Source organism: Rhodococcus sp. 05-2256-B1, assembly GCF_002258465.1.
Classification (GTDB): domain Bacteria; phylum Actinomycetota; class Actinomycetes; order Mycobacteriales; family Mycobacteriaceae; genus Rhodococcoides; species Rhodococcoides fascians.
Genome location: NZ_NOZA01000014.1, coordinates 1 through 50406 on the forward strand (window position 1 = coordinate 1; position 50406 = coordinate 50406).

Consider the following 50406-nt stretch of genomic DNA (forward strand, 5'->3'; position numbering starts at 1 on the left):
CATCGAATGCTTTCACCAAATAAAATTCGGCACTGACATTCATCGACACACTGTTGAGTTCTCAAAGAACACGCACACACTCGAACCCCACGAACACACAGTCCGTAGGCCTCAAGGGCAACTGTTCCAGCCTATCCCAGCTTGGTCTCGGACACAAGGCCCGACTCTTGGGGGATACAACCTGCCGAGCCACACGTCCAACCTCGTTCACCCAGTCCGTGAAGACCGGGTCGGTGTCCGTCGCTCTGACTCGACAAAAGTTACGCCACCAACCCCACACACGCAAATCGGCTGGTCAGGCCCCTGGAGACGCGTCGAGCCGGCCGAGACGGCACCGAACGCCTCGGAATCGGCGGTCAACTGGACAAAGCGTCGCGTGCAAATCGACGGGACCAACTCGGTGAGTCCGATACGGCTTCCCGAAAGTAGAAGCTCGGGCCATGGGCACCGATGAGGTCGAGAAAGCTCATGGTCGTCTGAGCAGCGAACTTGGCGTCGAACACACCGGAATCCTCACTGGCCCAGCCCAATTCGGAGACCGTCTCGATCAGCATCTCGTTACGGTGGGCCGCTGAGGCCGATGCGGCCAGGGAGATCAGGAACAGCGTCGCGGCATCGGTCTCGTATGTCTCCCTCCCCAGCGGAAGCCGCGAGGCCGCATGCCGCCACATGCCGATCGGGTCATCGGCCAGTGATTCGCCGAGCTTCGTGCGCAGCAGCCGCCCCTTCGCGATGCGGGTCAACCCGAGGTGTCGGACCGCCTCGCGCAAGTCGGTGACCTGATGGTGGTCGATCTCGCGGCTGCTCGACCCCACCCACCCCAGACCCCAATCGAGCTCGTCGCGGATCGCTGCCACGAAAGCGGGCTTGAGGTAGCCGGCATCGGTGAGGACAGCCCCGCCGTCGCCGACCTTTCGGAGGAACCAGGTGAGCTTGGCCATCGCGATCTCGGCAACCGGCAGGTCCACCGAACTTTCGACGGTGAGCTCGCACCGGGGCAGCAACGCCATCAGTGACGGCACGTGGGTGGGTCGTACTCGGTCGAACAGTCGCCCGATGGCCGGTGCGGCCGCGACAGCTTCGGCGAGCGTCGACCTACCGACATCTGCGGATTGCAGCACGCGGTTGACTGCATCGACCTCGAAACGGGCCGAGTCGAACGTCGGACCCCACTGGGAGAGAAGTTCGGAGTGTTCGGGGTCGGACGAGTCTGCCGCGATGTCCAGCGCCTGGGTATAGCGCGACGGACCGCCCGAGGACTCGGGAGGACACGCGCGGGCACCGTCGAGACAGATCGAACGAAGGTCGTCGATATCGGAGTCCTCGTGTTCCAGCTCGACTGTGTGGGTCCACCCGTCACCGAAATCGTATTCGTACGTCATGACGGATCCCGGGTTCGTCAACACCTCGTCGACGCGTACCCGCTCCTCACTGGAGGCGTCGTCGTCCGGTTCGTCGTCGAGGGTCTCCTGCATTTCGAACCGTCGGGTCGCCCCCGCGGTTCTGACACTGAATGCGTGCAGGTGTCGGTCTTCCCAGCCCACGGCGATCTGCAGTACCGAATGCAACTCCGACAACAACAGATCCGATCGCACGCGCACTCGTCGCCAGATCGACGGCCGCGTGTGATCGATACTCACCCTCAGCACCAGATTCGCCAGGCCACGCGCGGCACCCTCCGTTGCGCTGGGTTCGGCCGGCTCGTCGGCTTCGGGGATATCCGGCACCACCGACAGGTGCCGAACGCGGCCGGTTCTGATCGACATTCCTACGACCCTAGCCGGATCGGTGCAGCAGACCCAGGTGTCACGAAACACCGCCGCTCGATCCTGTCCGGGCGGTAGTGCAGAGCAGTATCGCCTACCCTCGTGCGGTGCCGACTCTGCGCGCCTTGGAATGCTTCGTTGCCGTCGTCGACTGCGGCTCGGTCACCGCGGCGTCGACCCGACTACACCTGTCTCAGCCGGCACTGTCACATCAGTTGGCCGCCTTGGAGAACGAGATCGGTACCCCACTACTGCAGCGACTCCCCCGTGGCGTCCGCCCCACCCCCACGGGCCTTGCCGTCCTCGATGACGCCAGGGCGGCGCTGGCGTCCGCCGAACGGGTCATCCGCACCGGCAGAGCCTGCGCGGAAGGCTCGGAAGGTCGCCTCCGGTTGGGCTGCGTCGAAACGATGACCGTTCCCGTACTGGCTCCCACACTTCGCACCTGGGCACGTAAATACCGCGACGTCGACATCGAATTGACCGAATACAGCAGCGCCGACGTGATGGCCGACGCCGTTGCGCGAGGCGATTGCGACGTGGCAGTGGGCCCCGAGTCGACGCGCTTCGTCGGGGAGGTGGTCAAGATCGGTACCGAGGACGTGGTCGCGGTGGTCCCCGAGGGCCTCGACCTAACCGACCGGCCCGACCTGTCGTGGGCCGATCTGCTCGATCGGCCCGTGGTGCACTACCACCCGACCAACGGGCTCGCCGCCTGGATCGACGCCGAGGCCGCATCGAGCGAGGTGGTTCTGACCGTTGCCACCCGCACTCGAAGTGCCAGCACAGCAGCACAACTCGCTCGGGCGGGGCTGGGCATCGCACTCGTCCCGAGTACAGCGCTGCCGCCGAGGTTCGACGGAGTCGTCAAACCGCTGCGCCCGCCACTTCGCCGGACGGTGGTGGCCATGATCGGCTCCCCTACCGACGCCCTGGTGCAACGGTTTCTCACCGACCTCGCTCGCCACGGCATGCCGAAAACACGCGGACTATGACGCCTGAGTGACGACATGGGTTCGACGAGCAACCCGGCTCCAGTGTTCGGCTCGTTCAGCTCAGACGCCCACCGCCGTCGACATGCAGTGTTGTGCCGGTGACGAAGGTGGCGGTGAGGGCGTACAGCACGGTGGCGACCACATCGGCCGGTCGACCGACGCGTCCGGCAGGATTCGCTCGCGCCGTCTCCTCGAAGAACGATTGCTTGCCGTCGCCCATGGCGTCCCATGCTCCGGAGTCCACGATTCCCGGCGACACGGCGTTCACTCGAATCGGTGCCAGTTCTACCGCCAAAGCCTCGACGAGAAACGACACGGCACCGTTCGTCGTGGACATGATCGACAGCCCTGGCGCCGGCTTCCATGCGGCAACCCCCGAAAAGAACAGCAGCGAGCCACCTTCGGAGATGTGCCCACCGAAATGCTTGGCCAACAGGATCGGCCCGATCACTTTTGCGTCGAACGCTTTTCGGATATCGGCGACGTCGAGCTCACCTATGGGTCCGTTGGCATGATCGGCGGCCAGACTCACGACGTGATCGATCGCTCCGACAGTTGCAGCAGCTGCGGCGATGGATTCCTCGTCGCTCAGATCCACAGTCAGGGCGCTGGCTCGATCACCCAGCGCAGACACAACCCGTTCCACGACATCCGGCCGACGCCCGGCGAGCACGACGCTTCCTCCGCTGTCGATGATCTCGGTAGCAACCGCCCTACCGATTCCCGACGCTCCGCCGATCACAAGTACTCGCATGGTGTTTCACCTTTCGCTCGAATGGTTCGTCACCAGTCAAACGAAAGCCTGCCGGTTCTACAATCGCGATAACGAGGCCCTGCCATAGAAAACCCGAATGAGTTATGCCGCGGGAAGCGTCAGTCCGTCGTTGATCGCAGAGACGTCGAACGCCAGCGCATCCAGCTGCGACTCGAGCGTCGTCACGGTCAGCTGGACCAGGTACCGACTGTCCTCGCCCACTACTGCGTAACGCGTCGTCACCGCAGCTTCCAGCTGTTGAGCGACGTAGGTGCCACGAATGAACCGTGACGGCCAGCCGGCCCACGGTTCCGTGCTCGTCTCTTGCTCGACCCACCCCGGCATCGCGCGCCCGTCACCGAAACCCAACGCCATCAACGCTTCCGGGTCGATGGAGCGAGAGAGCTTCCCGACCAGCAAGACAGCATTCGGCGCGAAACCGTTCTCCACCAGGTTCGGCTCGACCGTCACTTGGGTCGCACCGGGAAACTGTGCCGGATCGAGCGTCTGCCACCCCGCGGGAACCGGCACCGTGATGCCGAGATCGGCCGCCGCAGCGCCGTCCAGCGGCAACACCTGCAGTGCATGAGCGTCGAGATACTCGGCGATCGTGGTGGGTTCGGACGGTCGGGTCGTGGGAGAGTCGTTCACTGCAGGCCCTTCGTGGTGGTCGATTCGGCACGACCGAGGCTACCGGCGTCCGCCGAACCTACCTCGACGACTCCACACAGCAGGTCACTGTTGTTCGGAGACAAAGCGATCTGTTCCGAGACAACGCCATCCGTGATGTCGGACCCAGATGGGTCGAAGGCCGGTCGACCGAGAACAGTATCGCGAACGACTACCGCTGCACTCGACGCTCGGTGAGTTCTTCGAGATAGCGGGCAACCGCATCGTCGTCGTGCGAATGCAGTACACGATCGGCCACAGCGCGCACCGGCTCCGCAGCATTCGATGGACACAGCGCGGTACCGGCCCACGCCAGCATGGGAAGGTCGTTGCGCGCATCTCCCACCGCTGCCACGTCGTCCTGAGCTACGCCCCACTGTTCGCACAACTCCGCCAGAGCAGTGGCCTTGGATACCCCGGCGGCGGACATCTCGATGTACGGTGCCCCGGAGTGCGTCAGCTCCACACCGACGAGACCTGCCTCGGCCACCAACGCGTACAACTCCTCGCTCGGCGTATCACTGTGTCGTGCAACAATTTTTACTGTCGGCTCGATGTCGGCCGACAGACCGTCCTCCGACAGCTCCATCTCGTGCGGGTGGCGGTGATGGTCGGCGAAGACACACAGCTCCGCGTATCGCGACTCGGCGACGAAACGAGTGGCACCCACAGTTGCGACCGCCACGCCGGGAACCAGAGATCGAACGGCGGAGGTGACAGCCGCGACCGTCTCCGTCGGCACCGACCTGGTCGCGACGATGACCGGGCTGCCATCGGCAAGGTCCAGCACCACCGCACCGTTCGCTCCCACTGCCGTACCGGTGAACCCACACGACGCCGCAAGCTCGGCGATGGAGTGCCGCGCCCGCGCCGTCGCCCACACCACCCGGATGCCTGCGGCTTCGGCCGCGGCCATCGCATCTGCCGTCCGCGCCGACACCGTTCGATCCGAACGAAGTAGCGTGCCGTCGAGATCGGTTGCGACTACCTGGATCTCTCCCGTATGCCTCACCCGTCCGATACTGCCAGGTGCCGACGCGTCAGCCTGCCACCAACGTCAGGACCGAGATCTCACTCGGTGCGAACACCCGGAACGGCGGCCCCCAGAATCCCGACCCCCGACTGGTGTAGAGCTGCGTACGCGCTCCATGCCTGCTCAGTCCGTGCACCACCGGCTGGTCCAGTCGAACCAATGCCGCGAACGGCCAGATCTGACCGCCGTGGGTGTGGCCGGACACCTGCAGATCGACGCCCGCTCGGACGGCGTCGCCGATCTGTTTCGGCTGGTGGGCCAGCAGCAACACCGGGATCGACGGATCGGCCCCGGCCAGTGCCCCAGCCAGATCGGCACCGTGGCCGGGGGCACCCGACCCTGCTGCCGTGGCGTCGTCAACACCGGCGATGACCAAGGCATCGTCACCTCGATGCAGCACGACATGACGATTGTGCAGCGCGTTCCACCCGATGCTCTGCATGTGGTCCAGCCACTCCTGCGCCTCACCGAAATACTCGTGATTACCGGTGACGTAGACGCGGGCGGCGGACGCGCGCATCGATTCCAGCGGCGCAGCCTGTTGCCTGCGCGTGGACACGGAACCGTCGGCAATGTCGCCGACGTGCGCGAGCACGTCCGGTTCGAGCGCGTTGACGGCGTCGGTCAGTCGCCTCGACCACACGGTTCGGTTCACCGGACCGAAGTGGGTGTCGGTGACCAGGACGACTCGCAGGCCGTCGAATCGGGCACCGAGCCGGGCGATGCTGATGCTCGTGTGCCGAACGCGCGGAGTGCGCATGGCCTCGTAATGGCCCCAGAGGGCAAGGCCGACGATCACTGTCACCGTCGCCGCCGCCGTGATTCGCGACCGCAATGGATCGTCGACACCGGCCGCCCACAGCCCGAGCCTGAGCAACAGTGAGAGCGCCGACCATACGAACGCGATCCAGGCGAGACCCAGCAGGACGTCGCCGAGACGCGCCCAGGCGTCCTTCCTGTCCCCCTCGATGCCGGGCCGGTGACCGAGATACATCGCGGTGGGCAAGGCGAGCGCGGCAGCGATCACCAGTGCCGCGCCGAGAAGCCGAACCACCGGCGGCCACTGCGCCCCCGCGAACAGCACGGTCCACATGGGCAGCCCGAACAGCACCGCACACAGGGCAACGACCGTGGCCGGGACCATGATTCGCCGACGAAGTGTTCGGCCGGGCCGTTCGGGCACCGCCCTGTCGGCGTGCAGCCCCTGCGTCTGTCGATCTGCCATCGGCGGAGACCCTCTTTGCTCGAACGTGCACGAATACCGCGAACCAGACTACGACGGTAACGAGCTGCACGCTGACGGGCCGCGACTCCCGCGGATTACACCTACGGGCTGCGGCGCGTGGTGTATCCCCGCAGTCCGTTGAGAGGCAGTTGGTGCTCGGCGACCACCTCGTCGACCGAGCTCTCGGACTCCTCGACGCCACCACTCGATTCGACTCCGTCGACCGCGCCCCGCACTTCTTCGGAGCTGTCGACCGAATCGGATGCACCCGGTCCGTCCGAGTCCGCATCTGCGGCAGGCTCTTTCGGTGCTGTCGGGGGTGTGGACGCGCGCGGAGCTCCGGTCGCGTCGATCGTGCTCGAACCGTTCGCAGCACCGGTTCCGTTGGTCAACCCCGACCGTCTGGATGTGCCGGTTCCGTTCGTGGTGTCGGTGTCGGCGGTGTTGTCGGTAGGTATGTCGAGGCGAGGCATCGTCCACAGAGACAGCACCGAATCATGCCGAACGGGTGCGTTCGTTCGTGTCGCAGCCTCGAAAGCCCCGGAATCGTCGAACTGCGAGGACTCTAGCGGTACCGGTGTCCAGGTCTCCTCGGACGCCGTTCCGCCTTCCGCACCAACGGCACCGGGCTTGATTCCCAATCGCGCGAGGGTGAACCACAGACTGTCGAGAGCACCGTCACGATCGAGGTGGTACTCCGATTCCCGCACGCGCCAGAACGTCCACCCGCATCGCTTGAGTTCCTGCTCGCGTTGCAGATCCGCCGATCGTTGCGCGGGGGTGGTCGAGAACGAATCGACGTCGCATTCGACGGCGAGGCGAGAGGACTCCCCCGTGACGACGAGCGCGATACGCCGATTGTTCACTTCGACACCGGGATTGACGTGGAAGCCACGCTCGACGAGGTCGTTGAACAGCTGCTGTTCCAGCAGCGTCTCGAACGGGGCTTTCCTGATCTCGCGCGAGACGTTCTGGGGCATCGGATCGGCGGGAGCGGGTGAGACCGACGTGACGTAGGAGAGCAGAGAGTTACGCAGGTCTGCTCGTTTGAGGCGATCGACGGTGACCGAATGGAACAGCCACAACTGATCCTGCGCCCGCGACGCGGCCACGTTGAACCGACGCTTGTACTGGTTCGAGGTCAGGGTGGCGAAGTTCTGATCCGGTGCCACCACCATCGACAGGAACACGACGTTGCGCTCGTCGCCCTGGAAGTCCGGTGGCGTGCCCACTCGCAAGCGGCGTTGTTCCCACTGTTCGATGCCGATACGTTTGATCAGCTCGTTGCGAATCTCGTCGACCTGCGACTGCCCCTGCAGCACAACGACTCCGAAGGTCAGGTCGTCGTACGCGGCATCGGCGAGGCACTCGGATATCTGCTCCGCGATGGCAATGGCCTCGGTCCGGTTGACGAGCGAGGCGTTCTTTCCGGTGACCGTCGCCCCGCGAACGTACGTGTGCCGAAGCGGCGGCAGTCGATCGGAACCGAACTGCCGCACCGGCACCAGTGGCGAGTCTCCGTAGAACTGCTGACTCGACCAATTGATGATCTCCGGCATCGAACGGAAGTGCTCTCGTAGTCGCACCACCTGACCGAACCGGGTGCGCAGCATGGAGAACAGACTCGACCGCGGTGTCAGCGTCGCCCGCACGTGCTCCGGTAGATCCGGGAGATATACATCGAGGCGGTCGAACACGTCCTCGAGCGTGCCGGCCTGAGGGACATCGGCGGGCGCGCACTGCCGGTCGTCTCCCACCACGATCACCCGAGGAGCGAGGTACAGCAGGAACAGGCTCGTGATGTCGGCCTGGCTGGCCTCGTCGACGATGACGACGTCGAAGCTACCCGGCACCGGCGGAATCGACGCGAGCACCTGGGAGAGCGGCATGACCCAGGCGGGCACCGCGCTCTGTGCCTCTCGCATCGCCGATCGTGCTGCGCTGCGGTAGGTTTCGGCGTACTTGCCGGCACCCGAACCGATACTGGAAATGTGCTCGCGGTAAGTCTGCAGTGCGCGAACCTCGACGGCCGTCATCCGCTGCAGGCTGTTGAGCCAGGCACTCGCGGCAGCGAGACGCGTCGTGAGATAAGCGATGTCGACATCCGCGGCCGCCAACTCCGCTTCGAGTTGCTGCTCGAGACCCCCGTGGTGCTGCTCACCGACCCACTCGCGCGCGCGACGCCACGCCCACGCCTTGGACAGCTGCCAACTGAGCTCGTCCCATTCCGGATCTGCCGCGGTGTCCTTGACCAACTCGAACAGGGCCGGCGCGACTGCCGACAGTGTGGCCGACATCGACTCGAGCAGCAGCTGATTCTCCTGCTCCGCGCAGGCCTGAGCGTAGGCGGAGACCGCGCCCGCCAATTCTGCAGGATCGGCAGCGCCGAGGGCCGTCACCAGATTCAGACCTTCGGGCGACGGTCCCGCATCGATACGAGTGGCCACCGCGAACTGCAGAGCGTCCAGCTCGGCGCGGGCGATGTCGATGTCGACGCGCGCGGAGATGGCCGCAGCGGCTCCGGCTATCTCCTGAGCTTCGGCGAGGCTTCGAATCCACGGCGCAGCAGGCGACACCGTGTAGAGGCGGTGTACCAGTGCGTCACGAGCGGCAACCACGGCCGCTACGGAACGGAGTCGATCGGCGATCTGCGCAACGGTGTTGACGCGAATCGATCGCGGGCCGTCGAGCGGGACGACGATCGCCAGGTCGGCCAGCAACACCGCCGCCGTCTGCACGGTGTCGAGAGCCCGAATATGTTCCGCGACAAGCCGAGCGGCCATCGCACTCGTCGGCGGTTGCCCGTCGACGGTGGCGACGATGCCGAGAGCTTCGACGGTCTTCTGCTCCTCGCTACGCCGAAATCGCGGCTTCCATTCGATTCCCGATTCCAGCGCAGCTGCGAGCGCATCCATAGCCTGCAGAGTCGCAGCAGACGTGGACGAGCACTGCACGTCGTGCGCGCCGATGTACCGGTCGGACGCTGCGGCAGTGGCAACGAGGTCGTCGATTCCGCTGACCCGCGACCACAGGTGAGACGCTTCGCCGGACAGCACCGAGTCGGTCACCCGCGCATACGTGGCATCGAGCTCCGCGACCACTCGCACGCGAGCCGCCAATTCCTCGCAGAGAGAACGGATGTCGGACGAGACCGCAGGTTCGACGCCGCCCAGCAACGTGATCAGGTCGGCAGCCAGCGGCGGGACGGCGTCTATCGGCGTATGCACACGCCGGCACAGCGCTGCGAGTTCGGCCGAATTCGGCAGCATCGTTTCGGGACGCGGCAGCACCTGGCGCGATCGTTGCTCGCGGGCACCGTCGGAGGCCGCAATCAGCGCTCGGAGTTGGTCGACCTGGGCACCGTCGAACGGTGGCCGGTCGGCGAGCAACGGCCCGGGCAGCCACTCGTGGGCGCCTTCGGCTGCTTTGACCTTACGTACGATCGACGCCACCGTGCCGTCGTACCCATCCGAAACATATTCGTGCACAACGGTTTCGGATTCACGAAGGGCGCTGACACGGTTCAGCAGTTCCGTCCGACGAGCGAGCGCGGCCGCGCGGCGGGTGGTGAGCGCGTCGATCTTCTGCTGCTCACTGGCTTCGTCGAACGAGGTCTTACGCTCGGCGATCTTGGCGACGCTGCGATTCAACTCGTCCGAACCACCACGGGAGAGGTCGGTGATCGAGACGCAGAGCTCCTGCAACTCGGGCGGCAGCTTGTCGCGCAGGACTCGCAAAGCTTGTGACTTTTCACTAGTGACCAGAACCCGCTGACCTCGCGCCAGCAGCCCGGACATCAGGTTCGCGATGGTGTGGGTCTTCCCCGTCCCGGGCGGCCCTTCGACGACCACACCGCTGTCGCGTCCGAGTCGTTCGATGATCTGCGACTGCTCGGCATTGGCCGGCAGCGGAAACAGAGGATCTTCGGCCAGCGCCGCCGACGCGCCGGCTCCGGTCCGTTCGAGCCATGCCATCCGATCGGCCGGCTCGATCGCGTCGACCAGTTGCGCGAGGCCCAGCGGAACCGGTGAGTCGGCGGCGTCGAGATCGGCGATCATCTGCTCGTAGTACTCGACCAGCGCGAACGAGTCGCGGGTTCGGAGCACGAGTGCGGGCGAGACCGTCAGCGTTCGATCGTCGTCGATATACGCGAGAGCTCCCGGGGGCCCGAGGCGGTCGAGCACCTCGATCTCGTGACGGGGAACTCGCGTCGCCCATTCACGCAAGAATTCTTCGACGCCCTCACCGAGGGGCGAGTCGACCTTGCCGTGCAGCTTCTCGGCGAGAGCCACCGAGCCGGAGGTATCGAAGTCCCTCGATCCGGTGAGCAGCTGGCCGTCCTCGAGACGCGGGGTACTACCGGCGACCAGTCGAACCAACAGGTCGCCGGTCCGCACATCACGTTCGATTCCGGCCGACTGGGTGAGGAGGTGAGTACGCACGCTGCGCTGGGGGTCGGGGTTGCTCGACGTCAGCAGACCCGACGCCACCACCAGTTCGATCGACTCGGGGCGCGAGGCGAGCTCTTGCATCATCAGTTGCAATGCCTGGTACAGCGCTGCCTTGGGCCGCCGGTCTCGATCTTCGTGAGCCCACTGCTTCCAGGACTCCGAGTACTGCTCGAAAGCCTTCTTGATCTCGTAGGCCTTGCGAATATCGAAATCGGCGTCGGACTCCTGCGCCTCGCCGCGACGACGTGATGCCGCCGCCGACGCGTCGGCGAGCTCGATCTCGCGGTAGCGACTGTCTCCGACGACCTGGGGATCGAGCCAACCCGTCAGAAGCGCCGGTGGCTCGGGTGGGTCGTCGACGGCGATGCGCGGCGCCCGAAGTACGACCCCGCCCTGGCCGGCCTTCGGGTCGAGACGAACCGGAATCTCACTGGAGTACAGCCACTCGACCTGGACATGATCGTCGAACCTCAGGACCGGATTCGACCGCGCCTCGACTATCTCGCGCAGGAAGCGCAACAGGCGCGCAACCCTGCTCTTGAGCTCGTCGTCGTATTCACGACCGGTAGCCGCTGCAGCCGTCACAGTTTCCCCACAAATGCTCGAATGGCCGTCCCGCCAGGGGACAGTGCTTACGCACCCGCGTCACAGTAGCCGTTGAAAAGCAGTTGTTCACCGGGGTCCGAGCACACAGAATGCGTTCTAGTGTTCGGTCACAAAGACCGACTTGGTTGCTTGGAACAACAACAGAAAACGCGGCCCGTCCGGACACGCACCGGCCGCCGATCGCAGGAGCGTCGCATGCGCAAGCTGGTCTACTACATCGCCGTCACACTCGACGGATTCATCGCCGCGCCCGACGGCACCTACGACTGCTTCGCGACCGAGGGTGATCACCTCGAGGCCATCGTGACCGAGCTGCCCGAGACGCTGCCGGTGCACGTCCGCGCCGCACTCGGCATCGATGCCCCGCCGGCGCGGTTCGACACCGTGGTGATGGGCCGGGCGACCCTGCAACCCGCACTCGACATCGGCATCACCAGCCCGTACCCCCATCTGCGGCAGTACGTGCTCTCCCACACGCTGCCTGCCGCGACGGACCCGACCGAGCCGATCGTCGGCCGGAACCCGATCGACCTGATTCGAGAACTCAAAGCCGAGGACAGCGACGCCGACGTGTGGTTCTGCGGCGGCGGCCACCTCGCAGGGCAGCTCGTCGACGAGATGGACGAGCTGTTTCTCAAGGTCTATCCCGTCGTGCTCGGCCGAGGTATCGGGCTGTTCGCGCCCGAGACCGGACCTGAGCCGCCGATCGCACGACGGTTCGAGCATCTGCACTCACGCCAGTTCGACAGCGGCGTGCGGTTCACCCGGCTGGTTCGCCCCGACGGCGGTGAGCGATGACGTATAAAGACTGAATGCCTGCCGCACCGGTGTCCGAAGGGGAGCAGCCGACTCGCCGGCCGACGACCCAGCGCGGACTACGGACCCGATCCGCACTGGTGGCAGCCGCCCGACGCGTGTTCGAGGACAGCGGCTACCTCGATTCCCGGCTGATCGACATCACCAGAGCCGCGCACTGCTCGGCTGGGACCTTCTACACGTATTTCACCAGCAAGGAAGAGATTCTGGCCGCGGTGCTCGAACAGGCCAGGGACGACATGCTGCACCCCGGCACGGAACGGGTGGACCCGCACGACGATCCCGCTGCCGTGATCGCAGCCAGCAACCGGGCGTACTTCGAGGCATATCGGCGCAACGCCAAGCTGATGGCACTGCTCGAGCAGGTCTCCAACATCGATCCCGACTTTCGCCGCCTACGCCGCGAACGCGCCGACGCGTTCGTTCGACGCAACGCACGCAGTATCGAGAGCCTGCAGAAACGCGGCGTGGCGGATACCGACCTCGATCCCCTGCTCGCCTCCCGCGCGTTGTCGTCGATGATCAGTCGTCTCGCGTTCAACCACTTCGTCGTCGACGCCGAGGACGGCAATCCCGACGCCGACTACGAGGCGCTGCTCGCCACTGCGACGAGGCTGTGGGTCAACGCGTTGCGGATACCGGACAAGAGCGTCGGACACACCGGATGAACGCCTCTTCGGCAACCTGCTGCTCGTCCGAAACCACCTTCGTCGACCTGTACCCGTCGGTAATGTACTCGCCGGTAGCCAGAGATGGTGAGGAATCACGAATTATGCTTCCCGACAACGCTACTCGTGAGTACGAATCCGATGTGAGGCAGAGCAAAGAAAATGTCCAGTACGGAATGCGTTGTCACAGAATTGAATTGGCTCGTTCGTGATCAATCACACTCACCCCGAACGCCGTTGGCACGGCACAGGGCCCGGTTGCCGCTAGAATAAGTCGACCGGAGTGCTGCATGGGCGCAGGACCGGAGCCTGCGGAACGACCCGACAACCATCAAACGGACATGCCCAGCCGGACCCACCTCCCATCGAGTGCACCGACGCGATGTGCGCCTACACCGAGCGAAGAGAGATACGTTGTTCAAGCGGATTGCAGTAGTCAACCGAGGCGAGGCAGCAGTACGGCTGATCCGAGCCGTCCGAGAGCTCAACGCCGAACACGATTACGGCATCCGCACCGTAGCGCTGCACACCGAGGCCGAGAAGCGGGCCATGTTCGTCCGCCTGGCCGACGAAGCGGTCACGCTGCGTAAGCCGGCGAGCGGTTCGGCCTACCTCGATTACGGCGTGCTGGAAGCGGCACTGGTGGAATCCGGGGCCGACGCCGTATGGGTCGGCTGGGGCTTCGTCGCCGAGGACCCGACGTTCGCCGACCTGGTCGCCCGCTTGAACATCACCTTCATCGGCCCGTCCGCGGACGCGATGCGCCTGCTGGGCGACAAGGTCGAGGCCAAGATTCTCGCCGAGAAAGTCGGCGTTCCCGTCGCACCGTGGTCCGGCGGCCCCGTCGAGACCCGCGCCGACGCCCGTCGGCACGCCGCGGCGATCGGCTACCCGTTGATCATCAAGGCCCGCTCGGGCGGCGGTGGCCGCGGTATCCGCAAGGTCTTCCACGAGGACGAACTCGAACTGTCCCTCGAACGCACCCAGGGTGAGGCCGAGCGCTCGTTCGGCGACCCCGTCGTGTTCCTCGAGCGTCTGGTCACCGATGCCCGGCACGTCGAGGTCCAGGTCATTGCCGACAGTCACGGCAACGTGTGGGCCCCCGGTGTGCGCGACTGCTCGATTCAGCGCCGCAACCAGAAGGTCATCGAGGAGTCCAGCTCCCCGCTGCTGACCAAGGAACAGTCCGATCAGCTGCGCACCGCGTCGGCCGAGCTGGTCAAGGCAGCCGGATATCAGGGCGCGGGCACCGTGGAGTACCTCTACCAGCCCGAGCAGAAGATCTTCACGTTCCTCGAGGTCAACACCCGCCTGCAGGTCGAGCACCCGATCACCGAATACACCACCGGCATCGACCTGGTGAAGCTGCAGATCCTCGTCGCCGACGGCCAGGCACTGCCCGGCGACTGCCCGCCCGAGTTCGGTCACGCCGTCGAGGCCCGCCTCAACGCCGAGGACGCCGACAACGGCTTCGCACCGGCCCCCGGCACCGTCGAGCTGCTCAAGTTCCCCCTCGGCACCGGCATCCGCGTCGACACCGGCATCGCCCAGGGCGATGTCATCCCACCCGACTACGACTCCATGGTTGCCAAGGTCATCGCCTGGGGCCGAGACCGCAGCGAAGCGCTGGCGAGACTGCGCAATGCGCTGCGCGAGACCACGGTCGTCATCGACGGCGGCACCACCACCAAGTCGTTCCTGCTCAGCCTGCTCGACCGCGAGGAAGTCATCTCCGCCTCCGCCGACACCGGCTGGCTCGACCGCACCGAAGCCGGTTCCCAGGTGGGGCCGACCGCCGTCGCCGACATCGCCATCATCGCCGCAGCGATCGACGCCTACGACGCCGAAGAAGGCCGCGAACGCACCTCGTTCCTCAACTCCGCTCGCGGCGGCCGCCCACGCGCGACACACGCCATCGGCCGCACCGTCGAGCTGAACTACCAGGGCCAGGCCTACAAGCTCGAGGTCGGCCAGACCGGTACTCACCGCTACAGCATCGAGAGCGACGGCATCGGCGAACTGCAGGTCGACGTCGAGCGCCTCGGCACCTACGAGAGCCGCCTCGTCATCGGTGACCGCCGCTACCAGGTGGTCACCGTCGCCGGAGCCGCCCACTTCCTCGTCGAGGTCGACGGCATCAGCCATCAGATCTCCCAGGACGAGGCCGGGCTGGTCCGCGCGCCTGCACCCGCTGTCGTCGTCGCCGTCCCGGTCGCCGTCGGCGACGAGGTCGAAGCAGGACAGACCCTCGTCGTCCTCGAATCGATGAAGATGGAAACTGCCGTCCGGTCCCCGTACGCGGGCACCGTGCGTGAGGTCCTGGCCTCGGTCAACGGACAGGTCGACGCGGGTGCTGCACTGCTGCGCGTCGATCAGGCCGGAGAACAGAAGGTCTCCGAGCAGGCACCTCGGGTGCAGTTCCGTGGCGTCGACGACGCCGCGCAGCGCTCGCCGCAGCGTCGCGCACTGGATCGGCTCGACGAACTTGCAGCCCTCATCACCGGCTTCGACGTCAGCGGTGCCCGGGCTCGAAACCTGTTGTCCACCTATGAGACTCTGCGTGCCGAGGTGCCACGCGACGATTCGGAGCTGGTCACCGCCGAACTGGCGTTGCTGAACACCTTCGCCGACATCTGCGAGCTCTCCCGCAACCGTCCGACGATGGACGAGGAGAACAACGACGAGCGAGTCCACTCCCCCCGCGAGCACTTCCACTCGTTCCTGCACTCGCTCGACGCGGACGTCCAGGGTCTGCCGGAGTCGTTCCGCGCCAAGCTCACTCGCGCGCTCGCGCACTACGACGCCGCTATCGACGAGGGCCGAACCCCGGCTCTCGAAGAGGCCGTCTACCGTGTCTTCCTCGCCCTGCAGCGCATGGAGAACCAGGTTCCGGTGATCGCGGCCCTCCTCGGCCACTGGCTCAGCGACTCCTCCGCCCAGCCCGAGGCCACCCCGGCCATGGCCGAGGTACTCGAGCGCCTCATCGGTGCCACCCAGGCCCGCTACCCCGTCATCGGCGACGTCGCCCGCAACCTGCGCTTCCGGTTGTTCGACGAGCCGCAGATCCGGATCGCCCGCGAAAAGGTCTACGACGGCGTCCGTGGCAGTCTGCAGTACCTGGCCGAGAACCCCGACGCAGCCGACTACTCGGCTCGTGTAGCCGCTCTCGTGGCGACACCGGAACCACTGATCGAGCTTCTGGCACAACGGATCACTGATCCCGGTGCTCTGCTCGAGGTGATCACCCGTCAGTACTACGAAATTCGCACCCTCGAGGATGTCAAGGCCTTCGACCGCGACGGTAAGCACTTCGTCACCGGCAACTTCGAGCTCTCGGGCGAACGACTGCATCTGATCTCGACCGCGACGGACTTCGACTCCCTCGCAACGACTCTCGACGCCGTCGAGGACATCGCCGGCCCGTCGCCGGAAAACCTTGCCGTCGATCTGTACCTGTCGTGGCCGGACGCCCCCGCCGACGGCGACGTGCTCTCGGCCCGACTGCAGGAAGTTCTGGCCGCCCACTCCGGCTCCGGCCGCTGGCGCCGGGTCACGGTCACCGTGTTCGGCGCGGTCACGCGAAAGATGACGTACCGCCGCACCACGGTCGAGGGATCCGAGCCCCTCGCCGAGGACACCATCATCCGGGACATGCACCCGCTCACCGGTCAGCGACTCGACCTGTGGCGACTGAAGAACTTCGACGGAGTCCGCCTGCCCGCCAGCGCCGGGACCTACCTGTTCCACCTGACGTCCAAGGCCAACCCGTCCGACGAGCGACTCGTCGCCCTCGCCGAGATCCGGGGCATCACAACACAGTTGGACGACGCCGGAAACATCGTCGCGGTACCCGAGATCGAACGAACCGTCGCAGCCTGCCTCGACGGCATCCGCCGCGCACAGGCCGGACGCGGCAAGAAGCGTCTCGACGCCAACCGCGTCGTGCTCTACGTCTGGCCGGTACTGAACGTGCCCGCGGACCGCATCGCCACCATCGCCCGGCACATCGCGCCGCTGACCATCGGAGCCGGACTCGAAGAGATCACGCTGATCGCACGCCTGGCCGAAACACCGGGCGCGACGCCGCGCGAGGTGGCTCTGCGCCTGTCGTACCGGTCCGGTGCCGGCATCGTCGCCAAGGTGACCCCGCCGCCGACCGAGCCGATGCGCCCGCTCGACGAGTACACCCAGAAGGTGCAGCGATCCCAGGCCCGCGGCACCGTGTACCCGTACGAGCTGATTCCGTTGCTCAGCAGCAACGGTGGCACGTTCACCGAGTACGACTTCGACTCCGACGGCGTGCTCGCCCCGGTCGATCGTCCCTACGGCCGCAACTCCGCGGGCGTCATCGTCGGTGTGGCCACCACCCCGACCGCCAAGTACCCCGAGGGCATCACTCGCGTCGCACTCTTCGGTGACCCCACCAAGGCGCTCGGCACCGTCGCCGAGGCGGAATGCTCGCGGATCGTTGCGGCCATCGACCTCGCCGAACAACTCGGTGCCCCCGTCGAATGGTTCGCATTGTCCTCCGGCGCAACGATTTCCATGGAATCGGGCACCGAGAACATGGACTGGGTCTCGCGCGGCCTGCGCCGCATCATCACCTTCACCCAGGCCGGCGGCGAGATCAACATCGTCGTCGCGGGCATCAACGTCGGCGCGCAGCCGTACTGGAACGCCGAAGCCACCATGCTCACCCACACCAAGGGCATCCTGGTGATGACCCCCGACAGTGCGATGGTGCTCACCGGAAAGCAGTCCCTGGACTACTCCGGCGGCGTCTCGGCCGAGGACAACTTCGGTATCGGTGGCTACGACCGCGTCATGGGCCCCAACGGCCAGGCACAGTACTGGGCACCGAACCTGCGAGCCGCATGCGACGTCCTGTTCGCTCACTACGATCACGCGTATGCCGCACCGGGAGAACGCTTCCCACGCCGTGCAGCCACCGCCGATCCCACCGAGCGTGACGTACGCACCTACCCGCACGTGCACCCGTCCAGCGACTTCACCACCGTCGGCGACATCTTCTCCTCGGTCACCAACCCGGACCGCAAGAAGCCGTTCGACATTCGCACCGTGATGCGCGCCGTGGTCGACCAGGACCACTCGGTGCTCGAGCGGTGGGCCGACATGGCCGACGCCGACACTTCGGTGGTGTTCGACGCCCACCTCGCCGGAATCCCGGTGTCCGTGATCGGCATCGAGTCGCGGGCCATCCCCCGCAAGGGCTGGTTCCCGTCCGACGGCCCGGATCAGTGGACCTCGGGAACCTTGTTCCCGAACTCGTCGAAGAAGACGGCCCGCGCCATCAACGCTGCCAGCGGAAGCCGGCCGATCGTGGTGCTGGCCAACCTCTCCGGCTTCGACGGATCACCGGAATCGCTGCGCAACATCCAGCTCGAATACGGTGCCGAAATCGGCCGCGCCATCGTCAACTTCGACGGACCGGTCGTGTTCTGTGTCGTCTCGCGCTACCACGGCGGCGCGTTCGTGGTGTTCTCCGGAGCACTCAACGACAATATGGAGGTCCTCGCGGTCGAGGGCTCCTTCGCCTCCGTACTCGGCGGTGCCCCGGCAGCCGCAGTGGTGTTCACCCGCGACGTCAACGCCCGCACCGCAGCGGACGCCGACGTCAAGGAGCTCGAAGCACGACTGAACGCCGCCGAGGACGACGCCACCCGCTCGGCTCTGCGCGTCGAGCTGGCCACCGTGCGAGCGAACGCCCGCAACGCCAAATTGGGTGAGGTGGCAGCCGAATTCGAGGCCATCCACAACATCCAGCGCGCACAGAGCGTCGGATCGGTGCACCACATCGTCCCCGCTGCCGAACTACGCCCGCAGCTGGTTGCGGCCGTCGAACGCGGAATGGCGCGGTCGCTGGCCAAGTAGGGCTCAGGCTCCAGGCACACGCGCGCGCGTTTGCTGGATGCGAGCGGAATGGTTACCTGTTCCGCGAGCGTCCGGCGAACGCGCGCGCGTTTGTCGGTTGGGGGTTCAGTGCAGGGCGTGCGCTACCAGTAGGTCACGTCCGTTGCGACGATTCCGGTGCACTGTCCGGTGAAGATGGTCACCGAGCAGGCCTCCCACAACCGGGACAGATCCGAGAACAAGCTCGACGCTCCGTTCGCGCTACCGGTGCTCGCGCTTCCGGTATCGGCCACGGCAACCGCTGGCGACGCTATGGCGATGACGGCAGCTCCCCACACAACAGCAATACGACGCTTCACGCAGTTCTCCTCTGTGCTCCATCGGACATGTTTCGATCGTTACGCTAACCTCGCGTCCGAATTGTCACCATCGTCCGAACGAACGATTCCTGGGCGTCAGAGCTGGAGTTCTCGGGCGCTGGCGAATCGCCGCTGTTCGCCGGTGAGCGGGTCGGTGAAGTCCAGTGCCCGGGCCAGGAGTTGCAACGGCCGAGTGAAGTCGTCGGCCGGAGTCGATGTGTACGCCGGATAGTACGGATCGTTGACGATGGGAATCCCCAACGACGACAGATGGATTCGCAGTTGATGGGTCTTACCCGTCTTGGGAAAGAGTCGATAGCGGGCGAGGTCGCCGAGAGTGTCGATGAGCTCGATGCGGGTCTCACTGTTCGGCTCCCCCGGTGCCTCGTACGCCGTCATGACCCCGTGTTCCTTGAGGATCCTGCTCTGCACGACGCGCGGAAACTGCAGTGCTGCATCGAAACCCGCGACGGTCTCGTATTCCTTGGTGACGTTGCGCGTCGAGAAGAGTTCCTGAAACGGCCGTCGGGCATGCTTGGTCTTGGTGAAGAGCAGCACTCCAGCGGTGGCGCGATCGAGTCGATGCGCGGGCGTGAGGTCGGGGCAGTCGAACTGCTTGCGCAGCCGCACTGTCGCGGTTTCGGTGACGTGCCGACCACGCGGGATGGTGGCGAGGAAATGTGGCTTGTCGACCACCAGCAGATTTTCGTCCTCGTGCAGGATGCCGATCTCGAACGGAACCGGAACCTCGTGCGCCGGAACACGATAGAAGTACACCAGACTGCCGGCGCGGTAGCGAGTGTCCAAAGTTATGGGCCGACTCTTCTCGTCCACCAGTTCGGCGTCGCCGATTGCCCGACGCCAATCGTCGTCGGGCATCTCACGTTCGAGATATTCGACGATGGTGGCGGACGGATCACCATGCGGTAGAAGCAGTCTCAGAGGCGCGAGACCGTCTCGAAAAGGCAGCATCACTCAAGCGCAGTCGAGACAGATCAACCGCAAACCACGGCCGGCATCACCGTCGAAGTCCTGGTAACGCGACGTCGGGTTGCCGCAGGCACTGCAGCGACCGATGATGGCGGTGTGGTCGGAGAAGTTCTGTGCCATCCGCTTGTCGAAGACGAAGAGCGAGCCCTCCCAGAGCGCATCGTCGCCGAAAGTCTCTGCGTACCGAACGATTCCGCCGTCGAGCTGGTAGACCTCCTCGAATCCTCGGGCCACCATCAATGAGGACAAGACCTCGCACCGCACTCCCCCGGTGCAGTACGTGACCACCGGGGACTTCTTGAGATGGTCGTAGGCACCGGAATCGAGCTGCGAGACGAAGTCCTTCGTCGTCTCGACGTCGGGCACCACCGCGTTCTTGAACTTGCCGATCTGCGCCTCGAACGCGTTGCGGCCGTCGAAGAAGACCACGTCGTCGCCGCGGGAATCGACGAGCTCGTGCACCTGCTGCGGGCTCAGATGAGTGCCACCGCCGACCACGCCGTCGGTGTCGACCTTCAGTTCCCCGGGGGCTCCGAACGTGACGATCTCGTCGCGCACTCGCACGCTCAATCGCGGAAAGTCGTTGCCGAGGCCGTCGGACCACTTGATGTCGGCCGACTTGAAGGCCGGATAGCTGCGGGTGCCGCGGACGTACCTCTTGACGTCGTCGACGTCGCCGCCCACCGTCGCGTTGATGCCGTGTTCGGAGATGAGGATGCGTCCGGTCAGGTTGTTGGACGCGGCCAGCGTCTGCTGCCACAGCCGGATCGCCTCGGGATCTGGCAATGGAGTGAACACGTAGAACAGGACGATTTTCGGTACAGCCACGCCGTCCAGTATGGCGGGTCAGCCCAGTGGCGGTGCCGCCGCCCGAAGCCGCTGGGTGCCGGAGTCGACGGTGAAGCCCGCTCCCCAGTACACGCCGGTCCGCGGATCCTCCTTGGCGGTGAGGAACCAGTGGTCCATCCGAGCCGCCGTCTTGGTGACCTCGAAGACGCCGAAACCGTGACTGTCGAGATCGACGAACTTCACGTGCTGGTTGAGCGCCTTGAACGCTTCCTCGGCGACCCGGCCCAGCGTGTGCGGCGGAGTGTGCGTCAGATCGTCGATGTTGGCCGAGCTCACCGAGGTGACGACGAGCTCGGTGGCAGCCGGTTCCGTCGTTGCGTAGTGCGCTGCGTCGAGGGGTACCTCGCAGGCCCAAGCGGAGTGGATGTCGCCGGTGACGAAGACGGTGTTGTCGACGCCTGCGTCCACGATGGCACCGAGCAGCTTGCGGCGGTCGGCCGTGTATCCGTCCCAGGGATCTGCGTTGTAGGGCAAGCCGCCCTCCGGGATTCCGAGGAGCGAGGTGACGGCCCTGGCTGCGTCTCGATCGAGCGGTGGGATCAGAGTGGGCGTGATCATCACCGGGTTGCCGACGATCTTCCACTGCGTCGGCGACGACACGATGCCGTCGGTGAGCCACTGCATCTGCTCGGCACCGGTGATGGTGCGGTTCGGTGAATCGACCTCGGGGCCGTTGAACGGCAACACCTGCTGCGAGCGGTAGGTGCGCAGATCCAGCATCGAGAGTTCGAGCAAGTTGCCGAACCGCAGCCTGCGGTACAGGTGACGGTTGGTGGCAGTGCCTGCTGCCCGGACCGGCATCCACTCGTAGTAGGCCTTCTCCGAATTGGCCTTGCGCGTGTACCAATCGCCCTCGGTGGCCGGCGTGTGGTTCTCGGCGCCGCCGTCGTACGCGTCGTTGGCCGACTCGTGGTCGTCCCACGTGCAGATCCACGGAACGTCGACGTGCGCTGCTTGCAGATCCGGGTCGGACTTGTACTGACCGTGCCGCTGGCGGTAGTCGGCAAGGGTGACGATCTCGTGGGTGGGCGAATGCTGCCGGACGACGCCGTCGCGCCCCGGAAAGCCGCCCGTCTCGTACTCGTAGATGTAGTCGCCGAGATGGACGATGGCGTCGAGGTCTCCCCTGGCTGCCAGGTGGCGATAGGCACCGAAGTACCCCGATTCCCAGTTGGAGCACGAGACGACGCCGAAACGCACCGCATCGATGTCGGCATCGTTGGCCGGGGCGGTGTGCGTGGTGCCGACGGCCGATGCCGCGTCGCTCGTCCGGAAGTCGTAGAAGTACGTGGTGTCTGCGCTGAGGCCGTCGACGTCGACTTTCACGGTGTGATCGGTATCGGGGCCGGTGGAAACGGTTCCGGAGGCGACGACGCCACTCATGTCTACGTTCCGGGCGACGCGCCAGGTCAACGATACCTGCGGGCCGACGCCGGAGCCTGGGGTGGCGTCGGGCGTGGGGGTGATGCGGGTCCACAGAATGATCGCGTCGGGCAACGGATCTCCCGATGCCACCCCGTGCAGAAAGCCTCGGTCGCTGCCCTGGGCGTGGGCGACCGCGGGCAGTGTCGTGACGACTCCGGCCACGGCAACGGCCACCGACGACGAGCGAAGAAACGTTCTTCTGGACAGCGCAGAATCAGCGGGCATCGGGTCAGTCCATGCGATGGATCGTCGGTGGTCAAGTAAGGCGCGCCTGGGTCGGCCACAGTGTTCACCAGCCGGCCATGCTGCGGACGCTGGTTTGCCGTCGTCGCTGCGGGAGAACACTCCGAGAATGGACGCTCTGTGGTTGTTCGGTGATCAGCTCGGCCCGCACTTCCACTCCGTGGACGAGCATGCCGAGCGGGACGTGCTGATGATCGAGTCCCGGCGCGTGTTTCGACGCCGGCGATACCACCGACAGAAGCTCCATTTGGTGTTGTCCGGGATGCGTCATCTGGCCGACGAGCTGGGTGATCGCGTCACCTACCTGCAGACCGAGACGTATCGCGAAGCCCTGGCCGAGTACGGCAAGCCCGTGGTGGTGTTCGAGCCCACCTCGCATGCGGCGGAGAAGTTCGTCGCTGCCTTGCACGAGGAGGGTCTGGTCTCGGAAATTCTGCCGACGCCGATGTTCGCGCTCCCCCGGGCCGAGTTCGCCGACTGGGCGGCCGAGCGCGGAACCTTTCGCATGGAGACGTTCTACCGCGAGCAGCGCAAGAGATTCGATGTGCTGATGGACGGTGCCGACCCGGTCTCTGGCAAATGGAACCTCGACGCCGAGAATCAGTCGCCACCCCCGAAGGGTCGGCTGACCCTCGGCGTGGAAGAACCGTGGTGGCCGACCGAGGATGCCATCGACGACGAGGTGCGTGCCGATCTCGATTCGTGGGAGCTGGACACAGTCGGAGTCGACGGGCCACGAGTGTTCGCGGTAACTGCCTCCGAGGCCTCGGAAGCGTTGGCGCACTTCGTTAACTATCGCTTGGACGACTTCGGCAAATACGAGGACGCGGTGATGGCCGACGACTGGACGATGTCGCACTCGCTGTTGTCGGTCCCGCTCAACCTCGGTCTGCTGCAACCGTTGGACGTGGCGCACGCCGCCGAGGACGCCCATCTCGACGGCACCCCGCTCGCGAGCGTGGAGGGTTTCATCAGGCAGATCCTCGGCTGGCGCGAATACGTGTGGCACCTCTACTGGCATATGGGGCCGGAGTACCTCGAACGGAACAAACTCGAAGCCCATGAGCCACTACCGGATTGGCTTCTCGAGTTGGACGGCGACGCCGTGGTCGCGAAGTGCCTGTCCAGTACCGTCGACGGCGTACGCGACCGCGGCTGGGTGCACCACATTCCGCGGCTGATGATCCTGGGAAACTTTGCGCTGCAACATGCCTGGGACCCACGAGCGTTGACCGAGTGGTTCGCCACGGCTTTCGTCGACGGATTCGCCTGGGTGATGCCGGTGAACGTCATCGGCATGAGCCAGCACGCGGACGGTGGACTGATCGCCACCAAGCCCTACGCTTCGGGTGGGGCGTACCTGAACCGCATGACCGACTACTGCGGCACATGCGAATTCAATCCGAAGAAGAGGCTGGGTGACGACGCCTGCCCCTTCACCGCCGGCTACTGGGCCTTCGTCCACCGACACCGCGAGATGCTGGCACTGAACCACCGCACCGCGCGACAGGTGTCGTCGATGAACCGATTGAACGACCTCGAGCAGGTGCTGGAACAGGAACGTCAACGCGAGGTGTACTGACGCGCCCCGGCAAGTTGTGCACGGCCGGACCCTGTCGACTGGTCTCTGTTGGTATCGACTGCGCAACGCGCACCACTATTAGTGAGGCGCTGCCACGGGAGCCGGCCGTGTTCCACAGCTCCTGTCGCGGCAGAATGGCGGTCTGGCGCGATCGTCGGAGAGATCGAGCCTTTACCATGCGCCACCGACAGGTTCGGATTATCGAATCCTTATGCACAGCAATAGTTTTCGATTGCACCATCATTGCGCATCGAACACCCGTTCGATACACTTCTTCCTATGACCACGGAGATCTGGCAACTGAGCGAAGCAGAACTGCTCGCCGACGCTGCCGCGGTCTCCCACGACATCCAATTGCTGGAAGCACGGCGCATCGCTCTCGTCGCCGACATCGACACCCGCGTCAGCCGGGAGAAACTCGGCTTCCCCGGACCCGCCGGGTGGCTGACCTCCACCACCCTCCTCACCCCGAGCAAAGCGAACAAGATCGTGGCCCTCGCTCGCGGGTTGAAGAACTTCCCCGACATCGCCGACGCCGTGAACACCGGCGTCATGTCCGTCGACCACGCCGCCCTGATTCTCACCTTCGCCGAAACACCCCCGAAGAACCTCCCGCAAGAGGGTCGCGATATCGCCCGCACCGCGATGATCACCGCCGCCACCGGGCCCGGGGCACGCACCGACAAGATCCGTGAAGCGATCACCAAACTCGAAGACACCTACGGCAGCGACAAGCCGCCCCCTGAGGACACCGACCGCAACGAACTGTTCGCATCGAAGATGCTCAACCAACGCCTGTGCCTCAAGGCCGACTTCGATGCCGTCACCGCAGAAAAGCTCTTCACCGCACTCTCACCGCTGACCGAACCCCGGCCCGCAGCCGACGGCACCCCCGACGAACGCAGTCCTGCGAGGCGACGCGCCGACGCATTCGGGCAGATCCTCGACCACTACCTCGCCTCGAAGGATCGCCCACCGAAGGCGGCGAGAGACCCCACATCAACCTGCACATCCGGTTGCAGGACCTCCACAGCCTGAGCGGTCAGAACACCGACGACATCACCGACGACGAAACCACCCGCACAGCAGCAGAATCCGACAACGCCGATCCAGCCGACCCGGTGGACATCGACGCCGGCAACCCGATCCACTCCGACCCAATACGATCCGACCCGACCGAGTCGGACGCGGCGAATGAACTCGAGACCGACAGCGCTGTCGGACCGAGCCAGGATCGCGGTGCGTATCGGGACCTGTTCGGTGACGGCACGTCGGTCGGCTGGCTGCCGTGGATGGGACCACTCTCCCGCGAAACCTCTCGCCAACTCGCCTGCGACTGTGTTCTCACCGCCATCGTCATGGACGAGAACGGCAACCCGTTGAACCTCGCCCGCACCGCCCGTACCGTCACCGCGAAACAGAAACGCGCCTTGACGGCCCGCGATCACGGTTGCGCGTTCCCCGGCTGCGGAAAACCCGCCGCCTGGACCGAAGGCCATCACATCTGGCACTGGGCCGACGGTGGCCCCACCGACATGAACAACCTGGTCCTGCTCTGCGGGTTCCACCACCGCCTGATCCACCACAGTGACTGGGAAGTGTTCATCGGCACCGACAACCACCCGTGGTTCGTCCCACCCGCCACCGTCGACCCCTACCGACAACCGAGACAATCCCACGCCCGAGCCGGCCCCCACATCGCATAAGCCCCTCGAACGCACACCAGCCCCGCACCGAGAACACGGTGCGGGGCTGGAAGAGATTGTCGAGCTCGGCGTTTCGATCAGACACTGCGTGCTTCCTGCGCATGTAACACGACCTGCGTGAAGCCGATCCTGTTCGTCTCCGCTCCGATCGAGCGACCGGTGACCTACTTCGCGTCGAGCTTCGCGACAGCCTCGTCGATCATCGGCACGTATCGCTCGAGTGCCCACGGAACTGTCAGCGGGTTGATGATCGACGACCCAGTGACGAAGGACTGATCCGTCGGCGCAACGACCGACCCACGGGACACGGCCGGAATCTGCTTGTACGCAGGCTGATTCTCGGTGTCGGTGCGGTTCTGCGGATCGGAGTAGAAGGTGAAAATCAGGTCGGAATCGTTCAACAGATTCGCGTTCTCCAAGCCGATCACCGACGAGTCGGTGCCCTCGGTCTCGTCGAGCGTGTTCACCACCGGATCGACCTGCAGCCCGAGTCCGCGCACCATCGCGACGCGCTGCTCGTCGGCGAGGAACACTCCGAGCGTTCCGGGGCCGGTGTTGTAGATGTACGAAAAACTCACGTCCGCGTACTCGGGGTGCTGGGCGGCGGCGTCGGCGAAGCGGTTCTCGATCTTGTCGATCTCCTCGGCCGCCTTCTGCTCCTCGCCCATGGCCTTGCCGATGACGGTGATCTGGTCCTGCCACGTCGTGGTCCACGGCTTCTCCTCGTAGGCGACGACCGGGGCGAAGGCACTGAGCTTGTCGAACTGATCCTGCGTGACGCCGGACCACGGTGCCAGAATCAGATCCGGTTCGAGCGCCGCGACGGCCTCGATGTTCAATTCGGTTCCGCCCGTGAACTGCTGGGGAAGCTCGGCACCCAATTCGGTGACCGCGTCGTGCACCCACGGCAGATAGCCGGTGTCGTCGGCACCCCAGGAATACTCCTCGACGCCCACCGGGACTGTACCCAGCGCGATCGCCGTCTCTGCCGAACCCTGCCCGAGCGTCACGATGCGCTCCGGCTTCTCGGTGATGACGGCCTGACCCAGCGCCGAATCGATGGTGACGGCCGCGAAGTCGCTGCCCGCCTGTGGTTCCTCAGCGGTATCGGTACTCGAACACGCACCGACCACAAGGGCCGACACCGTGAGCGCGGACAGCAGGGTTGCGCGGCGAGCAGTCCGTCGACCGGTCGGTGAAACAGAGAACATGGTTACCTTTCGACAAGCAAAGGGACTTTAAAGTAACCCTAGGCTAACCTCTCATCCGGATTCAAATGCGCTGCACAGCGGGCGTTCGCTACGGTGGGGGTATGAGCCTTCCTCGCCCCGCACCCGACCGGACTGCCGTCGTGACCGGAGCGTCTTCCGGAATCGGTGCCGCCATCGCTCGCGAACTCGCCTCCCGAGGTCACGGGGTCACCCTCGTCGCCCGCCGCGCCGACAAGCTCGACGAGCTTGCGGACGAGCTCCGCTCGCGGGGAGTTCGCGCCGAGGTGCTCGCAGCAGACCTGTCCGATCGCACCGCCCGCGCCGAATTGCTCGGGCGCATCACCGAACTCGGCCTGATACCGGACATCCTGGTGAACAACGCCGGGCTGTCGACACTCGGCCCGGTCGTCGAATCCGATCCCGAAGCAGAGATGAACATGATCGAGGTCGACGTGGTTGCCGTCGCCGATCTGTGCACTCGCTTCCTCCCCGGCATGACCGGGCGACGACGCGGAGCTCTGCTGAACGTGGCCTCCACCGCCGCGTTCCAGCCGCTTCCCGGCCAAGCGGGCTATGGCGCATGCAAGGCGTTCGTTCTCTCCTACACCCAGTCTCTGACCGGAGAACTGCGCGGAACCGGCGTGACCGCCACCGCGCTGTGCCCCGGACCGGTGCAAACCGGTTTCGGCGAGGCCGCGGGCTTCGCGAAAGACGACGCCGAGAAGGCACTGCCATCGATCATGTGGGTGTCGGCAGAAACGGTGGCCAAGACTGCCGTCGACGACATGACCAAGGGACGGATGGTGTCGATCCCCGGGCCCGCCAACCGCATCGGATCGATCTTCGCCCAGATCACCCCGCGAACATTGTTGGTGCCCATGCTCACTCGTATTCATCCAGGCCTCAAGAACGGCGCATCCTCATGAGCCGCGAGTTCACGGTGTCCGACAGCGTCGTTGTCAACGCCGATGCCGACACCCTCTACTCTGCGATCAGCGACCCCACCAAGATGGGCCAGTGGAGTCCCGAAAATACCGGTGCCACTGTGCACGATCCTCGCGAGAGCGCCTACGTGGGAATGGTATTCGACGGAACCAACAAGCGCGGCAGGGCGAAGTGGATCACTCGCTGCACCGTGACCGCAGCCGACCCAGGCAAGACCTTCGAGTTCCGCGTCCACGCCATCGGCAAGAGCGCTCCGAAGATCAAGGGCGCGAACGCAACCTGGCGATACGACTTCGAGCCGGTCGCAGGCGGCACAAAGGTCACCGAAACCTGGACCGACGACAGAACGAAATGGCCCGATGCCCTGGCGCTCGTGTTCGACAAGATCGTCACCAGCGGCAAGACGTTCCCGCAGTTCCAGCGTCGCAACATCCGAAAGACGCTGGAGAACCTGCAGAAACGTTACGCCTGACGGCTAGGCCTGCCGGGTGTACAGGCCGAGAACGTACGACGCCTGCCCGGCATGCTGAAGGTCGTCGGAGACCACGGACACCAGGCGCGCACCCAACGTGACCGGCGGATCCCAGTTCTCGTCGACGATCCGGTCCAGATCGTCGGTCGAGATACCGCTCAGGTACGCAACGGTTTTCGAGTGCACGGCGTCGTGGTATTCGCGCAACAACTCGGCGCTCGAGGTGACCCGAGCGACGTCGGAGGACGATTGGCCGTACCCGATGTCGGACTTGTCGAACGGCAATCCGAAACGCTCGAACCACGAGTCCGACGTCCAGACCTGTTCGCTCCCGGCCACACCCGCGATGTGGTCGTCCTGCACCCTCGTGAGGTGCCACAGCAACCACGCGATGCTGTTGGCATCGGCGTCGGGCCGATAGGTCAACGCGGCAGCGGGGATGTCGTCCAACACCGAGTGAACGAGTTCCTTGATTCGACCGAATGCGTCGGTCAGCAGGTCGTTGTGGTTCATCGAGTACGCCTCTTTCGTCGAGCACTGATAGCCAGTCATGCATACCCCGATTGCCTCGAAGGGAACATCGGGGCCCTCCAGGCGCGTTGAACCCGGTATGACTTCTCCAGCAATTGTGTACACCCGCACCGGCGATTCGTCCGTCCTCGAACCGAAAGATCGCGAGGTGACCGAGCCGGCCGCAGGCGAAGTGCGCGTGCGCGTCGTGGTCTCGGGCGTCAATCCGACGGACTGGAAGAACAGGACCGGTTCCGGACCGGGCGAGAAGCTGGCGTTCGACGAGGTGGTTCCGAACCAGGACGGTGCCGGAGTGATCGACGCCGTGGGCCCTGAAGTCGAGGGGCTGGCCGTAGGAGATCGCGTCTGGGTGTACCTGGCCCAGCATCAGCGCCCGACCGGAACGGCGCAGAAGTTCACCAACCTTCCCGCATCACGTGTGGTTGCTCTGCCCGACGGCGTCAGCTTCGACGTCGGCGCGAGCCTCGGCGTACCCGCGATGACGGCACACCGCGCATTGACGGTGTCGGAGGACGGCCCGTTTCGCTTGCATCCCGGGGCGTTGGAGGGCAAGTCGGTTCTCGTCGCCGGTGGCGCCGGTGCCGTCGGCCATGCCGCGATCCAATTGGCCCGCTGGGCAGGCGCGACCGTGGTGACGACCGTCAGCGGACCGGAGAAGGGCGCACTGGCCACCGCTGCCGGCGCGCACCACGTGGTGAACTACAAGACCGGAGACGCCGCCGCTGACATCCGCGAATTGGTGCCCGGCGGAATCGATCTGGTGGTCGAGGTCGCTCCCGCACAGAACGCCGCACTCAACGCGGCCGTGGGAGCGAACCGAGCATCCGTAGCCGTCTACGCCAACAACGGCGGCGACACCATCACCCTCGACGTCCGGCCGAACATGGTGCTCAACACTCGCTACCAGTTCGTGCTGCTCTACACCGTGGGCGACGAGGCTCTGCGCAACGCCGAGGCGGACGTCAGCGCAGCGGCGGCAGCAGGCGTGCTGGACGTGGGCGAAGCCACCGGCCTGCCACTGCACCGCTTCCCGCTGAGCGAGACCGCGGCCGCACACGACGCCGTGGAGAACGGAACCGTCGGCAAGGTGCTGATCGACGTCTCCAGCGAATAACTCAGGTGATGACCGGCAACGTGGACCACGGGAAATTGATCCACTTGTCGGTCTCTCGCCACGAGTAGTCCGGCTGCACAATGGTTCTGGGCTTGGTGTAGATCACGGCCGACCGCACGTCGGCCGTGTGCGCCTTCAGTAGATCGATCACCAGCGCCAGGGTGCGGCCGGAATCGGCGACATCGTCGACGACGAGCAGCTTCTTGCCGACGATCGCGTCGGTATCCAGAAGTGGTTCGAGCACAACAGGATCGGGCAAAGTCTCTTCGATATCGGAGTAGAACTCGACGTTGAGGGTGCCGGCAGCCTTGACGCCCATGGCGTAGGAGATGGCACCGGCAGGGATGAGTCCGCCGCGGGCGATCGCGATGACGATGTCCGGAACGAACCCGTCGCCCACGATCTTCTTCGTCAGATCGCGCGAGGCGTCTCCGAAGGTCTCCCACGTCAGTACTTCGCGTTCCGGTTCGGTCATGACGGATTACTTTACCCAAGGCCTATTTTTGCCGAATGAGCAAATTCGTTTGCGCTCGGGGACGACAGCGGGCAGTCTCGAACCATGGCCGACCACACACCTGCGCACACTCATCCAGCCGACCCGACCCACCCGGAACCGGATTTCGAGAACGGTGCCTTCGACGAATCGTTCTGGGACAACCTTTACAACCAACGCACCGCCATCTGGAGCGGAAATCCCAACGCCGTGTTGGTACAGGAAGCGTCCGAGCTGATTCCGGGCCGCGCTCTGGACATCGGCTGCGGTGAAGGTGCCGACTCACTCTGGCTGGCCGGCGAAGGATGGAACGTGACCGGCGTCGACATCTCCGATGTCGCCCTGGGCCGCGCTCGCGCCGCACAGCAGGCACACGGGTCACAGACGCTGGCGGTGGATTGGCGTCAGGAAGACGTACTGGACTGGACTCCCCCGGCCGCGGCGTTCGATCTGGTGTCGGTGCACTTCTTGCAGGTGCCGCCGGACGAATTGGAACTGACCACCCGCAGGTTCGCCGCGGCGGTCGCGCCGAGGGGCCGTCTACTGATCGTCGGGCACAGTCCCAGCGACAGCCACGCCTCGCAGCACCCGGCCAAGCACCGACTGTTCGCACCGGAGCCGGTCGTCGCTGCGGCGGGCGACGGGTTCGAGGTGATTCACGCCGAACACCGCACCCGGACGACGCCGGACGGCGACGAGCGAATCGACACAGTGGTGGTGCTGCAGCGCCGGTAAACTCTTCGCAGTGATCTCGCAGTCGACGTACCGAATTCCCCTGGCCGTCACGTTCGTCGTCGCGCTGATCGTTCTCTTCACCCCCGCGTCCGGGGTGCCGTCCGGCTTTCAGCACAGCGACAAGATCATTCATTGCATCCTGTTCGCTGCTCTCGCCTACACCTCCCGACTCGCCGGCATCGGCTGGGTGAAGACCGCACTGTGGGTGTCGGCGTTCGCAGTGGTGTCGGAGTTCCTGCAGGCGATCCTGCCGCTCGGTCGCTCCGGATCGGCCGCCGACGCACTCGCCGACGTCGTCGGTATCGCACTGGGCCTGGTCGCAGCGAGCAGGGTTCTACCGCAGCGCGTCCGAAAGGCACCGCACCTGCACTAGACTGAGACGGCACCGGGGTTCCTCGGCCAGCGCGAACACTCCGGAAGGAACGTCATCACCTCGTCTTCTGCCCCGCACGATATCTACCTCGTTCCACCGGAGCACGAGACCAACGATGCCGTCACCCGAGAATCCGACGCTGCCGCCGCGCGCTTGAGCGAACGGTCCGACGTCGTCAGCCACGACGGCCGTTACGCACTGACCATCACCTCGACCACCCCGCACCAGGCGATGGTCGAAGATCTGCTGTTCGTGCGCGCCGTGCTCGACGCCGCGCGGATCAAGTACCTACTGGTGCGCGGCAACGACGAGCGTCCCGTCATCGCCATAGAACTGGCCGCTCGCGAGGCACTGACCACGGCCCTGGTGCATGCCTGCCGCGCCGAGCCCTTCTATTCCAAGACCGTCGACGCCCGCGGAAAAGCGGTACTGGTAGCCGATGGCACCTTGTCGCCGTCGTCGAACGCGCGCATCGTGCGGCTCTACCGCCCACGTGTCGAGCCGTTCAGCGGGCTCTACTACGGCGCATCGACCGCGGTGCAGATCGAGCTGTGGTCGTTCTCACCGTCCGAGATCGTGCTGCCGATCGAGAACTCGCTCACTCGCCGCAACATCCGGCCCGACGAGGCCGTCCGCGGCACCGTCGAGCGCTTCGGCCGAACCTGGCCGACCATCGAGAACATGTTCGCCGACCACGCGTCGGACATCAATTTCGACATCGACATCGTGTTCTCGTGGGTCGACGGTTCGTCCGCGGAATTCCAGGCTCAACGCGCCCGCCGGATGGCGAACTACGTCGTCGGCGAGGGCGACGATTCGGCCGCCCGGTACCGGCAGATCGACGAGCTGAAGTACGCACTGCGGTCGATTCACCTGTACGCGCCGTGGATCAGGCGCATCTTCGTTGCCACCGACTCACCGAGGCCGGCGTGGCTCGCCGACCATCCCAAGGTGACGTTCGTGCCGAGCGAGGCGTTCTTCGTCGATACCTCCGTACTGCCGACGCACAATTCGCAGGCTGTCGAATGCCAGCTGCACCACATCCCCGGGTTGTCCGAGCACTTCCTGTACTCGAACGACGACATGTTCTTCGGTCGCCCCGTCAGCCCGTCGATGTTCTTCTCCCCCGGCGGAATAAGCATGTTCATCGAGGCGACGACGCGAATCGGATTGGGCTACAGCGACGCCGACCGCAGCGGCTTCGAGAACGCGGCACGCGTGAACCGACGGATCCTGCAGGACCGCTTCGGGATGACGACCACCCGGCACCTCGAGCATGCGGCAACGCCGTTGCGCCGCAGCGTGATGCAGGAAATGGAGAACGAGTTCCCCGACGAGTTCGCCTCCACCGCTGCCAGTGCATTCCGCGCGAGTACGAACATCTCGGTCACGAATTCGCTGTACCACTACTACGCGCTGATGAGCGGACGCGCCGTGGTCCAGAAGGATGCGAAGGTTCGGTACATCGACACCACGTCCGTCGCGGGTCTCGAGTTGATGGAGAAGCTGCTGCCCAAAAGATCGGTCGACTTCTTCTGCCTCAACGACGGCAGCTTCCCGGAGGTCGACCTCGATCTGCGCACGCGCACCGTGACGCAGTTCCTGGACAAGTACTTCCCCATCGTCGCCCCGTGGGAACGCACCCAGAACTAGGCGTCGCTGAACAACTTTCGACGGGCGCTGTCGGCAATGGTCACTCCCGCTGCGTCGAGCCGACGCGCGGTCTCCTCTGCCGACACTGCCTCTCCCACAGTGTCGTACGAGCCCGTCGGTACCACCGAATGGACGACGGTGTCGTCGTAGAGGTGAACCAGGTTGTAGCCCTGGGCTCCGTCGCGACCGCGCAACCCGCCGGCGGGGACATTGAGATCCTGGGTGTAGCACGTGGCCGACGCGACCGAGACGGGAATGCCCGCGAACGTCGCTGTCGTCGAATAGTGCAGATGTCCAGCGAGTATCGATCGCACGTCGCTGCCGCGCAGCACGTCCGCCAGGCGCGGCTGATCGATGAGCTCGACCAGAACTGCGAGATCGAGCACGGTCGGTACCGGCGGGTGATGCATCGCCAGGATCGTGCCGAACTTGGCAGGGGTTGCGAGAGTGTTTGCGAGCCAGGCCAACTGCTCGTCGGCGAGCTCACCGTGATGCTTTCCGGGGACGGTCGTATCCAGGGTGACGATGCGAAGCCCGTCGACGTCGTGCACGCGATCGATGGACTGCCCGCTCGGTTCGGCGTCGAGCAGGGTCCGACGGAACGTCGCGCGGTCGTCGTGATTGCCCATCGCCCAGACGATCTGCGCGCCGAGCTCCTCGGCCACCGGCTCGACCAGAGCGCGGAGCTTCTCGTAGGCGCCCGCCTCGCCCTTGTCCGTCAGATCACCGGTGAACACCAACGCATCGGGCCGCACCCCCGAGTTCCGAACATCGGTCATCACCTGTTCGAGCCGCAACTCACTGTCCACGCCGCCGTACAAGCGACCGCCGCCGTCGACGAGATGCGTGTCGCTGATGTGCAACAAGCAGTGATGGGGACGTGGGTACTCGGCCATCCGAGACTTCATCGAACTCTCGCTCACGATCGGACCTACCGTTTCACGATCACCCGGTCGGGCGAACGCCACTGCCACAAGCCAAGCATACGAGCGTTCACTGAGAAAAAGCTGGTCGAATCCGGACGGTGAACACCGTGGAAACTCCTGGCGTGTGGCAGGTTGAGAACATGACGTCTTCCAAGTGGACCTCCCTGCTCGCAGCCGCGGCACTGACCGTGGGCACGATGCTCGGGATCGGCGTGGCTCCGGCCGCCGCGCAGGGCCTGCCGACCGTTGTCCTCGTGCACGGTGCCTTCGCCGACAGCACCAGCTGGGACGGTGTCGCGGCCGACCTACGCGGCCGCGGCTACCCCGTCGTCACCGCCGAGAACTCACTGCGCGGCCCGGCGATCGATGCGGCCTCGGTGACCGACGTCGTCGAGAACATCGACGGGCCCGTGGTGCTGGTCGGCCATTCCTACGGCGGCACGGTGATCAGCAACGTGCACGCGGACAACGTGGAGGCACTGGTCTACGTCGCGGCGTTCATGCCGGTCGAAGGCGAACCCGTCGCCCTCGAACTCGACCCGTTCCGATTCCCCGTGACGGCTCTGGTCCCACCCGTGATCGGGCTGTCGATCGTCGACGATTCGACCAACCTGATCGGCAAGAACGTCGACTCGTACATCACGCCCGCGCTGTTCCGTCCGTTCTTCGCCCCCGACGTCACCGAGGAGCAGGCCGCGCGCATGGCCGCTCACCAGAAGACCATCGCTGCCGGTGCCTTGCTGGAACCGAGCGGTCCGCCGTCCTGGGCGCACACCCCGTCGTGGGCGCTGATCCCCCAGCAGGATCAGATCATCCCGACCTCTGCCGAGCGGTTCATGGCGCAGCGGGCCGGGGCCCGGGTGACCGAGGTTCCGGGCTCGCACGCGATCCTGGTTTCCAACCCCGCGGCTGTGGCCGACCTTGTGGTGCAGGCGGATTCGGGTAGCTGACGCGTCCGAGAGACGAGAACGGGCCCGACCACCTGGACGAGGTGGCCGGGCCCGTATCCTTTTACCGGATCAGATTCCGATGAGGTCGTGATCGGCGACCTTGTCCGACAGGATGCGCAGGTGCTCGTCGGCCCCACCGAGAGTGTGCTCGATGGCCACGAGCCGACTGGTGTAGTGCCCGACGGGATATTCGGCCGTGACGCCGATTCCGCCGTGCAGCTGAATTGCCTCCTGGCCGATCTTGCGACCGGAACGCGAGATCTGCAGCTTGGCGCGCGAGGCGATGGTCGTGTCGACATTGCCGTCCGCCAACGACATCGTGGCGTAGAGGCTCATGCTGCGGGCCAGCTCGAGCAGCACGTACATGTCCGCCGCACGGAAGGTGAGCGCTTGGAACTTGGCCAGCGGAACCCCGAACTGCTTGCGCTGCTTGAGGTAATCGGTGGTCAGCCGCAGTGCCTCCTCCATTGCTCCCACTGCCTCGGCGCACAGCGCGGCCTGTGCGCGCACCTCGGCACCGGTGATCGCAGCGGCTGCGTTCTCGGCCGAACCCAGCGGTTCTGCAGCAACGTCGGAGAATTCGATCTGCGCGGCGCGCTGACCGTCGTGGGTGGCGTACGACTTGCGGGTCAGCCCGGTCGCGTCGCCGTCGACGACGAACAATCCGGTTCCACCGCCGGGGAGCACGGCACTGACGACGATGACATCAGCGCTGCCGCCGTGCGGGACCGGGTTCTTGACGCCGCTGATCGACCACGATCCACCGTCCTCGGTCGCCGTGGTGGCAACCTCGACGTTCGGCCAGCGGCTGCCGGATTCGTTGTGCGCGAACGCCAACATCGACGAGCCCTCTGCCACGGGTGGCAGAAGTCGCTTGCGCTGGTCGGCTGAGCCGAGCTCGGAGATGAGCCCGCCGGGCACGAGAACGGCGTCGAGAATGGGCTCCGGCGCGAGCCGACGTCCGACCTCGGTCATGACGGCCATGATCTCCACGGGACCGGCGTCCATACCGCCGTCGTCCTCGCTGAACGTCAGACCCAGCAGACCGACCTCGGCCAGCTGCTTCCAGACGTCGGTGCTCCACCCCAGCTCACCGGCCACGATCTTGTTGCGCTTCTCGGTGTCGTAGGCGCGCGAAAGAACCTCACGGGTGGTGTCGCGCAGCAGTTTCTGCTCTTCGTTGAGTTCGAAATCCATGTCTTCAGATGCTCCCTTACAGTCCGAGAATCGCCGACGCGATGATGGTGCGCTGAACCTCGTTCGAGCCGCCGTAGATCGAGACCTTGCGATAGTTGAGGTAGTTCGGTACCGACCGCTGCGCCCAACCGTCGCTCTCGATGTCCTCGCCTGCCTCGTAGGGCAGGGAGTCCGGCCCGGCGATGTCCATCAGCAATTCGGTTGTGGTCTGCTGCAATTCGGAACCCCGCAGCTTCAGAATCGACGATGCCGGGTTCGGCTTGCCGTCGTCCGAGCTCGAGACCATCCGCAACTGGGTGAGCTCGAGGGCGAGCAGTTCGTTCTCCACCTCGGCCAGCTTGGCTGCGAACAGTGGATCCTCGAGCAGCGTCCCGGTGCCGACCTTCGTCTGCGCGGCGTGCTTCTTCGCCTGTCCCAGTCGAACTTTGGTGTGTCCGGCGCGGGCGACGCCGGTGCGCTCGTTGCCGAGCAGGAACTTCGCGTAGCTCCAGCCCTGGTTCTCCTCGCCCACGAGATTCTCGGCCGGGACGCGGACGTTGTCGAAGAACACCTCGTTGACCTCGACGCTGCCGTCGACCAGCTTGATGGGACGCATCTCGATGCCGGGGGTGTTCAGATCGATGAGCAGGAACGAAATTCCGGCCTGCTTCTTCGGTGCATCGGGGTTGGTGCGTACCAACGCGAAGATCCAGTCGGCGTACTGGCCGAGAGTGGTCCACGTCTTCTGGCCATTGACGATGTAGTCGTCACCGTCCCGAATGGCGGTGGTACGCAACGAGGCGAGATCCGAACCGGCCTCGGGCTCGGAGAACCCCTGACACCACCAGATGTCGAGGTTCGCCGTCTTCGGCAGGAACTTCTCCTTGATCTCCTGCGACCCGAACGTCGCAATGACCGGGCCCACCATCGACGCGTTGAACGCCAGCGGCTCGGGTACCGAGGCCAGCTGCATTTCGTCGAGCCAGATGTGACGCTGGACCGCAGACCAGTCGCGGCCACCGAACTCCGCAGGCCAATGCGGTACTGCCAGGCCGTTCTCGTTCAGGATTCGCATGGTCGTGACCACTTCGTCCTTGCTCAACTCCTGACCCGTCGCGTTCTTCTCGCGAATCTCGGCGGGGATCTTCGTGGTGAAGAACGTCCGCATCTCGTCGCGGAACGCGGCCTCGTCTTCTGTCAGGGCAAGATTCATCGACAATCCTCCGTGCTCGTTCGCTTATCTCGGTATCGACCGTACTCCCTGGTAACTCTGGGATATTCTCCGCTCACTATGACTTTTCTGGCGCTGGTTCGGCACGGTGAAACGAACTGGAATTTGCACGGCCGCCTGCAAGGCTCTTCGGACATCCCTCTCAACGACACCGGACGAGCTCAGGCCCGCGAGGCAGGTTACGAACTGGAGTTCCGTACGTGGGATCACCTGGTCAGTTCGCCGCTGGTCAGAGCCGCAGAAACCGCCGACATCATCGGGACCCATCTCGGCCTGAACCGAACCGCCGAATTCCCGGATCTTGCCGAGCGTCACTTCGGTGACGCCGAGGGATTCACCGACTGGGACGCGTACTCGCATTGGCCGGACGGGCGATACCCGGGCCTCGAGCCACGATCGAATCTGATCGTCCGGGGCGTGCGAGCCGTCGACGAGATCGCCTCGCGCTACCCCGACTCCGCGGTGATCGCCGTGGCCCACGGCGGCGTCATTCGAGCCATCTTCGACGCCATCCGTCGACGACACTCCCCCCGAATACTGAACGCCGGTGTGTCCACACTCGAACACGATGGCACCCGATGGACGGTTCGCACCATCAACGGCGTTGCGGTCTGACAGGATTTTCGTTCATGGAGATCGAACGTCGCATCGCCGAACTCGGCTTCGAGCTGCCCGGCGAACCGAGTGCACCACCGGGATTCGAGTTCTCCTTCGACTGGGTTCGCGTGCGCGGCAACCGAGTCTTCGTATCGGGTCATTCGCCGCTCGCACCGGACGGAACCCTCGCCGGTCCGTTCGGTGCGGTGCCGTCCGAAGTCGACCTCGACGCCGCCACCGACGCCGCGCGTGACACCGCCCTCGCGGTATTGGGCAGCCTCGCCCGTGCCATCGGAGATCTCGATCGAATCAGCGCGTGGCTGACCGTCACCGGCTCGGTCAACGCCGATCACGGCTTCACTCAGACCACCACCGTCGTCAACGGGTTCTCCGATCTGGTGTTGGCGATCTTCGGACCCGAGGTCGGTGCGCATGCGCGGACTGCGCTGGGAGCGGCCGCATTGCCGATGAACAACACCGTCGTCGTGTCAGCGGAACTGGAGATCGACGGGTAGGTTTTTCTCCACTCGTCATTACAGCGAAAGCAGGCCTAGATGGTGCGCAGATCCACTCTGGTTCTGGTCGCGATTCTGATCGGCATACTCGGATTGTCCGGGTGTAGTTCGTCGTCGCAATCCCTCCTGGACCGAGTGCGCGACGACGGTGTACTCGTCGTCGGCACCGAGGGCACGTACAGCCCGTTCAGTTATCAGGGCGGGGACGGCCAACTCACCGGCTACGACATCGACGTCATCAACGCGGTCGGCGACGAACTGGGCGTCCGCGTCGACTTCGTGCAAACCCCCTTCGACTCGATCTTCGCCGGGCTGCAATCGCAACGCTTCGACCTGATCGCGAACCAGGTGTCGATCACTCCCGCCCGGCAGTCGACCTACGACCTGTCCAAGCCCTACACGGTGTCCGAAGGCCAGATTCTCACCGCCGCGAACAACACCACGATCACCTCGACGGCCGATCTGGCCGGCAAGACCACCGCCCAATCGTCGACGAGCAACTGGGCCGAGGTCGCTGCCGACGCGGGCGCGAACGTCGAGGCGGTCGAGGGATTCGTCCAAGCGGTCGCGCTCGTCAAGGACGGCCGGGTGGACGCCACCGTCAACGACTCGCTCGCCATCGCCGAATACCTGCAGCAGACCGGCGACACGGGAGTGCGGGTCTCCGGAAACACGGGCGACACGACGCTGCAGTCCTTCGTGGCCCGCAAGAACAGCGGCCTGATGGAGGAGGTCGACGCGGTCATCGACACCCTCCGTGACAACGGCACCATCGCCGAGATCTCGAAGAAGTACTTCGGCAGCGACGTCGCGGCACCGACCGCCGACACCGCGGCACCGGTGAGCGAGGACGCAGGAACCACTGCGCCGTCGAAGATGCAGTTGGTACTCGACAACCTGTGGCCGATGCTCAAGGCGACGGTCACCATGACGATCCCGCTGACCGCCGTCAGTTTCGTTGTGGGATTGGTCATCGCGCTGGCCGTGGCACTCGCCCGGATCTCGTCGATCAAGCCCCTCGCCGCATTGGCCCGGTTCTACGTCTCGATCATTCGCGGCACTCCCCTACTGCTGCAGCTGTTCATCATCTTCTACGGCCTGCCGCAGTTCGGCATCGTGATCTCGCCGTTTCCGGCGGCGGTCGTGGCGTTCTCGCTCAATGTCGGCGGCTACGCGGCCGAAGTCATTCGCGCTGCGATACTGAGCGTGCCCAAGGGCCAGTGGGAAGCCGCGCAGACGATCGGCATGGGATACCGAACCACGTTGCAGCGCATCGTGCTTCCGCAGGCACTGCGCACCGCTGTGCCGCCGCTGTCGAACACATTGATCTCGCTGGTCAAGGACACCTCGCTGGCATCGACCATCCTGGTGACCGAACTTCTGCGCGTCGCGCAGCTGGCGGCGGCTCCGACGTTCGACTTCTTCACGCTGTACTCCGTTGCCGCCCTGTACTACTGGGTGATCTGCATAATTCTCTCGTTCTTCCAAGGCAAACTCGAAGTCCGACTCGACAGGTACGTGGCGAAATGACAGACCTGCTGGAAGTATCCGCACTGAAGAAATCGTTCGCACCGATCGAGGTACTGAAGGACGTCTCGTTCACCGTGCCGTCGGGCACCGTCACCGTCATCATCGGGCCGTCCGGCTCCGGCAAGACCACAGTGCTGCGAACGCTCAATGCTCTCGACCGAGCCGATGCCGGCCTGATCCGCATTGGCGACGTGTCGGTCGACTTCGCCGAGCCCGTGGACGCCGCGCGACTGCGCCACTTCCGCGCGCAGAGCGGCATGGTGTTCCAGAGCCACAATCTGTTTCCCCACAAGACCGTGCTGCAGAACATCATCGAGGGACCGGTGATCGTCCAGAAGCGGTCCAAGGACGACGCCACTCGCGACGCACACGCGATCCTCGACCAGATCGGTCTCGACGCCAAGTCCGATCAGTACCCGTTCCAGCTTTCCGGTGGCCAACAGCAACGCGTCGGAATCGCCCGAGCCCTCGCCTTACGCCCCAAGCTGATGCTGTTCGACGAGCCGACCTCCGCGCTCGATCCCGAACTGGTCGGCGAAGTACTGGGCGTCATCAAAGGCCTTGCCGCCGAAGGCTGGACGATGGTGATCGTCACCCACGAGATCCGCTTCGCCCAGCAAGTGGCCGATCAGGTGTTGTTCCTCGAGAACGGAGTCGTCGTCGAACGCGGGACACCCGAGCAGGTTCTCGCGAACCCGACCGAGCCCCGTACTCGACAGTTCCTACAGCGAATCTTGGCGTAGAGGGGCTGCGCCCCCTGTGATTGGAGCCTGCGGAACGAATCCGTTGAGGCAGGTGAGTGGAGCCTGCGGAACGAATCCGTCGAGGCATGTGAGTGGAACTTCGTAGCAGGGGTCGTGTGCTGTCTTGATACATGTGGGACACGGGTGTCTCGATACATGTGAGACACGATTCTAGGCTGCGGGGCGGTGGAGTTGTCCTTGGTAGCGCTTGTCGGTGTTCAGGTGCAAGTGGCCGAGGACTTCTCCGCTGGCCGTGTAGGTGGTGATGTGGTTGCCGTCGCGCAGGACGGTCACGCGAGTGTGTGCGTGGGGCCGTCCGACCGAGATCGTGTGGTCGCCGACGGAGATCACGCCGGAGCCGGAGACGGAGTGGGTGCCGACTGTGGCGTCGATCTGGGCGGGTAGGTGCTGCGGGCCGCCCAGGGTTGTTGCGCGGTTCCATGCCTGCTGCGGGGGCATGTTCACGGCACTGTGGCGGCGGTCGGTGTTGTAGAACGTCTGGTAGCGGTTGCACGACGTCTGCAACTCGGCGGTGGTGGCGGGCCGGGTGGGTTGGTCGGTGAGCCACTGTTTGAAGGTGCGGTGGTGGCGTTCGACTTTGCCGTTGGTCTGCGGGTGGTACGGGCTCGAGTGAATGAGCCGGGCACCGGACCCGGTGACGAACGCGCCGAACTTCGAGCGGCCCTTCGACGCGGTCGCGCAGAATGCCATTCCGTTGTCGGACAACACGATTGCCGGTACTCCGTAGTCGGTGAACGCTCTGCCGATGGCGGTGATGGCTCCGGTGGTGGTCTCGGCGTGGCAGACGTACGTCGCGACGAGGGTGCGGGTGCAGTCGTCGAGAACCTCGAAGACGGTGGCTTTCCCGCCGTCGGCGAGTACGACTTCGGTGGCGTCGATCTGATAGCAGTCACGGGGTCGGGCGTATTGGAATCGGCGGTAGGACGATTTGGGTCGCTTCTTGGGTTCCGGGGTCACCAGGCCGTGGCGGGTGAGGATGTTGTTGATGGTCGATCGGGCCGGGACCTTCAAGCCTTTGCCGGCCCAATCATGTTCGGCGGCAATCTTGGTCAGCTCGTAGCGGATGTTGTCGGCACCGTTGTCGCGGCCCAATTCGCCGCGGAGCGCGATGATGCGGGCTTCGATGGTGTCGGGGGTGCGTGTCGGGCTCGAGCGGGGCCGGCGGGAGTCGAGTTCCCACCGGCCCCGTTCTCGGATCCGGGCGGCGTGACGGTTGGCGGTACTGCGGGAGAGCCCGTGGTCGGCGCAGAAGCCTGACAGGCCTCGTTCGTCGAAGACGTCGGCTCCCTCGATGATCCATGCGGTCAAGGTGGCGTCGAGCAGGTTCATCCGGGCATCCGATCTGGCCATGGATTACTCCATAGCCGGTCACAGCGCCCCGCAGCATCATCACAGCCCGTGTGTCACATGTCCGTGGACATCTCGTGTCTCATATGTCCCCGGACTGAACACGTAGCAGGGGTCGAGTTTCCACTCACATACGGCGACGACGCTCTAGAGGTGCGGTAGCACCTTGTCCAAAGTGATCGGCAGGTCGCGGACTCGGATGCCGGTGGCGTTGTAGACCGCATTGCCGATGGCTGCCGACGAGCCCACCGCACCGATCTCACCGATTCCCTTACCGCCCATCGGTGCGAGCTCGGTGTCGACCTCCTCGATCCACACGGCCTCGAGATCGGTGACGTCCGCACAGGCCGGGATGTGGTACTCGGCGAGGTCGTGGTTGGCGAAGCCGCCGAATTCGTGATCGACGACGCCGCTCTCCATCAACGCCATTCCGAGTCCGAACGTCATGCCGCCGATGAGCTGCGACCGGGCCAGCCGGGGATTCATCACCTTGCCGATGCCGAACACCCCCAGCATCCGGCGCACGCGCACTTCACCGGTGTCGACGTCTACCGCCACCTCGGCGAACTGGGCACCGAAAGCCATGCGCGCCAACTCTTTCTGAGCCTCGACGTCGTCGGTTGTATCGGCCTCGGCGGAGTTACCCGGCTGCAACGGTCCCTGGTCCCGCAACGCGGTGCAGACCTTGGTGACCGCCCAGCCCCAGGAGGAGGTGCCCGAGGATCCACCGGCACCGGGGGCCTTGGGCAGAGCGCTGTCGCCCAGTTCCAGTGTCACGGCATCCGCGTCGACCTCGAGCGCATCGGCGGCAATCTGTCGCAGCACGGTCCGCGCACCGGTTCCGATGTCGGATGCAGCGACGGACACCGTGATCGTGCCGTCCTGCTCGACACGCGCCGCCGCGGTACTCGGCGAGATCAGCACCGGGTAACTCGCTGTGGCGACGCCCATTCCGAGCAGAGTGTTGCCTTCTCGGCGTCGGCCCGGCGTGGAGTCTCGACGATCCCAGCCGAATTTCTCGGCACCCTCGCGCAGGCACTGCACCACACTGCGGGAGCTGAACGGATTCCCACTCGCGGGATCGACGTCGGGTTCGTTGCGGATCCGGAGCTCGATCGGATCGATCCCGGTGGCCGTTGCCAATTCGTCGATCGCCGTCTCGACGGCAAACATGCCGGGTGCCTCACCCGGGGCTCGCATCCAGCGCGGGGTGCCGACATCCAGCGCGGCGAGCCGATGCGTTGTGGCGCGGTTGGGCGAGGCATAGATGTGCCGGGTCGATTCCGACGTCTGCTCACAGAACTCGAAGATCGTGCTCGTCTGTTGGAAGGAATCGTGAGCGATGGCCTGCAGCCTGCCACTCGAATCCGCACCGAGGCGAACGTGATTGAGGGTCGGGGTGCGGTATCCGACAACATCGAACAGGGCCTGCCTCGGCAGAACCAGCTTGACGGTCTTGCCGGTTGCTCGCGCCGCCATCGCAGCGAGAACTGCGTTAGGCCGAGTACTGCCCTTCGCTCCGAAGCCTCCGCCGACGTTCTCGGCAATCACGCGAACATTCGCGGGTTCCAGTCCGAACGCCGTGGCAAGATCCCCCTGAACTCCCGACGGTGCCTGCGTCGAATCCCAGACCGTGAGTACACCATCGGACCATTGAGCCGTCGTGGCATGCGGTTCCATCGGACTGTTGTGCATCGGAGCCGTCGAGTACCAGTTGTCGACGACGTGCTCGGCCGTCGTCAATGCAGCGTCCGGATCACCGACCGTGACGTCGGTGGGGAACCCCGCGTTGACGGACTCGGGCGCATACAGCGAGCTGTGATCGGCGCTCAGGGTGTTGTCGGGTGAGCGAACGTCGGCGTATCGCACCTGAACTCGGGCAGAGGCCGCGCGGGCATCCTGGAGGGTGTCGGCCAGAACGACGGCCACGATCTGGCCGCGGTAAGCAACGGAATCCGATTGCAGCACATGCAGTTCCGCATCTTCCACCTCGCCCAGCTTCTCGGCGTTGCCGTGCCACAGGAGCGCGTGGACCGCCGGGCCCCCGTCAGCGAGTTCGACGTTCTCGACCGTCCCGACGGGAACCGTCGCGGGCACGTACCATGCGTACACCTGGCCGGCGATCGGCGGCTGCTCGGCGGCGTAGCGCGCTCGGCCGGTGACCTTGTCGACGGACTCGGTGCGCTGAATCGACTGGCCGATCGACGCAGTCATGACCGATCTCCCAACTCTTCGTGTGTGCCCAGCTCTGCCAATTCCACCAGAGTGCGCGTCACCAGATTCGTGACCAGCGGAACTTTGAAGGCGTTGTCTCGCAGGGGCTCTGCTGCCTGCAGTTCCTCGGTGATCGCAGCCCGGAACGACGCCTCGTCGGGCGCGGTTCCGAGCAGTGCATGTTCGGCGGTTCGGGCCCGCCACGGTCGATGCGCGACGCCGCCCAGCGCGATCGACACCCCACGTACGATTCCGTCCTCGACGTCGAGCACAGCACCGATGGACGCGACCGCGAACGCGTACGACTGCCTGTCCCGTACCTTGCGATACGTCGAGACAGTGCCGTCGGCAGCCTTCGGAATTTCGATGGCGGTGACGATTTTGTCTCGGGCGACAGTGTTGTCCCGCGTCGGATCATCGCCGGGCAAACGGTAGAACTCGTCCATCTCGAGTTTCCGTTCACCGTCGACTCCGCGGACGACGATGCGCGCGTCGAGAGCCGACAGCGCGACGGCCATGTCGGACGGATGCGTCGCCACGCACGACGACGAGGCTCCGAGGATGGCGAGGTTTCGATGCTCGCCGTTACGTGCCGGACAACCCGAGCCGGGTTCGCGCTTGTTGCACGGCTTGGATGCGTCCATGAAGTAGACGCATCGGGTGCGCTGGAACAGGTTTCCACCGGTGGTGGCCATGTTGCGTAGCTGGCCCGAGGCCCCGGACAGCACTGCCCGCGAGAGCACCGGATACCGCTGGCGGACAACCGGATGCACCGCGAGATCACTGTTGGACACCCCGGATCCGATCCGCAACGCTCCGTCGTCGGCGACGTCGATGTCGTGCAGCGGCAATCGCGTGACATCGATCAACGCCGATGGTGCGGCCACACCCAGCTTCATCAGATCGACCAGATTGGTGCCGCCACCGAGCAACATCGCGTTCTCGTCCCCCGCCAGGCGTTCGAGAGCGTCGTCGACCGCAGTGGCGGTTCGGTAATCGAATGTTTTCATGACGCGTCCTGCACTGCGGGAACGATGTTCGCGTACGCACCGCAGCGACAAAGGTTGCCGCTCATGCGCTCGCGCACTTCGCCGGAGTCGAGTTCGACATCGGTGGCCTCGAGGTCTTCGGTGACCGCGCTGGGCCAGCCCTGTTTTGCCTCCTCGATCACCGCCACCGCCGAGCAGATCTGCCCGGACGTGCAGTATCCGCACTGGAACGCGTCACGATCGACGAAAGCCTGCTGCACGGGATGCAGAGTGTCGCCGTCGGACAGTCCCTCGACCGTGGTGATTTCGCGCCCGACCTGCGCGACGGCGAACGTGAGGCAACTGTTGATTCGCCGGCCGTCGACCAGGACGGTGCAGGCACCACACTGACCGTGGTCGCACCCCTTCTTGGCCCCGACGAGATCCAGGTTCTCGCGAAGTGCGTCGAGCAGAGTGGATCGAGTGTCACAGTCGATCTCACGATCGGTTCCGTTGACACGCAGAGTGACGTTGGTCATGCACGTGCGGATACCCGGGGCCTGAGCCATCAAACGCTCGAGCCGGCGGGTCGTGCGCGGAACTTCGTAGCAGGCTACGAAGTTCCGCGCACGTGGTGCTAGCGCTTGCCCTTGAACTTTCCGCCGCCGCGCGGCCCGCCACTGCGTCCGGGAGGACCGGAGTCGGGCTGCAGCTGAATCAACACGCCGCTGATGCGGGTGCGGCGCAGCGCCTCGACCGTCTCGTCGGCGAGGTCGGCAGGCAACTCGACCAGCGAATGGTCGGGACGAATGCTGATGTGCCCGAAGTCGCTTCGACGCAGACCGCCTTCGTTGGCGATGGCACCGACAATGGCACCGGGAGCGACGTGATGACGCTTACCGACGCTGATGCGGTACGTCGCCATTTCCTGGCCGGTCTTGCGGTGGTGCGAGCTGGCCGCATCCTCGTCGAACGTCCGCGGTGGCCGCGGCTCCCGAGGCTCGCGGGGTGCCCGCGGCGGGGCAGGCGGCTCGGGCTTGAGCAGGAAGGCTTCGCCGTCGCGCGACTGGATGGCCAGAGCTGCTGCGATATCGACCAGCGGCACGTCGTGCTCGCGCTCGTAGTCCTCGATGAGCCGGCGGAACAGCGCCAGATTCTCGTTGCCGAGGCTCTCGGTGATGGAGTCCTTGAACTTCGTGACGCGCTGCGCATTGACGTCGTCGACGCTGGGGAGCTGCATCTCGGTGATCGGCTGCCGCGTCGCACGCTCGATGGCCTTGAGTAGGTGACGCTCGCGGGGCGCAACGAACAACAGGGCCTGACCGGCGCGACCCGCGCGGCCGGTACGGCCGATGCGGTGTACGTAGGACTCGGTGTCGTGCGGGATGTCGTAGTTGATGACGTGCGAGATGCGGTCGACGTCGAGACCACGAGCCGCAACGTCGGTGGCCACCAGAATGTCGATCTGGCCGTTCTTGAGCTGGCCGATGGTGCGCTCACGCTGTGCCTGCACGATGTCGCCGTTGATCGCGGCGGCGGAGAAGCCCCGGGCGCGCAACTTCTCGGCGAGCTCTTCGGTGGCCTGCTTGGTGCGCACGAACATGATCATGGCCTCGAACTCTTCGACCTCGAAGATTCGAGTGAGCGCTTCGAGCTTGCGCTGATGCGCCACCTGCACGTAGCGCTGCGTGATGTTCGGTGCCGTCGACGTCTTGGTCTTGACGGTGATCTCCACCGGATCGTGCAGGTACTGCTTGGAGATCTTGCGGATCGCGGCCGGCATCGTGGCCGAGAACAACGCGACCTGCTTGTACTCGGGAGTGTCGGAGAGGATGCGCTCCACGTCCTCCTGGAACCCCATCTTGAGCATCTCGTCGGCCTCGTCGAGCACGAGGTACTCGAGCCCGGACAGGTCGAGCGTGCCCTTCTCGAGGTGGTCGATGACGCGGCCCGGGGTGCCGACGATGATCTGCGCACCCTTGCGCAGGCCGGACAGCTGGATCCCGTAGGCCTGGCCGCCGTAGATGGGCAGAATGTGCAGACCCGGAATGTGGGTGGCGTACTTGCCGAACGCCTCGGCCACCTGCAGCGCGAGCTCGCGGGTCGGTGCCAGCACCAGGGCCTGCGGCGTCCGACGCGAGACGTCGAGACGGGACAGGATCGGCACTGCGAACGCAGCGGTCTTACCCGTTCCGGTCTGCGCGAGGCCGACGACGTCGTTGCCCGCCATCAACGGCGGGATGGTGGCCGCCTGGATGGGCGACGGGCTCTCGTATCCGACGTCGCGCAGGGCCTTCAGGACCCGCTCGTCTATTCCGAGATCGGCAAAAGTGATGTCGTCATCCGCTGTCGAAGAAGACTCACCTGCGTGGACGGGAGGGGACGAACTCGTCTCGTCAGACGTCACGGCGGCATCCTGATCAGATTCTGAAGTGCTCATATACACCCGAGTTTAGTACCTGCCCGGCCCCCGCGACTCCTTCTGCGCTGATCAGGTGACGAAAACAGCGGCGGTGGACGGCAGGTGCGAGCGTTCTCACGACGGCAACCCGACGGAGATGCACGACCGGACACCGTTATGTTGTACCCCGAGTCACACTCAACTCCACTCGAAACGACGGAAAATCGACAAACCGGACAACCTCGGTGGTGCGTTACGGACTCGGGTGTGATGAAATGCACAACTACCACGCTATTTATCCGTAAGGGGTCCAGCAGTGCGCGAATATTCTGTGCCGGCGTCATACACCATTCCCGACGACGCATCCATGGCCGACACCGTCTTCCGGTACCAGAAGGAAGCACCGAACTTCGTCCCGTTCCAGCGCCTGGTGAACGGCACCTGGACCGATGTCACCGCGGGTCAGTTCTCCAAAGAGGTCACCGCGGTGGCCAAGGGCCTGATCGCGTCGGGCGTCGAACTCGGCGACCGCGTCGCCATTCTCAGCGCGACCCGCTACGAGTGGGTCGTCCTGGACTACGCCATCTGGACCGCCGGCGGATGCACCGTCGCGATCTACGAGACCTCGTCTGCAGATCAGGCGCAGTGGATCCTCGAGGACTCCGCGACCAAGCTGCTGATCGTCGAGAACGCGTCGCACGTCTCGAACCTGAAGGACGTCACCGACGGGGCCGCCGACTTGCGTGAGGTACTCCAGATCGACGGCGGAGCCATCGACGAACTGACCACCCGAGGCGCGGGAATCAGCGACGAGGACGTGCACACCCGTCGACACCAGGTCACTGCCGCCTCCCCCGCGACACTGATCTACACCTCGGGCACCACCGGCCGCCCCAAGGGTGTGCAGCTGACACACGCGAACTTCTACGCCGAGGTCCAGGCCACCCAGATCGCGCTGCACGACTCCATGCGCGAGGGCAACCGCACCTTGATGTTCCTACCGATGGCGCACGTGTTCGCCCGCGCGGTGTCGTTCGGCTCGTTCGAGTCGAAGGTGACCGTGGGCCACACCTCGGACGTGTCGACACTGGTGGATCAGTTCGCCGTCTTCAAGCCGAACTTCATCCTGTCGGTGCCGCGCGTGTTCGAGAAGGTCTACAACTCGGCCAAGCAGAAGGCACACGACGGCGGCAAGGGCAGCATCTTCGACAAGGCCGCCGCGACGGCCATCGAGTGGAGTGAAGCCCAGGAGAAGGGCGGCGCAGGCCTGGTGCTCAACCTCAAGCACACGGTCTTCGACAAGCTCGTCTACTCCAAGTTGCGAGCTGCCCTCGGCGGTAACTGCGATCGTGCGGTCTCGGGCGGTGGCCCCCTCGGCGCTCGCCTGGGCCACTTCTTCCGCGGCGCGGGCGTCCCGGTCTACGAGGGCTACGGACTGACCGAGACCAGCGCGGCCGTCACCGTCAACACCACCAAGGAACAGCGCGTCGGCACCGTCGGCAAGCCCATCGACGGTCACGCGGTCAAGGTCGCCGAGGACGGCGAACTGCTGCTCAAGGGCCCGGTGGTGTTCAGCGGCTACTGGCACAACGAGAAGGCCACCGCCGAAGCGATCGTCGACGGCTGGTTCCACACCGGCGATCTGGGGTCGATCGATCAGGAAGGCTTCGTCTCGATCACCGGCCGCAAGAAGGAAATCATCGTCACCGCAGGTGGCAAGAACGTCGCCCCCGCGGTGCTCGAGGACGCGCTGCGCGCCAACGCGATCATCAGCCAGTGCCTCGTCGTCGGTGATGCAAAGCCGTTCATCGGTGCGCTCATCACCCTCGACCCCGAAGCGATGCCGGGCTGGCTCGAACGCCACAACCTCGCTGCCGACATCCCGTTCTCGGAGCTGTCGAAGAACGCCGACCTCGTCGCCGAGATCGACAAGGCCGTGGCCGAGGCCAACAAGAAGGTCTCCAACCCCGAGCAGATCAAGAAGTACACGATCCTCGAGAACGACTTCACCGTCGAGACCGGTGAGCTGACCCCGACGATGAAGCTCAAGCGCAACATCATCCACACCGAACGTGGCAGCGACATCGAGGCCATCTACTCGTAGATCGCCCAGCACGAGTGCCGAAGGGCCCGACGCGAGCAAGGCGGGTTCTAACGATCCCCGCAACACCCTCGATTTGAGGGAGTTGCGGGGATCGTGGCATGTGCTGGGTTGAAGGTGCGGTTTTTCGAGGCGTTGGACCGTGAGGACG

38 protein-coding genes and 1 pseudogene are annotated in these 50406 nt (G+C 65.1%); 18 read left to right on the forward strand and 21 right to left on the reverse strand.

Annotated elements, in window-relative coordinates; all coding sequences use genetic code 11:
* Positions 1-356: 356 nt before the first annotated feature.
* Positions 357-1766: a plasmid pRiA4b ORF-3 family protein gene (locus tag CH285_RS05865; protein WP_094643130.1), complete on the reverse strand. Its 1410-nt coding sequence runs from the start codon at positions 1764-1766 to the stop codon at positions 357-359.
* 107 nt (positions 1767-1873) lie between these two features.
* Here CH285_RS05865 and CH285_RS05870 point away from each other — a divergent pair, with 107 nt between their 5' ends.
* Positions 1874-2761 (forward strand): LysR family transcriptional regulator, encoded by an 888-nt coding sequence (locus CH285_RS05870; protein ID WP_032364898.1) that lies wholly within the window; start codon positions 1874-1876, stop codon positions 2759-2761.
* A gap of 55 nt (positions 2762-2816) precedes the next feature.
* Here the strand turns inward: CH285_RS05870 and CH285_RS05875 are convergent, their stop codons facing one another.
* The 5 genes from CH285_RS05875 to CH285_RS05895 form a co-directional block, all read right to left on the reverse strand.
* Positions 2817-3515: an SDR family oxidoreductase gene (locus CH285_RS05875; RefSeq protein ID WP_032364877.1), complete on the reverse strand. Its 699-nt coding sequence runs from the start codon at positions 3513-3515 to the stop codon at positions 2817-2819.
* A gap of 102 nt (positions 3516-3617) precedes the next feature.
* A complete protein-coding gene (locus tag CH285_RS05880; RefSeq protein WP_052055089.1) occupies positions 3618-4166 on the reverse strand; it encodes an LpqN/LpqT family lipoprotein in 549 nt (182 codons plus the stop codon).
* Positions 4167-4356: 190 nt separating this feature from the next.
* Entirely contained in the window at positions 4357-5196 is an 840-nt protein-coding gene (locus CH285_RS05885; protein WP_094643131.1) for an HAD family hydrolase, read from the reverse strand.
* A gap of 28 nt (positions 5197-5224) precedes the next feature.
* Positions 5225-6442: a metallophosphoesterase gene (locus tag CH285_RS05890; RefSeq protein ID WP_094643132.1), complete on the reverse strand. Its 1218-nt coding sequence runs from the start codon at positions 6440-6442 to the stop codon at positions 5225-5227.
* 101 nt (positions 6443-6543) lie between these two features.
* Positions 6544-11478 carry an AAA domain-containing protein gene (locus CH285_RS05895; protein ID WP_094643133.1) on the reverse strand — a complete coding sequence of 1645 codons (4935 nt, stop codon included), beginning with the start codon at positions 11476-11478 and terminating at the stop codon, positions 6544-6546.
* A 216-nt stretch (positions 11479-11694) separates the two neighbouring features.
* Here CH285_RS05895 and CH285_RS05900 point away from each other — a divergent pair, with 216 nt between their 5' ends.
* The 3 genes from CH285_RS05900 to CH285_RS05910 all read left to right on the forward strand — a co-directional run bounded on the left by CH285_RS05900 (position 11695) and on the right by CH285_RS05910 (position 18875).
* A complete protein-coding gene (locus CH285_RS05900; protein WP_094643134.1) occupies positions 11695-12297 on the forward strand; it encodes a dihydrofolate reductase family protein in 603 nt (200 codons plus the stop codon).
* A 14-nt stretch (positions 12298-12311) separates the two neighbouring features.
* The gene (locus CH285_RS05905; protein WP_032371643.1) at positions 12312-12983 is read left to right on the forward strand and encodes a TetR/AcrR family transcriptional regulator; all 672 of its coding nucleotides are present in this window, start codon (positions 12312-12314) and stop codon (positions 12981-12983) included.
* A gap of 414 nt (positions 12984-13397) precedes the next feature.
* Positions 13398-18875, forward strand: a complete 5478-nt coding sequence (locus tag CH285_RS05910; protein WP_094643147.1) for an ATP-binding protein — start codon at positions 13398-13400, stop codon at positions 18873-18875.
* A 122-nt stretch (positions 18876-18997) separates the two neighbouring features.
* Here the strand turns inward: CH285_RS05910 and CH285_RS05915 are convergent, their stop codons facing one another.
* From CH285_RS05915 to CH285_RS05930, 4 genes are all read right to left on the reverse strand, one after another.
* Positions 18998-19213, reverse strand: coding sequence for a hypothetical protein (locus CH285_RS05915; protein ID WP_032407130.1), 216 nt, complete (start codon positions 19211-19213; stop codon positions 18998-19000).
* Between the two features lie 96 nt (positions 19214-19309).
* Entirely contained in the window at positions 19310-20185 is an 876-nt protein-coding gene (locus CH285_RS05920) for a pseudouridine synthase (RefSeq protein WP_032407136.1), read from the reverse strand.
* A gap of 3 nt (positions 20186-20188) precedes the next feature.
* Positions 20189-21031: an oxygen-dependent tRNA uridine(34) hydroxylase TrhO gene (gene trhO, locus CH285_RS05925; RefSeq protein WP_094643135.1), complete on the reverse strand. Its 843-nt coding sequence runs from the start codon at positions 21029-21031 to the stop codon at positions 20189-20191.
* 18 nt (positions 21032-21049) lie between these two features.
* A complete protein-coding gene (locus CH285_RS05930) occupies positions 21050-22702 on the reverse strand; it encodes an alkaline phosphatase D family protein (RefSeq protein ID WP_094643136.1) in 1653 nt (550 codons plus the stop codon).
* A 127-nt stretch (positions 22703-22829) separates the two neighbouring features.
* On the opposite strand from CH285_RS05930, the gene CH285_RS05935 reads away from it, so the two are divergent.
* Positions 22830-24302 carry a cryptochrome/photolyase family protein gene (locus tag CH285_RS05935; protein WP_094643137.1) on the forward strand — a complete coding sequence of 491 codons (1473 nt, stop codon included), beginning with the start codon at positions 22830-22832 and terminating at the stop codon, positions 24300-24302.
* A gap of 279 nt (positions 24303-24581) precedes the next feature.
* Positions 24582-26008: pseudogene (locus CH285_RS28635) on the forward strand (DUF222 domain-containing protein).
* Between the two features lie 164 nt (positions 26009-26172).
* Here the strand turns inward: CH285_RS28635 and CH285_RS05950 are convergent.
* Positions 26173-27219 carry an iron-siderophore ABC transporter substrate-binding protein gene (locus tag CH285_RS05950; protein ID WP_094643139.1) on the reverse strand — a complete coding sequence of 349 codons (1047 nt, stop codon included), beginning with the start codon at positions 27217-27219 and terminating at the stop codon, positions 26173-26175.
* 101 nt (positions 27220-27320) lie between these two features.
* Between CH285_RS05950 and CH285_RS05955 the strand changes: the two genes are divergently transcribed.
* Positions 27321-28145, forward strand: coding sequence for an SDR family NAD(P)-dependent oxidoreductase (locus CH285_RS05955; protein ID WP_094643140.1), 825 nt, complete (start codon positions 27321-27323; stop codon positions 28143-28145).
* The gene (locus CH285_RS05960; RefSeq protein ID WP_094643141.1) at positions 28142-28636 is read left to right on the forward strand and encodes an SRPBCC family protein; all 495 of its coding nucleotides are present in this window, start codon (positions 28142-28144) and stop codon (positions 28634-28636) included. Before CH285_RS05955 ends, CH285_RS05960 begins: the two co-directional genes overlap by 4 nt.
* A 3-nt stretch (positions 28637-28639) precedes the next feature.
* Here CH285_RS05960 and CH285_RS05965 read toward each other — a convergent pair whose 3' ends face one another.
* Positions 28640-29149, reverse strand: a complete 510-nt coding sequence (locus CH285_RS05965; RefSeq protein WP_032364903.1) for a mycothiol transferase — start codon at positions 29147-29149, stop codon at positions 28640-28642.
* Between the two features lie 97 nt (positions 29150-29246).
* On the opposite strand from CH285_RS05965, the gene CH285_RS05970 reads away from it, so the two are divergent.
* Positions 29247-30281: an NADPH:quinone reductase gene (locus CH285_RS05970; RefSeq protein WP_094643142.1), complete on the forward strand. Its 1035-nt coding sequence runs from the start codon at positions 29247-29249 to the stop codon at positions 30279-30281.
* A gap of 1 nt (position 30282) precedes the next feature.
* On the opposite strand, the gene CH285_RS05975 is transcribed toward CH285_RS05970, so the two are convergent.
* Positions 30283-30756, reverse strand: coding sequence for a phosphoribosyltransferase (locus tag CH285_RS05975; RefSeq protein WP_027497985.1), 474 nt, complete (start codon positions 30754-30756; stop codon positions 30283-30285).
* Between the two features lie 84 nt (positions 30757-30840).
* Between CH285_RS05975 and CH285_RS05980 the strand changes: the two genes are divergently transcribed.
* From CH285_RS05980 to CH285_RS05990, 3 genes are all read left to right on the forward strand, one after another.
* The gene (locus CH285_RS05980) at positions 30841-31509 is read left to right on the forward strand and encodes a class I SAM-dependent methyltransferase (RefSeq protein WP_094643143.1); all 669 of its coding nucleotides are present in this window, start codon (positions 30841-30843) and stop codon (positions 31507-31509) included.
* Positions 31510-31519: 10 nt separating this feature from the next.
* Positions 31520-31882, forward strand: a complete 363-nt coding sequence (locus CH285_RS05985) for a VanZ family protein (protein WP_094643144.1) — start codon at positions 31520-31522, stop codon at positions 31880-31882.
* Between the two features lie 153 nt (positions 31883-32035).
* On the forward strand, positions 32036-33535 hold the full coding sequence (locus CH285_RS05990; RefSeq protein ID WP_027497987.1) for a stealth family protein: 1500 nt from the start codon (positions 32036-32038) through the stop codon (positions 33533-33535).
* Here the strand turns inward: CH285_RS05990 and CH285_RS05995 are convergent.
* Positions 33532-34443: a phosphodiesterase gene (locus CH285_RS05995; RefSeq protein ID WP_094643149.1), complete on the reverse strand. Its 912-nt coding sequence runs from the start codon at positions 34441-34443 to the stop codon at positions 33532-33534. The two genes, CH285_RS05990 and CH285_RS05995, sit on opposite strands and share 4 nt — an antisense overlap.
* 158 nt (positions 34444-34601) lie before the next feature.
* Here CH285_RS05995 and CH285_RS06000 point away from each other — a divergent pair, with 158 nt between their 5' ends.
* Complete coding sequence (locus CH285_RS06000; RefSeq protein ID WP_094643150.1) at positions 34602-35411, forward strand: alpha/beta hydrolase; 810 nt, start codon at positions 34602-34604, stop codon at positions 35409-35411.
* 69 nt (positions 35412-35480) lie between these two features.
* On the opposite strand, the gene CH285_RS06005 is transcribed toward CH285_RS06000, so the two are convergent.
* Positions 35481-36608, reverse strand: a complete 1128-nt coding sequence (locus CH285_RS06005; protein WP_032364891.1) for an acyl-CoA dehydrogenase family protein — start codon at positions 36606-36608, stop codon at positions 35481-35483.
* A gap of 16 nt (positions 36609-36624) precedes the next feature.
* Entirely contained in the window at positions 36625-37800 is a 1176-nt protein-coding gene (locus CH285_RS06010) for an acyl-CoA dehydrogenase family protein (RefSeq protein WP_032371652.1), read from the reverse strand.
* Positions 37801-37878: 78 nt separating this feature from the next.
* Here CH285_RS06010 and CH285_RS06015 point away from each other — a divergent pair, with 78 nt between their 5' ends.
* Genes CH285_RS06015 through CH285_RS06030 form a run of 4 tightly spaced genes read left to right on the forward strand, consistent with a single transcriptional unit; the run spans position 37879 to position 41203 of the window.
* Positions 37879-38433: a histidine phosphatase family protein gene (locus tag CH285_RS06015; RefSeq protein ID WP_027497992.1), complete on the forward strand. Its 555-nt coding sequence runs from the start codon at positions 37879-37881 to the stop codon at positions 38431-38433.
* A gap of 14 nt (positions 38434-38447) precedes the next feature.
* A complete protein-coding gene (locus CH285_RS06020; RefSeq protein ID WP_032371653.1) occupies positions 38448-38930 on the forward strand; it encodes a RidA family protein in 483 nt (160 codons plus the stop codon).
* 39 nt (positions 38931-38969) lie between these two features.
* Positions 38970-40460 (forward strand): ABC transporter substrate-binding protein/permease, encoded by a 1491-nt coding sequence (locus CH285_RS06025; RefSeq protein WP_094643145.1) that lies wholly within the window; start codon positions 38970-38972, stop codon positions 40458-40460.
* The gene (locus CH285_RS06030) at positions 40457-41203 is read left to right on the forward strand and encodes an amino acid ABC transporter ATP-binding protein (protein WP_048315850.1); all 747 of its coding nucleotides are present in this window, start codon (positions 40457-40459) and stop codon (positions 41201-41203) included. Before CH285_RS06025 ends, CH285_RS06030 begins: the two co-directional genes overlap by 4 nt.
* Before the next feature lie 171 nt (positions 41204-41374).
* Here CH285_RS06030 and CH285_RS06035 read toward each other — a convergent pair whose 3' ends face one another.
* The 5 genes from CH285_RS06035 to CH285_RS06055 form a co-directional block, all read right to left on the reverse strand.
* Positions 41375-42574: a DDE-type integrase/transposase/recombinase gene (locus CH285_RS06035; RefSeq protein ID WP_255032468.1), complete on the reverse strand. Its 1200-nt coding sequence runs from the start codon at positions 42572-42574 to the stop codon at positions 41375-41377.
* A gap of 144 nt (positions 42575-42718) precedes the next feature.
* Entirely contained in the window at positions 42719-44785 is a 2067-nt protein-coding gene (locus tag CH285_RS06040; protein WP_032371655.1) for a xanthine dehydrogenase family protein molybdopterin-binding subunit, read from the reverse strand.
* Positions 44782-45795, reverse strand: a complete 1014-nt coding sequence (locus CH285_RS06045; RefSeq protein WP_032371656.1) for an FAD binding domain-containing protein — start codon at positions 45793-45795, stop codon at positions 44782-44784. Before CH285_RS06045 ends, CH285_RS06040 begins: the two co-directional genes overlap by 4 nt.
* Complete coding sequence (locus CH285_RS06050; RefSeq protein WP_027497997.1) at positions 45792-46292, reverse strand: 2Fe-2S iron-sulfur cluster-binding protein; 501 nt, start codon at positions 46290-46292, stop codon at positions 45792-45794. The genes CH285_RS06045 and CH285_RS06050 overlap by 4 nt, the downstream gene beginning before the upstream one ends.
* A 98-nt stretch (positions 46293-46390) precedes the next feature.
* On the reverse strand, positions 46391-48193 hold the full coding sequence (locus CH285_RS06055) for a DEAD/DEAH box helicase (protein WP_032364895.1): 1803 nt from the start codon (positions 48191-48193) through the stop codon (positions 46391-46393).
* Between the two features lie 277 nt (positions 48194-48470).
* Between CH285_RS06055 and CH285_RS06060 the strand changes: the two genes are divergently transcribed.
* Positions 48471-50258, forward strand: a complete 1788-nt coding sequence (locus tag CH285_RS06060; RefSeq protein WP_176458646.1) for an AMP-dependent synthetase/ligase — start codon at positions 48471-48473, stop codon at positions 50256-50258.
* Positions 50259-50406 lie beyond the last annotated feature (148 nt).

What these genes read in the sequence shown, in the direction of transcription:
- CH285_RS05965 (WP_032364903.1), bottom strand. Translation starts at nt 29,149, where the DNA reads ATGAACCACAACGACCTGCTGACCGACGCATTCGGTCGAATCAAGGAA.
- CH285_RS06040 (WP_032371655.1), bottom strand. Translation starts at nt 44,785, where the DNA reads ATGACTGCGTCGATCGGCCAGTCGATTCAGCGCACCGAGTCCGTCGAC.
- CH285_RS06030 (WP_048315850.1), top strand. Translation starts at nt 40,457, where the DNA reads ATGACAGACCTGCTGGAAGTATCCGCACTGAAGAAATCGTTCGCACCG.
- CH285_RS05920 (WP_032407136.1), bottom strand. Translation starts at nt 20,185, where the DNA reads ATGCTGCCTTTTCGAGACGGTCTCGCGCCTCTGAGACTGCTTCTACCG.
- CH285_RS06045 (WP_032371656.1), bottom strand. Translation starts at nt 45,795, where the DNA reads ATGAAAACATTCGATTACCGAACCGCCACTGCGGTCGACGACGCTCTC.
- CH285_RS05970 (WP_094643142.1), top strand. Translation starts at nt 29,247, where the DNA reads ATGACTTCTCCAGCAATTGTGTACACCCGCACCGGCGATTCGTCCGTC.
- CH285_RS05930 (WP_094643136.1), bottom strand. Translation starts at nt 22,702, where the DNA reads ATGCCCGCTGATTCTGCGCTGTCCAGAAGAACGTTTCTTCGCTCGTCG.
- CH285_RS05995 (WP_094643149.1), bottom strand. Translation starts at nt 34,443, where the DNA reads ATGAAGTCTCGGATGGCCGAGTACCCACGTCCCCATCACTGCTTGTTG.
- CH285_RS05975 (WP_027497985.1), bottom strand. Translation starts at nt 30,756, where the DNA reads ATGACCGAACCGGAACGCGAAGTACTGACGTGGGAGACCTTCGGAGAC.
- CH285_RS06035 (WP_255032468.1), bottom strand. Translation starts at nt 42,574, where the DNA reads ATGGCCAGATCGGATGCCCGGATGAACCTGCTCGACGCCACCTTGACC.
- CH285_RS05900 (WP_094643134.1), top strand. Translation starts at nt 11,695, where the DNA reads ATGCGCAAGCTGGTCTACTACATCGCCGTCACACTCGACGGATTCATC.
- CH285_RS05950 (WP_094643139.1), bottom strand. Translation starts at nt 27,219, where the DNA reads ATGTTCTCTGTTTCACCGACCGGTCGACGGACTGCTCGCCGCGCAACC.
- CH285_RS06020 (WP_032371653.1), top strand. Translation starts at nt 38,448, where the DNA reads ATGGAGATCGAACGTCGCATCGCCGAACTCGGCTTCGAGCTGCCCGGC.
- CH285_RS05890 (WP_094643132.1), bottom strand. Translation starts at nt 6,442, where the DNA reads ATGGCAGATCGACAGACGCAGGGGCTGCACGCCGACAGGGCGGTGCCC.
- CH285_RS06005 (WP_032364891.1), bottom strand. Translation starts at nt 36,608, where the DNA reads ATGGATTTCGAACTCAACGAAGAGCAGAAACTGCTGCGCGACACCACC.
- CH285_RS05865 (WP_094643130.1), bottom strand. Translation starts at nt 1,766, where the DNA reads ATGTCGATCAGAACCGGCCGCGTTCGGCACCTGTCGGTGGTGCCGGAT.
- CH285_RS05905 (WP_032371643.1), top strand. Translation starts at nt 12,312, where the DNA reads ATGCCTGCCGCACCGGTGTCCGAAGGGGAGCAGCCGACTCGCCGGCCG.
- CH285_RS05980 (WP_094643143.1), top strand. Translation starts at nt 30,841, where the DNA reads ATGGCCGACCACACACCTGCGCACACTCATCCAGCCGACCCGACCCAC.
- CH285_RS06050 (WP_027497997.1), bottom strand. Translation starts at nt 46,292, where the DNA reads ATGACCAACGTCACTCTGCGTGTCAACGGAACCGATCGTGAGATCGAC.
- CH285_RS06055 (WP_032364895.1), bottom strand. Translation starts at nt 48,193, where the DNA reads ATGAGCACTTCAGAATCTGATCAGGATGCCGCCGTGACGTCTGACGAG.
- CH285_RS05935 (WP_094643137.1), top strand. Translation starts at nt 22,830, where the DNA reads ATGGACGCTCTGTGGTTGTTCGGTGATCAGCTCGGCCCGCACTTCCAC.
- CH285_RS06000 (WP_094643150.1), top strand. Translation starts at nt 34,602, where the DNA reads ATGACGTCTTCCAAGTGGACCTCCCTGCTCGCAGCCGCGGCACTGACC.
- CH285_RS05955 (WP_094643140.1), top strand. Translation starts at nt 27,321, where the DNA reads ATGAGCCTTCCTCGCCCCGCACCCGACCGGACTGCCGTCGTGACCGGA.
- CH285_RS06025 (WP_094643145.1), top strand. Translation starts at nt 38,970, where the DNA reads ATGGTGCGCAGATCCACTCTGGTTCTGGTCGCGATTCTGATCGGCATA.
- CH285_RS05875 (WP_032364877.1), bottom strand. Translation starts at nt 3,515, where the DNA reads ATGCGAGTACTTGTGATCGGCGGAGCGTCGGGAATCGGTAGGGCGGTT.
- CH285_RS06010 (WP_032371652.1), bottom strand. Translation starts at nt 37,800, where the DNA reads ATGAATCTTGCCCTGACAGAAGACGAGGCCGCGTTCCGCGACGAGATG.
- CH285_RS06015 (WP_027497992.1), top strand. Translation starts at nt 37,879, where the DNA reads ATGACTTTTCTGGCGCTGGTTCGGCACGGTGAAACGAACTGGAATTTG.
- CH285_RS05960 (WP_094643141.1), top strand. Translation starts at nt 28,142, where the DNA reads ATGAGCCGCGAGTTCACGGTGTCCGACAGCGTCGTTGTCAACGCCGAT.